58 protein-coding genes and 1 tRNA gene are annotated in these 57,671 nt (G+C 40.2%); 26 read left to right on the forward strand and 33 right to left on the reverse strand.

All coding sequences use genetic code 11. From position 1 onward, the window contains the following. Positions 1-249 precede the first annotated feature (249 nt). Together L1D46_RS04635 and L1D46_RS04640 are read left to right on the forward strand one after the other, a co-directional pair. On the forward strand, positions 250-1,092 hold the full coding sequence (locus L1D46_RS04635; protein WP_130051095.1) for a VOC family protein: 843 nt from the start codon (positions 250-252) through the stop codon (positions 1,090-1,092). Then, the gene (locus L1D46_RS04640; protein WP_167658344.1) at positions 1,092-1,244 is read left to right on the forward strand and encodes a hypothetical protein; all 153 of its coding nucleotides are present in this window, start codon (positions 1,092-1,094) and stop codon (positions 1,242-1,244) included. The genes L1D46_RS04635 and L1D46_RS04640 overlap by 1 nt, the downstream gene beginning before the upstream one ends. A 42-nt stretch (positions 1,245-1,286) precedes the next feature. On the opposite strand, the gene L1D46_RS04645 is transcribed toward L1D46_RS04640, so the two are convergent. From L1D46_RS04645 to rlmE, 8 genes are all read right to left on the reverse strand, one after another. Then, positions 1,287-2,231: a general glycosylation pathway protein gene (locus L1D46_RS04645; protein WP_239976927.1), complete on the reverse strand. Its 945-nt coding sequence runs from the start codon at positions 2,229-2,231 to the stop codon at positions 1,287-1,289. A gap of 194 nt (positions 2,232-2,425) precedes the next feature. Further along, positions 2,426-2,510 (reverse strand) — tRNA-Leu (locus tag L1D46_RS04650). A 77-nt stretch (positions 2,511-2,587) separates the two neighbouring features. Beyond that, positions 2,588-2,935 carry a preprotein translocase subunit SecG gene (gene secG / locus L1D46_RS04655; protein ID WP_130051093.1) on the reverse strand — a complete coding sequence of 116 codons (348 nt, stop codon included), beginning with the start codon at positions 2,933-2,935 and terminating at the stop codon, positions 2,588-2,590. A 1-nt stretch (position 2,936) separates the two neighbouring features. Further along, on the reverse strand, positions 2,937-3,686 hold the full coding sequence (gene tpiA / locus L1D46_RS04660) for a triose-phosphate isomerase (RefSeq protein ID WP_130051092.1): 750 nt from the start codon (positions 3,684-3,686) through the stop codon (positions 2,937-2,939). A gap of 69 nt (positions 3,687-3,755) precedes the next feature. Then, complete coding sequence (gene glmM / locus L1D46_RS04665) at positions 3,756-5,111, reverse strand: phosphoglucosamine mutase (RefSeq protein WP_130051091.1); 1,356 nt, start codon at positions 5,109-5,111, stop codon at positions 3,756-3,758. After that, positions 5,104-5,952, reverse strand: a complete 849-nt coding sequence (gene folP / locus L1D46_RS04670; RefSeq protein ID WP_167658387.1) for a dihydropteroate synthase — start codon at positions 5,950-5,952, stop codon at positions 5,104-5,106. Before folP ends, glmM begins: the two co-directional genes overlap by 8 nt. 105 nt (positions 5,953-6,057) lie before the next feature. Beyond that, a complete protein-coding gene (ftsH, locus tag L1D46_RS04675) occupies positions 6,058-7,995 on the reverse strand; it encodes an ATP-dependent zinc metalloprotease FtsH (protein WP_130051090.1) in 1,938 nt (645 codons plus the stop codon). Between the two features lie 66 nt (positions 7,996-8,061). Beyond that, the gene (rlmE, locus tag L1D46_RS04680) at positions 8,062-8,691 is read right to left on the reverse strand and encodes a 23S rRNA (uridine(2552)-2'-O)-methyltransferase RlmE (protein WP_130051089.1); all 630 of its coding nucleotides are present in this window, start codon (positions 8,689-8,691) and stop codon (positions 8,062-8,064) included. A gap of 88 nt (positions 8,692-8,779) precedes the next feature. On the opposite strand from rlmE, the gene yhbY reads away from it, so the two are divergent. Next, a complete protein-coding gene (yhbY, locus tag L1D46_RS04685; protein ID WP_130052264.1) occupies positions 8,780-9,076 on the forward strand; it encodes a ribosome assembly RNA-binding protein YhbY in 297 nt (98 codons plus the stop codon). A gap of 107 nt (positions 9,077-9,183) precedes the next feature. Here the strand turns inward: yhbY and L1D46_RS04690 are convergent, their stop codons facing one another. Continuing rightward, complete coding sequence (locus L1D46_RS04690; RefSeq protein ID WP_130051088.1) at positions 9,184-10,332, reverse strand: serine hydrolase domain-containing protein; 1,149 nt, start codon at positions 10,330-10,332, stop codon at positions 9,184-9,186. 115 nt (positions 10,333-10,447) lie between these two features. Here L1D46_RS04690 and L1D46_RS04695 point away from each other — a divergent pair, with 115 nt between their 5' ends. The 6 genes from L1D46_RS04695 to L1D46_RS04720 all read left to right on the forward strand — a co-directional run bounded on the left by L1D46_RS04695 (position 10,448) and on the right by L1D46_RS04720 (position 16,196). Further along, entirely contained in the window at positions 10,448-11,254 is an 807-nt protein-coding gene (locus L1D46_RS04695) for a hypothetical protein (RefSeq protein ID WP_239976928.1), read from the forward strand. Positions 11,255-11,419: 165 nt separating this feature from the next. After that, positions 11,420-12,259, forward strand: a complete 840-nt coding sequence (locus L1D46_RS04700) for a MipA/OmpV family protein (protein WP_239976930.1) — start codon at positions 11,420-11,422, stop codon at positions 12,257-12,259. After that, entirely contained in the window at positions 12,249-12,650 is a 402-nt protein-coding gene (locus tag L1D46_RS04705) for a DUF3019 domain-containing protein (protein ID WP_167658349.1), read from the forward strand. The genes L1D46_RS04700 and L1D46_RS04705 overlap by 11 nt, the downstream gene beginning before the upstream one ends. A gap of 13 nt (positions 12,651-12,663) precedes the next feature. After that, positions 12,664-13,368: a response regulator transcription factor gene (locus L1D46_RS04710; RefSeq protein ID WP_130051084.1), complete on the forward strand. Its 705-nt coding sequence runs from the start codon at positions 12,664-12,666 to the stop codon at positions 13,366-13,368. Positions 13,369-13,380: 12 nt separating this feature from the next. Beyond that, the gene (locus L1D46_RS04715) at positions 13,381-14,670 is read left to right on the forward strand and encodes an ATP-binding protein (protein ID WP_130051083.1); all 1,290 of its coding nucleotides are present in this window, start codon (positions 13,381-13,383) and stop codon (positions 14,668-14,670) included. Positions 14,671-14,843: 173 nt separating this feature from the next. Continuing rightward, the gene (locus tag L1D46_RS04720; protein WP_239976932.1) at positions 14,844-16,196 is read left to right on the forward strand and encodes a sodium-dependent transporter; all 1,353 of its coding nucleotides are present in this window, start codon (positions 14,844-14,846) and stop codon (positions 16,194-16,196) included. 24 nt (positions 16,197-16,220) lie between these two features. On the opposite strand, the gene L1D46_RS04725 is transcribed toward L1D46_RS04720, so the two are convergent. Both L1D46_RS04725 and L1D46_RS04730 read right to left on the reverse strand, forming a co-directional pair. Beyond that, positions 16,221-16,658, reverse strand: coding sequence for a GNAT family N-acetyltransferase (locus L1D46_RS04725; protein ID WP_130051081.1), 438 nt, complete (start codon positions 16,656-16,658; stop codon positions 16,221-16,223). A 69-nt stretch (positions 16,659-16,727) separates the two neighbouring features. After that, complete coding sequence (locus L1D46_RS04730) at positions 16,728-17,471, reverse strand: sporulation protein (RefSeq protein WP_130051080.1); 744 nt, start codon at positions 17,469-17,471, stop codon at positions 16,728-16,730. Between the two features lie 221 nt (positions 17,472-17,692). Here L1D46_RS04730 and L1D46_RS04735 point away from each other — a divergent pair, with 221 nt between their 5' ends. From L1D46_RS04735 to L1D46_RS04745, 3 genes are all read left to right on the forward strand, one after another. Then, the gene (locus L1D46_RS04735) at positions 17,693-19,264 is read left to right on the forward strand and encodes a cation:proton antiporter family protein (RefSeq protein WP_167658352.1); all 1,572 of its coding nucleotides are present in this window, start codon (positions 17,693-17,695) and stop codon (positions 19,262-19,264) included. 283 nt (positions 19,265-19,547) lie between these two features. Continuing rightward, positions 19,548-19,829 (forward strand): hypothetical protein, encoded by a 282-nt coding sequence (locus L1D46_RS04740; protein ID WP_130051078.1) that lies wholly within the window; start codon positions 19,548-19,550, stop codon positions 19,827-19,829. A 138-nt stretch (positions 19,830-19,967) separates the two neighbouring features. After that, a complete protein-coding gene (locus L1D46_RS04745; protein WP_062564309.1) occupies positions 19,968-20,183 on the forward strand; it encodes a DUF3820 family protein in 216 nt (71 codons plus the stop codon). A gap of 131 nt (positions 20,184-20,314) precedes the next feature. Here the strand turns inward: L1D46_RS04745 and L1D46_RS04750 are convergent, their stop codons facing one another. From L1D46_RS04750 to ilvY, 6 genes are all read right to left on the reverse strand, one after another. Then, positions 20,315-21,556 (reverse strand): ATP-binding protein, encoded by a 1,242-nt coding sequence (locus L1D46_RS04750; RefSeq protein WP_167658353.1) that lies wholly within the window; start codon positions 21,554-21,556, stop codon positions 20,315-20,317. Between the two features lie 6 nt (positions 21,557-21,562). Next, on the reverse strand, positions 21,563-22,255 hold the full coding sequence (locus tag L1D46_RS04755) for a response regulator (protein ID WP_054562019.1): 693 nt from the start codon (positions 22,253-22,255) through the stop codon (positions 21,563-21,565). Positions 22,256-22,269: 14 nt separating this feature from the next. Further along, the gene (locus L1D46_RS04760) at positions 22,270-22,656 is read right to left on the reverse strand and encodes a DUF3019 domain-containing protein (protein WP_130051075.1); all 387 of its coding nucleotides are present in this window, start codon (positions 22,654-22,656) and stop codon (positions 22,270-22,272) included. A 1-nt stretch (position 22,657) separates the two neighbouring features. Next, positions 22,658-23,491 carry a MipA/OmpV family protein gene (locus L1D46_RS04765; RefSeq protein WP_239976947.1) on the reverse strand — a complete coding sequence of 278 codons (834 nt, stop codon included), beginning with the start codon at positions 23,489-23,491 and terminating at the stop codon, positions 22,658-22,660. 168 nt (positions 23,492-23,659) lie between these two features. Continuing rightward, positions 23,660-24,637 (reverse strand): GGDEF domain-containing protein, encoded by a 978-nt coding sequence (locus tag L1D46_RS04770; RefSeq protein WP_239976934.1) that lies wholly within the window; start codon positions 24,635-24,637, stop codon positions 23,660-23,662. A 274-nt stretch (positions 24,638-24,911) separates the two neighbouring features. Beyond that, positions 24,912-25,814 (reverse strand): HTH-type transcriptional activator IlvY, encoded by a 903-nt coding sequence (gene ilvY, locus L1D46_RS04775; protein WP_130051073.1) that lies wholly within the window; start codon positions 25,812-25,814, stop codon positions 24,912-24,914. Positions 25,815-25,960: 146 nt separating this feature from the next. Between ilvY and ilvC the strand changes: the two genes are divergently transcribed. The 4 genes from ilvC to L1D46_RS04795 all read left to right on the forward strand — a co-directional run bounded on the left by ilvC (position 25,961) and on the right by L1D46_RS04795 (position 31,610). Beyond that, positions 25,961-27,433 carry a ketol-acid reductoisomerase gene (ilvC, locus tag L1D46_RS04780; RefSeq protein ID WP_130051072.1) on the forward strand — a complete coding sequence of 491 codons (1,473 nt, stop codon included), beginning with the start codon at positions 25,961-25,963 and terminating at the stop codon, positions 27,431-27,433. A 144-nt stretch (positions 27,434-27,577) separates the two neighbouring features. Next, the gene (locus L1D46_RS04785; RefSeq protein WP_130051071.1) at positions 27,578-29,491 is read left to right on the forward strand and encodes a methyl-accepting chemotaxis protein; all 1,914 of its coding nucleotides are present in this window, start codon (positions 27,578-27,580) and stop codon (positions 29,489-29,491) included. Positions 29,492-29,575: 84 nt separating this feature from the next. Next, a complete protein-coding gene (locus tag L1D46_RS04790) occupies positions 29,576-30,760 on the forward strand; it encodes a tetratricopeptide repeat protein (protein WP_167658354.1) in 1,185 nt (394 codons plus the stop codon). After that, positions 30,747-31,610, forward strand: a complete 864-nt coding sequence (locus L1D46_RS04795) for a M20/M25/M40 family metallo-hydrolase (RefSeq protein WP_239976937.1) — start codon at positions 30,747-30,749, stop codon at positions 31,608-31,610. Before L1D46_RS04790 ends, L1D46_RS04795 begins: the two co-directional genes overlap by 14 nt. Here L1D46_RS04795 and L1D46_RS04800 read toward each other — a convergent pair whose 3' ends face one another. After that, positions 31,611-31,928, reverse strand: a complete 318-nt coding sequence (locus L1D46_RS04800; protein ID WP_233786746.1) for a GIY-YIG nuclease family protein — start codon at positions 31,926-31,928, stop codon at positions 31,611-31,613. Between the two features lie 117 nt (positions 31,929-32,045). Here L1D46_RS04800 and bamE point away from each other — a divergent pair, with 117 nt between their 5' ends. Next, the gene (bamE, locus tag L1D46_RS04805; RefSeq protein WP_063528054.1) at positions 32,046-32,408 is read left to right on the forward strand and encodes an outer membrane protein assembly factor BamE; all 363 of its coding nucleotides are present in this window, start codon (positions 32,046-32,048) and stop codon (positions 32,406-32,408) included. Between the two features lie 42 nt (positions 32,409-32,450). On the opposite strand, the gene L1D46_RS04810 is transcribed toward bamE, so the two are convergent. Further along, positions 32,451-32,777 carry an RnfH family protein gene (locus L1D46_RS04810; RefSeq protein ID WP_130051068.1) on the reverse strand — a complete coding sequence of 109 codons (327 nt, stop codon included), beginning with the start codon at positions 32,775-32,777 and terminating at the stop codon, positions 32,451-32,453. Then, positions 32,774-33,214 (reverse strand): type II toxin-antitoxin system RatA family toxin, encoded by a 441-nt coding sequence (locus L1D46_RS04815; protein ID WP_167658356.1) that lies wholly within the window; start codon positions 33,212-33,214, stop codon positions 32,774-32,776. The genes L1D46_RS04810 and L1D46_RS04815 overlap by 4 nt, the downstream gene beginning before the upstream one ends. A 133-nt stretch (positions 33,215-33,347) precedes the next feature. Here L1D46_RS04815 and smpB point away from each other — a divergent pair, with 133 nt between their 5' ends. Together smpB and L1D46_RS04825 are read left to right on the forward strand one after the other, a co-directional pair. Further along, positions 33,348-33,827 (forward strand): SsrA-binding protein SmpB, encoded by a 480-nt coding sequence (smpB, locus tag L1D46_RS04820; protein WP_063700124.1) that lies wholly within the window; start codon positions 33,348-33,350, stop codon positions 33,825-33,827. Positions 33,828-34,092: 265 nt separating this feature from the next. Continuing rightward, the gene (locus L1D46_RS04825) at positions 34,093-36,618 is read left to right on the forward strand and encodes a TonB-dependent receptor (protein ID WP_239976948.1); all 2,526 of its coding nucleotides are present in this window, start codon (positions 34,093-34,095) and stop codon (positions 36,616-36,618) included. A gap of 68 nt (positions 36,619-36,686) precedes the next feature. On the opposite strand, the gene L1D46_RS04830 is transcribed toward L1D46_RS04825, so the two are convergent. Then, a complete protein-coding gene (locus L1D46_RS04830; protein ID WP_054551729.1) occupies positions 36,687-37,292 on the reverse strand; it encodes a peroxiredoxin C in 606 nt (201 codons plus the stop codon). A 431-nt stretch (positions 37,293-37,723) separates the two neighbouring features. Next, a complete protein-coding gene (gene fadR / locus L1D46_RS04835; protein WP_130051065.1) occupies positions 37,724-38,437 on the reverse strand; it encodes a fatty acid metabolism transcriptional regulator FadR in 714 nt (237 codons plus the stop codon). A gap of 233 nt (positions 38,438-38,670) precedes the next feature. Here fadR and nhaB point away from each other — a divergent pair, with 233 nt between their 5' ends. Next, positions 38,671-40,251 carry a sodium/proton antiporter NhaB gene (nhaB, locus tag L1D46_RS04840; RefSeq protein WP_130051064.1) on the forward strand — a complete coding sequence of 527 codons (1,581 nt, stop codon included), beginning with the start codon at positions 38,671-38,673 and terminating at the stop codon, positions 40,249-40,251. A gap of 55 nt (positions 40,252-40,306) precedes the next feature. Here nhaB and tyrA read toward each other — a convergent pair whose 3' ends face one another. The 6 genes from tyrA to ffh all read right to left on the reverse strand — a co-directional run bounded on the left by tyrA (position 40,307) and on the right by ffh (position 45,295). Next, positions 40,307-41,440, reverse strand: a complete 1,134-nt coding sequence (gene tyrA / locus L1D46_RS04845; protein ID WP_178927193.1) for a bifunctional chorismate mutase/prephenate dehydrogenase — start codon at positions 41,438-41,440, stop codon at positions 40,307-40,309. A gap of 278 nt (positions 41,441-41,718) precedes the next feature. Further along, on the reverse strand, positions 41,719-42,078 hold the full coding sequence (gene rplS, locus L1D46_RS04850) for a 50S ribosomal protein L19 (RefSeq protein ID WP_130051062.1): 360 nt from the start codon (positions 42,076-42,078) through the stop codon (positions 41,719-41,721). Positions 42,079-42,111: 33 nt separating this feature from the next. Then, positions 42,112-42,879, reverse strand: coding sequence for a tRNA (guanosine(37)-N1)-methyltransferase TrmD (trmD, locus tag L1D46_RS04855; protein ID WP_130051061.1), 768 nt, complete (start codon positions 42,877-42,879; stop codon positions 42,112-42,114). Next, positions 42,879-43,412 (reverse strand): ribosome maturation factor RimM, encoded by a 534-nt coding sequence (gene rimM, locus L1D46_RS04860; protein WP_130051060.1) that lies wholly within the window; start codon positions 43,410-43,412, stop codon positions 42,879-42,881. The genes trmD and rimM overlap by 1 nt, the downstream gene beginning before the upstream one ends. A 17-nt stretch (positions 43,413-43,429) precedes the next feature. Then, complete coding sequence (gene rpsP, locus L1D46_RS04865) at positions 43,430-43,678, reverse strand: 30S ribosomal protein S16 (RefSeq protein WP_036967110.1); 249 nt, start codon at positions 43,676-43,678, stop codon at positions 43,430-43,432. A 240-nt stretch (positions 43,679-43,918) separates the two neighbouring features. Continuing rightward, positions 43,919-45,295 (reverse strand): signal recognition particle protein, encoded by a 1,377-nt coding sequence (ffh, locus tag L1D46_RS04870; RefSeq protein WP_130051059.1) that lies wholly within the window; start codon positions 45,293-45,295, stop codon positions 43,919-43,921. Between the two features lie 243 nt (positions 45,296-45,538). Here ffh and ccsA point away from each other — a divergent pair, with 243 nt between their 5' ends. The 3 genes from ccsA (at position 45,539) to L1D46_RS04885 (ending at position 48,675) form a co-directional block, all read left to right on the forward strand. Further along, positions 45,539-46,342, forward strand: coding sequence for a cytochrome c biogenesis protein CcsA (gene ccsA / locus L1D46_RS04875; protein WP_130051058.1), 804 nt, complete (start codon positions 45,539-45,541; stop codon positions 46,340-46,342). Positions 46,343-46,403: 61 nt separating this feature from the next. Beyond that, entirely contained in the window at positions 46,404-47,672 is a 1,269-nt protein-coding gene (locus L1D46_RS04880; protein ID WP_130051057.1) for a CNNM domain-containing protein, read from the forward strand. 163 nt (positions 47,673-47,835) lie between these two features. After that, positions 47,836-48,675 carry a mechanosensitive ion channel domain-containing protein gene (locus tag L1D46_RS04885; RefSeq protein WP_130051056.1) on the forward strand — a complete coding sequence of 280 codons (840 nt, stop codon included), beginning with the start codon at positions 47,836-47,838 and terminating at the stop codon, positions 48,673-48,675. 14 nt (positions 48,676-48,689) lie between these two features. Here the strand turns inward: L1D46_RS04885 and L1D46_RS04890 are convergent, their stop codons facing one another. The 4 genes from L1D46_RS04890 to L1D46_RS04905 form a co-directional block, all read right to left on the reverse strand. Beyond that, positions 48,690-50,864, reverse strand: coding sequence for an exonuclease domain-containing protein (locus L1D46_RS04890; protein WP_239976939.1), 2,175 nt, complete (start codon positions 50,862-50,864; stop codon positions 48,690-48,692). 66 nt (positions 50,865-50,930) lie between these two features. Then, complete coding sequence (locus L1D46_RS04895; RefSeq protein WP_054553751.1) at positions 50,931-51,119, reverse strand: DUF3185 family protein; 189 nt, start codon at positions 51,117-51,119, stop codon at positions 50,931-50,933. Between the two features lie 77 nt (positions 51,120-51,196). Beyond that, entirely contained in the window at positions 51,197-52,606 is a 1,410-nt protein-coding gene (locus L1D46_RS04900; RefSeq protein WP_239976940.1) for an ATP-binding protein, read from the reverse strand. After that, entirely contained in the window at positions 52,606-53,280 is a 675-nt protein-coding gene (locus L1D46_RS04905) for a response regulator transcription factor (RefSeq protein ID WP_239976941.1), read from the reverse strand. The genes L1D46_RS04900 and L1D46_RS04905 overlap by 1 nt, the downstream gene beginning before the upstream one ends. A gap of 175 nt (positions 53,281-53,455) precedes the next feature. On the opposite strand from L1D46_RS04905, the gene L1D46_RS04910 reads away from it, so the two are divergent. The 3 genes from L1D46_RS04910 to L1D46_RS04920 are packed head-to-tail and all read left to right on the forward strand — an operon-like array spanning position 53,456 to position 57,441. Next, positions 53,456-55,399, forward strand: coding sequence for an LTA synthase family protein (locus L1D46_RS04910; protein WP_130051052.1), 1,944 nt, complete (start codon positions 53,456-53,458; stop codon positions 55,397-55,399). Positions 55,400-55,414: 15 nt separating this feature from the next. Further along, entirely contained in the window at positions 55,415-57,040 is a 1,626-nt protein-coding gene (locus L1D46_RS04915; RefSeq protein ID WP_239976942.1) for a phosphoethanolamine--lipid A transferase, read from the forward strand. Between the two features lie 20 nt (positions 57,041-57,060). Continuing rightward, positions 57,061-57,441: a diacylglycerol kinase gene (locus L1D46_RS04920; RefSeq protein WP_130051050.1), complete on the forward strand. Its 381-nt coding sequence runs from the start codon at positions 57,061-57,063 to the stop codon at positions 57,439-57,441. On the opposite strand, the gene L1D46_RS04925 is transcribed toward L1D46_RS04920, so the two are convergent. Continuing rightward, on the reverse strand, positions 57,438-57,671 hold the full coding sequence (locus L1D46_RS04925) for a hypothetical protein (protein WP_239976943.1): 234 nt from the start codon (positions 57,669-57,671) through the stop codon (positions 57,438-57,440). The two genes, L1D46_RS04920 and L1D46_RS04925, sit on opposite strands and share 4 nt — an antisense overlap.

Raw genomic sequence — 57,671 nt, forward strand, 5'->3', positions numbered from 1 at the left:
ATATTAACTCGCTAACACAGGTAATAATTAACTTATTGCTTTTATGATGAATTCTTATTAAGAGGCTAAATACATTCAAACGATGACTTTCAACTGATTTATACAAAACAGTTAATAAGACTAAAAACACAATTATAAAAATAGTGGCAAAGCATCAAAATGAGGTCATTAAATAACTGTTTTTTGATTGAATAACAAACAAATAATGGTCTATGCTTTTATTTGACCCTATTTTGCAAGGAGCAAATTTTGAAATTACCCACTCCCTTACGAACTGCGATTTTATTGGCTGTTTCAGCGGTTTCATTGGTAGGTTGCCAGCTTACCTCAAGCGAACTTCCCGCAATCAGTGATTCAGGAACAAAAAACTCAGGTCACGTTGTCTGGCACGATTTAATCACCCCCAATTTGGCTCAATCTCAAGCATTTTACGCCAGCGTGTTTGGTTGGCAGTTTAAAGAAGTTAACGACAACTATACACTAGCATCACTAGAGGGTAAGTTAATTGCAGGCATTGCTGAGCTCGATAATAAGCAAAATGCCAGCCATTGGCTGAGCCTTATCAGTAGCAAAGATATAGCTGCTGTCAGTGAAAAAACTATCAAAGCCGGAGGTAAAGTCTTAGTAAGCAGTACCGAAATTAAAGGCCGTGGCACTATTGCTGTATTAGAAGACCCACAAGGGGCTGTATTTTCGCTGATCAATACAGTTAATGGTGACCCAGAAACTCAGCAAACTGATAACGGCTGGATTTGGCAAGAAGTATGGAGTGATAACCCAGATCAAAGCAAAGCCTTTTATCAATCACTTGACAGTTATTCAGCACAAAGTAAACCACTTAACAATGGCAATTACAGTTACTTAGCTTTAAATGGCACACCTGCTATTGGCTTTGTAAAAAAACCAGATGCCGAGATTGGTAACACATGGGTAAATTACATCAAAGTAGCTGATGTTGATGCGACCCTATTAAAAGTAACCGCCGCAGGCGGCATAGTTCTGATGGCACCAAATGACAAAGTCCGTAATGGCAGCGTCGCAATTATTCGTGATCCAGCGGGTGCTGGTATTGTAATTCAGGAGCAAATGTAATGAATAAAAAAATGATTCGCTTAGCTGCTCTTGCGGCTGCACTGTTAGCTTTAAACGCCTGCACCCCCTATGCAAGCCTAGATATTAATGCGCCGTTTAAAGTAGGCCCTGTATATGTTAATCCGAGCATTGGTATTGGCGGTACACTTTAATAAATTATAGGGCTCTGCGTTTTAAACAAAGCGCCCTATTCATTAATGTTTTACTTTTAAGCGCTGAACCTGTGTAAGCACATCTTCAGCCTTAGCGCCTAAGTAAACGTAAATAGCAAGAGCAATCAAAAGTCCAACTACAGCAAACATCATCAAAACAGCGGGTATAACATACTCTGTTTGCCCTAGTGCTGCTTTAAACATGGTAAGCAAAGCTTCTATTGATACCGCAATCAGTATTGTTGAGATAAAGCGTGTAATCGTGCGTCTTGTCGAGCTGTGACGAAAAATATCCTTATGCATAAGAATTTCTTCTTCCAGTATAGTTTTCCCTAAATCGAAAATAGCCAAAGCTAAAGTAACAAAGATAATAATAGTAAATGGCTTAAGAGGATCTGACTGCATATCTTCATTCAAGACTAAATCCACCATACCAGCAAACACCTTATATAACAGATAAATTACCAAGCAAAACAAACAGCCAACAATCAGACCATAACCAACCCTGAAGTAAGGTGTCATTCTTGCTCGCTTAATATCTCCCATAATAAATTCGATTAACTCAGTTAAGCACACATCAATTACCAAAAATTGCTGCTTACCTTTTTCGGAAGGAATCATTTTAATAACTGAAATACATAAATGCTTTGTTGCTGTCGAAATATACGGCGAAGTAAAATGGGGATCAGGCGAAGCTGAAGCAAGTAAGAAATAAGGCCGAGCACTTAAGTCCTGACCAGCCCCTACATGCGCGAGTTTTTTCTTATATTGACGTTTAAAACAAACATTATAACCCTGCTGAATACCTTGCTCATTCAAGCAATATTGTAATTCTAGAAATGGATATTGATTGACTAGCTGCTGATATTCTTGCTTGTTAGTTAAAGATGCCTGAACGCTTGCCAGTATTGAGAGCAGTAAATTATGAATAAGCACTTGTTGCTCTTCATAGCGTTCTATAGCACTTAAATAACTCATTCTTGCCATTTTGCTTCCTTAGAGTAATAGACACACTAAGCTAAGCAAGGAAGGCTCCAAATTTGTAACGCCTTGATAATCAGTTGATTGGAGGATTTGAAGATTTAAAAACAATGATCAAGGCACTATAAAAGTGCAGAGTATAATTAAAAAGCACTAAAACGAAAAAAGCCGTAACTTATTAAGTTACGGCTTTTTAATTTTGGTGCGGATGGGGGGACTTGAACCCCCACGGCCGAAGCCACCACCCCCTCAAGATGGCGTGTCTACCAATTCCACCACATCCGCATACAATTCTGTATGTTGTTAAGCTTGTTGTTTACTTGAGGAATGAAAACTACTTAACAATAATTAGTAAAAACTAATTAGTTAGGTACGTCAGACGCTTTTTCTTCTGTCACAGGCACATCAGTTTGTGCTGGTGTTACAGTTTCAACAGCTGGCGCAGCCTCTAGGTTTTCCCACTCATCAGTCTTTTTAATTTGACCTGCAGTAAGGTTGCCCAGAACAATACTTAGTACGAAGAAGATCGTCGCTAAGATTGTTGTTGTTTTAGTCATGAAGTTACCAGCACCTGATGAGCCAAACACAGTTGCAGAAGCACCTGCACCAAATGATGAACCCATATCAGCGCCTTTACCTTGTTGGATTAAAACCATACCAACTAATGCTAAAGCAACGATTAAATAAACTACTAATAAAATTTCGTACATCTTATACGGTCCCTTTTGCACTTTCACAGATAGCAGTAAACGAATCTGCTTTAAGACTCGCGCCGCCAATAAGGCCACCGTCTATATCTGGTTGTGCAAATAATAATTCGCTATTTTTTTCATTCACGCTACCACCATATAAGATGGTTAGTTGCTGTGCTATTTCGCTATCCGAAGAAGCAATTTTCTCACGAATAAACTTATGTACAGCTTGCGCTTGCTCAGGAGAGGCAGTCTTACCTGTGCCAATGGCCCAAACGGGCTCGTATGCTACCACAGAATTCTTCAGTGCTGCTACACCTAATTTGCTAATTACAGCATCAATTTGTGCTGCAACCACTAATTCAGTTTCATTTGCTTCACGTTGCTGTTCACTTTCACCAACACACAGAATAGGTGTTAAGCCAACTTGCTGCGCTCGTGCAAACTTATCTGCAACAACGTCATCTGACTCACCGTATATGCTACGACGTTCAGAGTGACCAACAAGTGTAAAAGTTGCGCCTAAGTCTTTTACTAACTGGGCATCTACTTCACCAGTAAACGCACCAGCATGATTTTCAGAGACTGTTTGCGAACCAAAAGTTACGTTTTGTTGCTGCAAAGAACTCAACAATGGGAATGGTGGAAACACCACTATATCCAGTTCATCCGATTGAACATTTTTGATAGCAGTTGATAACTGTTCAACAAGCTCTAAAGAGCCGTTCATTTTCCAATTACCTGCGACCATCGGCTTACGTGTTGCCATTATTCCACTCCACATTAGAAAGCGGGCAAGATACTAACTCGACTTGCCCAAAGTTACAAGAGGTTATTGTTATGCCTCGGTTTGTTTGCTCACAGTTTCGACAACTTCGGCAATTTTGCGTGCGCTATCAAGAACAACCTTTTCCTGTTCAGCTTCAACCATTACTCGTACAACTGGCTCAGTCCCTGATTTACGCAGTAATACACGACCTGTATCACCTAACTGTTCTTCAACCAGTGCCACCATATCAACGACAGCTTGATCTTGCGTTGGATCAGTGCCTTGTGGGTAACGCACATTGATCATTTTCATTGGGTACTTTGTAAAACCAGCCCCTAAGTCTTGCAATGTTTTATTCTGAGCAACCATCGCAGCCAACACTTGTAAGCTTGAAATAATGCCATCACCCGTGCTAATTAAATCAAGGTTTAATACGTGACCTGAGCTTTCACCACCGATTTTCCAACCATTTTCTTGCAATAACTCCATTACATAACGGTCACCTACTTTACTGCGAGCAAAACCAATGCCACGTGCTTTTAAGGCATTTTCAAGACCCATGTTTGACATAACAGTACCAACAACACCACCACCTAACATATCGTCGTTGGCTGCTTGACAAGCAATGATATAAACAATGTCATCACCATCAAAAATTCGCCCATTATGGTCAACCATCATTACACGGTCACCGTCACCATCGTAAGCAATACCTACATCAGCATTGTGCTCAAGAACTTTACGTTTTAGGGTTTCAACGTGAGTTGCACCACATTCAAGGTTAATATTGACACCATTTGGCTCACAAGCATGACAGATAACCTCAGCACCTAACTCACGCATTACTGAAGGAGCAATGTGATAGGTAGCACCATTTGCGCAATCAAGAACGATTTTTAAACCTTCAAGTGATAAGCCTTGCGGGAATTGGCTTTTACAAAACTCAATGTAACGGCCATCTGCCGTTTCTAAACGACGTGCTTTACCAAGTTTATCAGAGGCAACACAGGTCATTGGTTCGTCCATCATAGCTTCAATTTCAAGCTCAACTTCATCTGGTAGTTTTAAACCTCTGCTTGAAAAGAACTTAATACCATTATCGTGGTAAGGGTTATGAGATGCACTAATTACAATCCCCGCTTCAGCGCGGAAAGTTTGTGTAAGATACGCCACCGCGGGAGTCGGCATAGGGCCCAATAATACAACATCGATGCCAGCAGCTATTAAACCAGCTTCAAGTGATGTTTCGAGCATATAGCCAGAAATACGGGTATCTTTACCAATAATAACCTTTTTCGTCCCTATTTTTGATAATACGCGACCTGCTGCCCAGCCTAACTTCAATGCAAATTCAGGAGTGATTGGAAACTCACCAACCATACCGCGAACACCATCCGTGCCAAAATACTTTCTTGTTTTACTCATTTGTAATTCCTTTCGTGCATGCTTGCCAAACGCTAAGCACATCAACTGTTTCTTGTACGTCATGAACGCGGATAATTTTCGCACCATTTTGTGCTGCAATCAGCGCACCAGCTAAGCTTCCCGCTAAGCGTTCATGTGTTTCTCTATTTAATAAATTACCGATCATCGATTTACGAGATAACCCCGCGAGAACCGGTAACTTGAATTGATTAAATACATCAAACTTATTTAAGATTTCGTAATTATGAGCCAGTGTTTTACCAAAACCAAAACCTGGGTCTAAAATAATACGCTGTTGCTGAATACCCGCTTGCTCACATTTGGCTAAACGCTCTGCAAAGAACTCATTAATATCAGTAAACAAATCATCATAGTGTGGGTTACTTTGCATAGTGCGAGGCTGACCTTGCATGTGCATTAAGCAAATTGCCACCTCAGGGTATTGAGCTAAGACCTCAATAGCCCCAGGTTCTTGCAATGCTCTAACATCATTAATGATGTCAGCACCAGCAATAATCGCTTGGCGCATGACTTCACTTTTACTGGTATCAATGGAAATGATGCAGTCGCTAGTTTTTCTAAGTGCTTTGACTAAAGGTATAACTCGCTCAAGCTCATCTTCAAGAGATACATCTGGAGCCCCTGGACGTGTTGACTCGCCGCCTATATCTATTATTTTTGCACCTTGGTTTAATAATATTTGAGCTTGCTTGACAGCGCTGTCTAGTTGGCAGTAGCTGCCACCATCAGAAAATGAATCAGGAGTGACATTTAAAATCCCCATCACGACAGGGGAATCGAGGTGTAAAATACGACCTCGGGGTAATTTAAGAGCGGTCATTTTTACCTTCAAATCTTCCATGCATTTGCTCTACTAACAAAGAGCCAATTTAATGCTAAAAAAAAACCCCGGCATCCGGGGTTTTTGCTGTGTATATTTTAACGATTATTCAGCTTTGTCATCAAGGCTTGTTTCATCCTTTTTTACTGAATCATCCTCTTTTGTCTCATTGGCTACAGGCTCTGCTTTTGCTGTAGGCTTTTTATCATCTGAACGACGGTCATGAACATCACGCGGCTCTCGTACAGGCTGACGTGCCATTAAGTCATCAATTTGACCGGCATCAATCGTTTCGTACTTCATTAATGCATCTTTCATTGCATGTAAGATATCAATGTTATCTTTAAGGATTTGCTCTGCACGTTGATAGTTACGATCTGAGAATAAACGAACTTCTGTGTCGATCACTTTTGCTGTTTCATCAGACATGCTCATAGAACGGCTACCGCCGCCACCCATGTACATTTCGTTTTGATCTTCAGCATAAAGTAACGGACCAAGTTTCTCACTTAGACCCCATTGGGTAACCATTTTACGAGCAATATCTGTTGCACGTTCAATATCGTTACTTGCACCGGTTGTAACTTTGTCTTCACCATAAATTAGCGCTTCGGCGATACGACCACCATAAAGGCTAGAAATCATTGACTCTAATAGCTCTTTTGAGTGGCTCACACGATCTTGCTCTGGCAAGTACATAGTGACACCTAGCGCACGTCCACGAGGAATGATAGACACTTTATAAACCGGATCGTGTTCAGGTACCATGCGACCAACAATCGCGTGACCCGCTTCATGGTAAGCAGTCATTTCTTTTTCTTGCTCACTCATCACCATGGTCTTGCGCTCTGCACCCATCATGATTTTATCTTTTGCGGCATCAAATTCAGCCATGCTTACTACGCGCTTGTTCCCACGAGCTGCATATAATGCTGCTTCGTTAACTAAGTTTGCAAGGTCTGCACCAGAAAAACCTGGCGTACCACGTGCAATAACAGCGGCTTCTACGTTGTCACCTAAAGGCACTTTACGCATATGAACTTTAAGGATTTGTTCACGGCCACGAATGTCAGGAAGACCAACAACAACTTGGCGGTCAAAACGGCCAGGACGTAATAACGCAGGGTCTAATACATCTGGGCGGTTAGTTGCAGCAATAACGATAATACCTTCGTTACCTTCAAAGCCGTCCATTTCAACCAGCATTTGGTTAAGTGTTTGCTCACGCTCATCGTGACCACCACCCATGCCAGCACCACGTTTACGGCCTACTGCATCGATTTCATCAATGAAGATGATACAAGGTGCTGCTTTTTTCGCTTGTTCGAACATATCACGTACACGTGATGCACCAACACCAACAAACATTTCTACGAAATCAGAACCTGAAATTGTGAAAAACGGCACTTTAGCTTCACCAGCTACTGCTTTAGCAAGTAACGTTTTACCAGTACCTGGAGGACCAACCATCAACACGCCTTTCGGGATGCTGCCACCAAGCTTTTGGAATTTTGATGGGTCACGCAAGAAGTCAACTAACTCAGTTACATCTTCTTTCGCTTCGTCACAACCCGCTACGTCAGCAAAAGTCGTTTTAACTTGGTCTTCGCTCATCAGGCGCGCTTTGCTCTTACCAAAAGACATCGCACCTTTACCGCCACCGCCTTGCATTTGACGCATGAAGAAAATCCATACACCAATAAGCAGTAACATTGGGAACCAAGAGATTAAAATGCTGGCGAGGAATGACTGCTCTTCAGGCTTAACGCCTTTAACATTAACATTGCTTTTTAAAAGATCATTCAAGATGTCTTTATCATACATAGGCATGATGGTTTGAAAGCGTTCACCGTTTGTTTTGGTACCTGTAATAGTACCCGTTGTGCTTTCAATTGAGACTTCTTGGATAGCGCCACTACGAGCGTCGCTAACAAATTGAGTGTAACTTGTTTGGCGATCAGCCTGATCACCACCATTAAAGCTCTGAAACACTGACATTAGCACTACTGCAATGACCAGCCAGAGTATTAGATTTTTCGCCATATCGCTCAAGGAGTTAACCTCTTGTATCCAATTAATTTAAATTCAACTTAACGCAGCACAACTGTACTACAGTTTGTAGCCTGTCGCCACTATATAAACTTCCCGAGAACGGGCGCGTGATGCATCAGGCTTTCTAATTTTCACCGCTTTAAAGCTATTACGTACTTCCTGCAAGTATTGATCAAATCCTTCACCTTGGAAGACTTTGACACAAAATGCGCCATTTTTCTTTAAAACTTGGTGGCACATATCTAATGCCAACTCAACTAAGTACATACTACCAGCTTGGTCAACAGATGTATTGCCGCTCATATTTGGCGCCATATCAGAAAAAACAACATCCACGTTTTTTCCATCAATGCGTGTCAATAGAGCATCAAGCACCGCTTCTTCACGAAAGTCACCTTGTAAAAAGTCAACACCTGCCAGCGAGTCCATAGGTAAAATATCACAAGCAATAACTTGGCCTTTGTCACCTACCTTTTCCGCTAAATATTGCGACCAACTACCTGGTGCAGCACCTAAATCAACCACAGCCATCGATGGTTTAATTAATTTATCTTTGTTCTGAATTTCGTCTAATTTGAAAACCGCACGAGAACGCCAGCCTTTCTTTTGCGCTTCGTGAACATAAGGATCGTCGAAATGTTCCTTCAGCCAACGCTTAGAACTGGCTGAATGTTTTTTATTTGCCATAAATTAATACGTAACTAATTAGTAATATTCTCTAGATGGCGTTAGAATACCCTTAATTCAAGCCATATTCAGCAAAATTTGTAACATGATGAAATTATCGAACAAACAAAAGCAGTTTTTAAAAGGCCAAGCGCACAGTTTAAAACCTGTTGTATTACTTGGTGCAAACGGGTTAACCGAAGGCGTTTTAGTTGAAATTGAAAGCGCTCTAGATATTCATGAGCTAATCAAAGTTAAAGTTCCTACTGACGAACGTGAAACTAAGACATTGATTTTTGATGCTATTGTTCGCGAGACAGGCGCAACAAAACTACAAACAATTGGCCACACAATTGTGTTGTATCGCCAAAGCGAAGAGAAAAAGATTCAATTACCACGCGGTTAATCTAACCCGAGGAAATCTTGAATCAAGGAAAAGCCAGCAAAAATGCTGGCTTTTTTGTAGGCAAAAAAATTTTTGCATTAATTTGTAACTAAACTTTTTTACCTAGGTTATTTTTGCTCACGAGTGTATTTCAGTACCCGATTGATAAACTCAGTGGTTAACTCATTAATTAACCCAGTTTCAGCATTGAGAACTAAGCTAAACCCTATGTTCAGATGTGGAAACACAACAATATCGCTGCGATAACCTTGCACCCAGCCACTATGGTAATACAGCAGTTCATCATCATAGTTATATACACGCCAACCCAACCCATAATAAGCATCTTTGACATGACTACGCCAAACTCTACGACGAGTTTCCTTTTTAGTATGTGTATAAGGGCGTGTTTGCTTAATAAGTGCTTCTAGAGGTAACACGTCAGGATACTGCCCTAACTGCGCATTCAACCAAATAGCCATATCATTTGCGCTGGCATTGACACCTGCAGCGGCAGGTACCTTATAATAGTTTTTCTTTAATCGTGAAGTATACCAACGCTTTCTTCCACGAACATGAGGGTGAGCATAATTATCATCTCTTACCATCCCCTCAAAACCAACACTGGCATCCACCATTTTCAAGGGAGCAAATATATACTCTGAAATCCAGTGCGAGTAATCCATCTGTGTTGATTGATAAATTACAGAATCAATCAAGCTAAACATCACATTTTGATAACCGTAGCACTCGCTTGGTTTACAGATAGGTTCAACAGTCAATAACCGCTCAACAATGTCTGGGTAGCTCATACGCGACTCAATAAGGTTATCGTATGCATTAGGTACTAAGCCACTTGAGTGACTAAGGATGTGATAGATTTTTAAGTCATCTTTATAAGCTGTATTAGAAAAAGCAGGAATAAACTTACTTATTGGGTCGTCAATATTAAACTCACCTTGTGCTGCAAGTTTTGCGGTCAACGAGCCGGCAAAAGTTTTTGATACTGACGCTAATCGAAAACGTGTGTGTTTATCAACTTTGCGACCTTTTTCTATTTTTGTTCGCCCAATACCACGAATAAAATCTTCATTACCAATATTTACAATCGCCAATGAACCCCCTGGGATCCCTTTGCTTTTTAGTTTTCGGGTTAGGTGTTTATTATAGTCAGCAACGAAACTTTGCCACTGTTTGTCACTCGAAGTAGCTTCACCACTCACCACAAGCAGTAATAAAGAAAAAAGAAAAAGAATTAAAGATGAGCTGTACTTCATTATTTATTTTTTTAAGTCTGTTTGGGAAGTTTCTCATAACATAATATCATGAACTTTTGCCTCGACTAACGTACAATACGCTTAATCTTAACTTTTTATGGGTAGACTATTTTTCATGCGCTTACTTGTGGTTTTGTTTTTTACTTTAATTTCAGTTGGTTGTGCTCTAAAACCTGAACCAGCTCCGTTACTTTCAATGCCTAAGAAACCAAGCTTACAAAGCCAACGCTTTCAAGTTGAGTACCAAACAGAGCATGCTGCGCCTAAAGTAAAGTCAGTACAATTACCTGCACATGTGGTTAGTACACATCAAACTGTTGTCATTGTTGCTGATAAAACCAGTGTAACAGATACGCTTTACGCGCAGCTGGCCGAAGCACTCACAGCAAAGCAATTAAAGGTTGTAGAAGAAGGTACACAAGCAGACTATACCCTTTCAATTCACCAGCTTGATCTTGAATTGATTGAAGACACAGAATACCAATTGGTAAAACCTGAAAAGCCATTGCCTTTATTTGATGAAGTAGCAAAACAGTTCCCGGTTCAAAAGTGTGCAACTATTTTAGGCCAAGTGAGTATGCGTCTGACTCATAAAAAAACCGGTGATGTTGTTTGGTTCGCAAAATCATCGATTGATAGTGCAAGTTTTCATCGTGAGCCACTTATCTATAGTTTTGAACAGCAACAGTTAATAAAGAATGAACTTGAAGTAGCGAGTTTTGTGCACGAGCAAAACTCAGAACAAGCTCGGATGGAGCGTATTAATAAAGAAGTCACTATTCCTGCTTATCAGACCTTCACACAAGTGAACGCGTTTAAAAAAGAGCAAGGCCCGTGTAACCGTACAGAAATTAGTGCTCTAACACCTATGATGCAGTACTACTTGAGCAGTATTTTAATCGATAAAATTAAAGTTCAGTAAAACTCATTAGCTGTTTGCCTACCCATAGGCAAACAGCGCCCTCCTTGAATTTGCAACACTTTCTTACACTTCCAATTCCTACTAATACATTTTTTTACAGATTACAGGAACTCCTTAACAATATACTATAAGCTATTACCCTTTCTAACAGACAAGGAAGCAACGTTGCGAGCTCATAGTGCCCTATTATTGATATGTTTAACCCTGCTTAGTACCACAAGCCGAGCTAGTAATCGCTATTATGCAGATAATACTTTAGAACCAAGCCAAGGTTTTGCATGGGACTGGGGCATAGGTCTAGGTTACTACATTGAAGATTCTTACCTTGTTGGCATGGATTCATACAATGATGGTATAGAGCCAGATGTTCACCTCGCCGTTTCTTACGACCGTTTTTATCTTGATTACGATCAGAGCCAACTCAGTGGTGGTTTAACACTCGGTTACAGTGTTATCGATAAATTTGAATGGGGCTTAGATATTGTTGGCACGAACATTCAATCTGGATTTGATGAAACAGGCTTAAATATTTATGGTAACGAAGTAATTAAAGAGCTTGAAGGGATCAGAACACGCGACTACGACTTTGATGTAGGTCTTCGCCTATCACGTCGCTTTGAAAACTCGCAAATTTCATTTGAATACCTGCATGATATTTCAGGTGCGCATAATGGTTGGGTAATGAATTCATTTTTTAGTCAAATTATCCCTTGGCGAAATTGGGAATTTCGCTCAGGCGTTGGCTTGAGTGCCTATTCAAATGACTTTACAGATTATTACTTTGGCATTTCAGACGCAGAAGCATTGGATACACGCCCAGCATATAACCCAGATACCTCTTACAGCCTTATTTTTGAATTTCACGCAGAATACCCCATCAATAGGCACTGGGTATTTTTAACTGGCTGGCTATCAACTTGGTTTTCAAATGATATCCACCAAAGCCCTATTATCTCTCAAGAATATCAGCATAAAGCCAAGGTAGGCGTGCGTTATGTTTTCTAAGTATTACTTGTGCTTTATCTTCTTGGTGTCAGGGCCCTTATTCGCCAAGCAGCAGTTAGAAGCTGATCAGACAACCGAAAGTGCACTAGTTGCACTACCAGATACCTGTGTAGCGCTGCGTGAAGGCAGAAATTGTTATGCCGAAGTTGATATTACATGGCACCAGCAGCAAGTTGGTAATTACTGCTTACGTAACGCACAAAGCAAGCACATAATGCAATGCTGGTTAATGCAACAAAAGGGCTTATTTAGATACCAATTTGATTCAGCAGAAACCATAGGTTTTGAACTTATAAGTAGTGATAACGGTAAGGTTGTTGCAAGCACTGAAATACAATTACAGTGGGTCTATCAAAATCGTCAGAAGAAACGTCGTTGGCGACTGTTCTAAGCAGGAGTAAAAAATGGAACATTACGGAACTATCTTATTAGTAGAAGATGATATCTCGCTCGCCAACTGGGTTGCGGAATACTTAATTGAGCAAGGCTATCAAACGACTATATGCCAACGCGGTGACCTAGTAGTTGAGCAAGTACGTAAAACAAATCCAGACTTAGTGTTGTTAGATATTATGCTACCAGGTCAAGATGGTATTAGTGTGTGTCGCGATTTAAGGCATTTTTATCAAGCTCCGATTATTATGCTAACTGCACGTGATGATGAAATGGATGAAGTTATAGGCCTCGAAGTGGGTGCCAGCGACTATATGATGAAACCAGTTCGCCCTCGCGCTTTATTAGCACGTATTAAAGCTGCACTTCGTTCTAAAACCGACACGCATGAAGCTGCAAACTCTGAACTTATAAGTGTTGGTAAATTATCAATTAACACTGAATCACGCACGGTTTACTTGGCTAACGACGAGGTACATATTTCAAGCGCTGAATATTTACTGCTAAACTATTTAGCAAGCAATGCAGGTCAGGTGGTATCTCGTGATGCGGTGTTTAAGGCAACGAAAGGCCGAGAGTATGATGGCTTGGACAGAAGTGTAGATGTACTCATTTCCTCATTAAGAAAAAAATTTAATGATGACCCACAGCACCCTGAAAAAATTAAAACCATTTGGGGCAAAGGCTATTTACTTGTTGCCACTGCTTGGCAATAACGACTAGCGCCTGTGAAAAAGTTTTATATTTCGCTACTTGGTAGCGCTTTGCTTTCAATCATTGTTTTGGGCTGGCTAATTGATGCTTTTAGCCAACAAACCCAGGCACCTCAGGATGTGTTTTCTAGCGAAACGAAAATGATCAAAGGTTTTGCAAAGCAACTGGCTAAACTTGACGCGAAGCAACGAGAGCACGCTATTGCAGAGTTTAATCAAGACTTTTCTGTACAACTTGAGTATCGACCAACCCAATCCCTTGCGCTGCCTTACTCATTATTAGCTCAAATAACTCAGCCAAGTGGTCTCATTCTAGAAGATCAGCAAGGCTATTATTTGCTTTACAGTGAAGCAGCCCTTGATACTCATCATATAAAAATGCGACTAGACAAAGACTTAACTCATGAACAAGGTAACGATGTATTACTTACCTTGTTATTCTACACTGGGTTATGTGTATTTATGGGCTTCATTATTGCACCACTTGCAAAGCGTTTAAGCGTATTAAACGAGGCGGCACAACGCTTTGCAAAAGGTGATTTAAAAAGTCGCATTCAATTATCACACTTTACTTATATCAAAGATGTTGAACTGACATTTAACCGCATGGCAAACCAAATAGAAAAACTCCTTGATGAGAATAAGTTAATGGCATCGAGCTTATCTCATGATATTCGCACACCTATAGCTTGTTTACGATTTGGTTTAGAAGCGGCACAAGACTGTCCAAGTGAAGAAAAGCGCCTTGAATATCTTGCACGCATGGAAAACGACTTAGATCAAATGGAGTCTATGTTAAAAAGTTATCTGGCATTTGCAACACTTGAGCAAAAATCTAATCAGCTAACGTTTAACCACTCTGATCTGCAAACTTATATTCTAACTTTAATTCATCAAATAGAACCTAAGCTTGAGCAACGCGGTTTACGAATCAGTCACCGAGTTAAAGTTGGTGATATTTGTGCTGATTTACACTGGTTAGCACGCGCCATTGTTAATCTATTAAGTAATGCCTGTGACTTTGCAGAGTCTGAAATTTCAATCAGTGCAACCAGTACTAATGAGTGCATCACTATAAGTATTGAAGATGACGGCCCTGGTGTGAGCGAACAAAATTGGCAAAAAGTATTTAGCCCATTCTTTCAAGAACAAACGCACCGTAATCGCGATGGAGAAAGCTACGGGCTAGGTCTTGCTATCGTGGCTAAAGTCGCTGATTGGCACCACGGCACGGTCGAAGTATCAAAAAGTAAGCAGCTAGGTGGCGCCTGTTTTAGCATAACAATCCAAAATAAAAGCCAATAAACATGTTTCATTTGTGTTAATTGTTTCGTATTGTAATGCGCAATTGCACGAATTCTACGCTGACAACTCGCACACAACGAAGAACAACGAAAATGCGGATGATTAACCCTTTTTATTTAGTGTTAATTCGAGTAGATTGTCAGCGCCGTCACAAATAGAGAAGTAACAATAATATGAGCGCATCACGTGGGGAGTTCAGCTCCCGCTTTGGATTTATTATGGCTGCAGCAGGCTCTGCTGTTGGCTTAGGAAATATTTGGGGTTTCCCAACACAAACTGCAAGTAATGGCGGTGCCGCGTTTTTAGTGGCTTATTTAGTGTTAGCATTTTGTCTTGCTTATCCTGCTTTAATGGCTGAGTTAGTAATTGGTCGTCATGGTCAAGCTAATGCCGTCACTTCACTTCGAAAAGTAACGAATCAAGCATGGCAAAAGAAGTTCGCCTTCGTGGTGGGTTTTGGCGGTATTATTTGTGCGGGTCTCATCTTAAGCTTCTATGCGATTGTGGCTGGCTGGATGCTGAGTGCAACCCTCGAACCCGTTGCGCAGTTAGCAAGTCAAGAGCAAGCTAGCACTTGGCTAAGTGAGCAATCACTATCAAGAAATCTTATATTTACTGCTGCATTCATAATTCTAACCGTTGCTATTATTTCAAAAGGTGTAGAAAACGGCATTGAAAAATGGTCAAAACGTTTAATGCCAGCCCTGCTAGGCATCTTATTCATGCTGATCATTTATGTAATGACTCAAGATGGCGCAATGGCAGGCCTAAAAGCCTACTTAGTGCCTGATTTTTCATCAATTTTAAACCCTGAACTATTAGTTAATGCATTAGGGCAAGCATTTTTCTCACTGTCGCTTGGTACCAGCGTAATGATTATCTACGGCTCATACATAAGCAAAAAAGAGAATTTAGTATCGCTAGGTGCGTATGTTACTTTAATCGATGTGTTCATTGCCTTTGTAGCTGGTTTATTGATTATTCCAGCTATGTATGTTGCACAAGCGCAAGGCGTACAAATTTTTTCTGCTGAAGGTGCCCTACTTTCTGAAGATACCTTGGTATTCCAAGTGCTACCAGCATTATTCACTAGCATGGGTGATGTAGGTATTTTTGTTGGCTTTGCTTTTTTTGCTTTAATGAGTATTGCCGCATTAACGTCATCAATCTCGATGCTAGAAGCACCTGTTTCTTATGCAGTTGAGCGCTTTGCTTTGAAACGTGTTCAAGCTACTTGGATCATCGGTGGTATCATTGCACTCGTTAGTTTCACAATCGTATTTAACCTAAGCACGTTATTTGGTTTTGTAATTACTTTAACCACTAAGATTGGGCAGCCTATTCTAGGCTTAATGTGTTGTATTTTTGTCGGTTGGATTTGGCATCGTGCGTCTTTACTAAAAGAAATTCAACAAGGATGCCCAGAAGCTGCAAACAGCTTCTTCTGGAAAGTATGGCCATGGTACATTAAGTTCATTTGTCCACTTGCCATTGCATTGGTATTTGCTAACTCATTATTAAATTAACAAATTACGGAGGTAGCCATTTGGCTACCTCAAACACATATCCTGGTGTGGAATGCCATCTTCTAAATAATCATCCCCCACATTTACAAAGTCAAATTGCTGATAAAACCCGGTTAAATAGCACTGAGCACCAATCATGATCGCTTTATCTGGCCAATGTTTTTTACAAGTATCTATCGCGGTTTGCACAAGTTTAGTTGCCAACCCATCACCACGAAATTGCTCTGCAACCAGCACTCGACCAAATGCGCTAAATTGCTCATTCTTTTTATAGCAACGTGCATAGGCAGCTACCTGCTGAGCTTTAAACAAAAATATATGCTGAGTAAGCTCATTGTTATCAACTTCGTCAATTTCTGGGTAAGGACAGGTTTGCTCTACAACAAATACATCAACCCGCGCCCGTAAAATGGCGAATAACTCATCTTTACTGAGTTCGCTATAACTTTTAATAGAAAACATAACGCTCCTTTATGAAGACAAAAAACCCAGCCGTAGCTGGGTTTTAACTAACTAGCCAATAGTTAGTCTTTAAGCAAATAATCGTTCTAGCTGATCACATAGCTGTGACAGATTTACATGATCATGTTCAATGGTTAAATCTACATAACCATCCCCTCTGAAGGCGCGATCAAGTTCGATTAATACATGTGTTTTATGCGCTTCAGGCACAAACGACAACTCAACCTCTTGTAAACCAAAGAGGCTACGGCTATTTGGGCGATATTCTAATTCTTGATAACAACCAGAGTGTGATTGAAAAGTGGGAGCCCTTAAGAAGCCTTTTTCTACATCCGCTTTTACTAGACTGAAGCCCAGTCGATCCATCGCTTCCATAAACGTGCTTACAGCGTCATTAGGATAAATATGCAATGCATCACGGTCTGTTGGATCAAGCGCTAAATCAATGTCTAAGCCAGTTTCAAGCCAAACATGCGATTGGTTATAACCAGCATTAATTTCGGTGATCGGTGTCTCAGAATGAAGGCGAGCTTCAAATGGAATATGTTTTTCAACACCCGCTGCAATTGTGCCTATATCTGTAATACGCCATTTTTCAATAACATGGTTTGTGAAATACTCACCATCTTCGCCATCGACTTTTACACGTGTCATAAGTGCTAGGTCTAAACCCGATATTTCTTGGTCCACATCGCCACCTTTGATGACAATAACGGCATTAAACTTTTGACCCGGTTGTAAATGCTCTGTCTCGAGTACAGTGTCAACTTTTGCTGCACCAATACCTACTGATGCAAGGATTTTCTTAAACATCTATTCTCCTTAAGCCAGCTTCTAACCTATGGCTTAAATTCCTTTGTTAATGCATCTTAACCACAATTAAAAGCTAATGTCAGCGAAAAAATGATGCTTTTGCCGGATTAATCAATAAATCATGTATAAGTGCTTATTTTTTGAACTCCTATTACTCGTTGTTGTTTTCCAACTACGAATATTTCGCTACACTTCAAACAAATGAAGTTAAAAGAACAATTATGGAACTAATCTACTTTGCTACCGCGTTCGTTTGTGGCTTTGCTGTTTACCAGTTAAAGCTGCCTCCTCTTATCGGCTTTTTATTAGCGGGTTTTGCACTCAACCTATATGGATATAAGACAACCGAGCTGCTAAATACCTTGGCAAGTCTTGGTGTTACTTTGTTATTGTTTAGCATTGGTCTTAAACTCAAAGTATCTAACCTAATGAAGCCACAAGTATGGGCGCCAGCCTCAATGCATATTGTTTTGAGTAGCACGCTGTTTAGTGGTTTTATGTTGTTATTAGGTGCCTTAGCACTACCTTTATTTAATGAGCTGACTTGGCAAAGTGCATTATTAGTCGGCTTTGCCTTTAGCTTCTCAAGCACCGTATTTGCAGTAAAAGTACTTGAAGAGCGCGGTGAAATGGCAAGCCTTCATGGTAAAATTGCTATTGGTATCTTAGTTATGCAAGATATCTTTGCGGTTATCTTCTTAGCCATCAGTACAGGTAAAGCCCCAAATATTTGGGCACTGGCATTATTAGTCGGCTTACCAGTTTTAAGACCTGTGATGTTTTGGGTATTAAACCGCTCAAAGCACGGTGAATTATTGCCGCTGTTTGGTTTTTTCTTTGCACTTATTATTGGCTATCAGGCTTTTGAATTCGCGGGCCTTAAGGGTGATTTAGGCGCTTTGATCATTGGTATGATGTTCGCTTCACATAAAAAAGCTGGTGAGTTATCAAAGTCGTTACTTAATTTAAAAGACGTATTATTAGTCGGCTTTTTCTTAAATATTGGCTTGAATGCAGAACTGACAACTCATGCAGTGATCGTTGCAATCATCATTATATTAGTCTTACCATTAAAAGTTGCTCTTTATTATGTGCTAACAAACACATTCAAATTACGTGCTCGTACTTCTTTGTTAAGTGCCTTCAGCTTAGCTAATTATAGTGAGTTTGGCTTAATTGTGTGTGCTGTTGCCGCCACCAGTAATATGATCACCTCTGAGTGGTTGGCAGTGATGGCTATTGCTGTGTCGATCACCTTTATTTTAGCTTCGCCATTAAATAAGCGCTCAAATGAAGTTTATGTGAAAATTGAACATTGGCTGCTTAAATTTGAAAGTGATAGTCGTCTTGCTGAAGAGCTGCCCGTAAACCTTAATGATACAAAAATTGTTATATTTGGCATGGGTCGCATTGGTACAGGTGCTTATGAAACAATCAGCCAAACCCATCCAAATCTTGTCGCAGGTATTGATATAAAGCCTGATGTTGTTGATAAACACATCAAACGCGGTCGCCGTGTATTGCTTGCAGACGCCACTGACCCTGATTTCTGGCAGCGTGTAAATCACTCACATGTAGGGATGGTGATGCTTGCGATGCCGAAGCATATGCAAAATATTTTTGCTTTAGAGCAACTTCGTGCTTCTGGCTATGAAGGTCAGGTTACTGCTATCGCAAACTACCCAGATCAGCAAAAAGAACTAGAAGATATGGGGGTTGACTCGACATATAACTTCTATTTAGAAGCTGGTAGTGGCTTCGCTGAGCATGTAAAACAAAAACTTTTCTCTTAATGTAAAAAAAAATTATCAGTACCTCCAGATGGTACTGATAATTATTTTCACTGTATTCAGTTAGTTGGCTAACTAGTTTTCTTTCCTCAACAACCCCGTCCCCACATTGGGTTAAGCCTATTTACAAAGCTTTACATCCAGATTAGCAATCAGGCTAAAAAAAAGAGTAGAATTAATTCTAAGGTGCTTAGCTAAGTATCTATTTTTAACACAAAAAAGTTTAGCCATGTTGTGATTTCGTTATCTCAAATACAGCGCGGTTAGATTGATTGAGGTTGTTTAAATGAAAAATAAGTTTACCAACGAGTTTTTAGCAAATACGGATGATGCACGTGGTGGGAAACTTTCAGATATTCAGCAGCAACTTGATGAGTTACAAAATAACGGCATGACTGCTTTGGATATTAGAACCGTGCTATTCAACAAGATGCTCGATGTATATCAAGTACCTAGTGATCATTTTCTTCGTGACTGTGAAACACCTGAACGAATCGACGACCCAGCTATTGCCCTCAAGCTAAATAAGCTTGGCTTTACGAAAAAGCGTCGTAACCAACTACACTAATACGCCGTAATTAATTTAGTGGCTGTTATTCTGAGGGCCTACATCCCTCACTAAATAGGCTGTTTCTTGCCCGTCACAGCCTATTTTCTCTCCCCTTTTTACCGTATCATCTAGCTTTAATATTTCTTTGAGATAAAGATGGATACAGCTCAACTCAAACGCGCCATAAATACTAAGATGCCATTTGGAAAGTATGCTGGTCGCCCTTTATTATTGCTGCCAGAGCCTTATTTGGTGTGGTTTAAACAACAAGGATTTCCTGATTCCCAGTTAGGTGCACAACTAGCGATGATGTATGAAGTGAAGCTCAATGGCCTAGAAAAAATGCTAATGCCATTATTAGATGAAAAATAATTAACCTTTTTTCGAACTTTTATAATTAAGTGCGGTCTATTACTTTGCTACTTGTTTATTTTTGGTTTTAATCTTTAAAAAGCGCCTTAGGCGCTTTTTTTATGCCTGCAAAAATACCTTTAATCTAAGGCTTAATTAGTCTTGAACAAGCGAATGACAAATTTTGCTCCACCTAATGGTGAATCACACACTTCAGACTGCCCTTGATGCCAACTGACAATTTTAGCGACAATTGCAAGACCTAACCCAAAGCCACCTGTTTTCTTATCACGGCTTTTATCTAAACGAGTAAATGGCTTAAAAATACTTTGCCACTCAGATTTAGCGATCCCTGGACCATCGTCTTCAACACTAATTTGTATCGAATCACCTAACTCTTCAAGGCTCACATGAATTTTGTGGTTTGCGTATTTTTGTGCATTGCCTAATAGGTTTTGAATACAACGCGCCATAAAATGCTCGTCACACTCGTAGTAAAGCTGCTTAGGTGCACTCACTGCTACCTCAATGTCAGTAGCAAATTCGAGCTTATTCACCACACTGTTGATAAGCGCAGTAAGGTCACAAGAACGTGGTTTTAAACTCGGTTGATGTGAATCAAGCCGCGCATATTCCAGCATTTCGGAAACTAATGCCTCAAGCTCTGCAATATCAGCCTGCATGTTATCAATGTAAGTATAAGATTTTTCATTCTCAACTTGCTCTTCAAGCATAGCAATTGCAAACTTTAAACGAGCAAGTGGCGTTCTAAACTCATGAGAAACAGAAGAAGTAAGCTCTTGCTGTGCTGCTAGAAGGTATTGGATACGCTCTTGCATCGCATTGAGTGTATCTGTGATTGGCAGGAAAAAGGATTTGGAAGCGTCTTGTAGTTCGAAGTCTTGCGCTCCTCCTACAGCTTCACAGGCAAGTGTGAGTTTATTAAAATCTCGCCATAGTAATAAGCTCCATAGCCCAATAGGCAAACCAATTACTGTTAATAATAAAAAGTAAGGCCAAACTGAGCTAAAATTTGGGTTTTCAACAGAAAGTGGACCTACTTGCAAAAGCTGTGTGTCGTTGATAGCAATATACCAAACCACCTTTTGCTCTTTATTAAACAAATACAGATGATGATCATTTTTGAGCTGTGATTTTAAATCATCTGGTAAAGCAAGGTCTGAGAGATTAATCAATTCGCTTTCATACTCTCGTTCTAGCGAAGCTAAACCATTATCCGTTTGGCTTAATAGCCATAGAGATTTACCAAATTCTTGGTCGAGGGCTATTTGTTGTTGAGTTTCTTCGTAGGGCCATAACTGTTCTATGACCCCACTAACAAGAAACAGAGAAACTATTATATAAAGATATAAGCTTGCAAATAGTTTCCCCATTAATGTTTACATATCCCATGCATCAGATACAAAGAGGTAACCTTGTCCCCAAACTGTTTTAATTCGGTATGGTTTATCACTGTTATCACCTAGCTTCTTGCGGATACGTGATACGCGTACATCAACTGTACGGTCTAAGCCATCATACTGACGGCCAATCATATGCTGGTGCACATGTTCACGGCTTAACACTTCACCTGCATTTGATGCGAGTAACCAAAGTAGCTCAAATTCATGGGAAGTCAGTGTAATTTCACTGCCTTTTAGTGTAACGATGCGGCTAGTTTTATCAATAGTTAAATCACCAAAACTAAGCTCTTCAGGTGCTTTGTTAGTAGCTTGTCCACGACGTAATAACGCATTAATACGCGCTAATAATACACGAGGCTCAGCAGGCTTGATTACATAATCATCTGCGCCGAGCTCCAAACCAATCACTTGGTCAAAGTCTTCACCTTTTGCTGTTAACATTAAAATAGGTAAGCTGAATTTATCACGAACCTGACGACACACACTAAAGCCGTCTTTACCTGGTAACATGACATCTAAAATCATTAGATCAACAGGGTTGTTTTCAAGGTATTCAAATACTTCATCGCCGCGTTCAAGGACCGCAACATCCAACCCATTATGCTGAAGGTAATCACGTGTTAACTGCTGTAAGCCGAGATCATCTTCAACAAGTAAAATCTTTGCCATTGGTTGCTCCTAAATTAAAAAAAGCTCCACGGTGAGCGTAACCTACGCCTCGTTGTTTTTGCTTCGGTGCTTTGCACTTCGACTTTTGCTGTCGCAATTTTACTCCCCGTGTGCGGATTGACTAAGGAGTATATTGTTTCAATCTGAACCCGCGCTTTATGGCTGAAAACCCCTGAACTAGTGTCGTTCCAGCATTGAATTTTCTGATTATTTTGGTACAAACACAAATCTTGAGGCTGTTGACTTTGCCAACTCATTTTTAACTCAAGATCACAAAATTCGTGCTGTTGTAATACAACGCACACTTTTGGTGTGATATCAAACTGAGTCGCTTGTGCATAGCTTGGGGAAGCCCAAATAACAGCAACAAACACACACAGACTAAAAGCAAAATACTTCATATTAAAAAATATGATTGAATCCTATAAATGCAGTCATCGAGTACGTGTGTTCAAAAAGCGGACTGTCATCCACGGCTGAGTAGTCATAATATGCTAAATGAAAACGAAGAGAGTTAGCCTCACTCAGGGGCCAACGGGCGTCGATTTTAGCATAAGGTTGCCAGCTACTGCCAACATCAATTTCCCCATATGAGGACTCTTCTGCCGATAAACCATAAAAATAATCATTTAGTCTGGCTGATTTGTACCAGATCCCTAGGCTAGGTGCGACCGATAAGTTTCCTATACGGTGATGTGATTGCCATTGTAAAGTACTACGCAAACCGTTATAAACTCCGGAAACATCGGTCAACGCTTGTACAGAGATAACATGATTATTTCGAATATAGTGATAACTTAAGCCAGCATCTAAAGCCCAGCGTCTTTTTTTAATATCGCTTGTAGATACAGACTTTTCTGCCAGTTCATTACTGGTGGTCGATTCAACAATAAAACTATTTGATGTTTGCAGTGCAAATATATTACTTGGATGGAAATCTATAAAGAAACGCGTCTCAGGGTTGAACTCAGTAACAAAGTTAACGACGTGACTATCACTCTCTTGTAATGAATAACCTAAACGGCCATTATCAAAGAACCATTTTTCACCATAAAAAGCGATTTCAGGCAGCACGAGCAAAGGTAAGTTATCACCTCCATGAAGTGGATTCGTGATCACCCCCGCACCTGTATTAATACTTAGATGCCATTGCTGGGTATCAATCTGTTGATTTGCCACACGGCTTTCACGTTCAGTGCGCGTTGAGTCATCAGCGCTTGCTTGACTCACTAGCATGCCAAATATGGCATAAACCAGTGCGCACATCCTGATCGTTTGAGATTTCATTGTTATTTTACGACCAAAGAAATTTATGCAATAAAAGCATAATATCAAGATGTGAACAAACTGTCGTTGCAAGGTTACAACTATTCACAAATTTGATACATATATCGATTAAGTTTGTTACTCTTCGACGATTTCTATGCGATTGCGACCATGCTCTTTTGCTAAATAAAGCGCTTTATCAGCTTTAGCAATCAGTTGTTCCGGTTTACTATTTTTAGCTTTAATAGCAATACCAAAGCTTGCTGTCACTTGGCTTAACACCTTGTCAGATTTAGGATTTTTAATTTGTAGTTTAGTAACAGCCTGACGTAGTTGCTGGGTAAAGTTAGTCATATCACTAATGCTGGCAAACTGAGCCGTGAAACAAAACTCTTCGCCACCATAACGATAAGCTTGGCCAACACTTGAAACATGCTTAAGTAGTTTTGCTGAAACAGCTCGTAAAACTTGATCTCCTTTTTGGTGACCAAAGGTGTCGTTAAACTGTTTAAAGTGATCGATATCGACCATTGTAAGCACGGCGACTTCAGCTAAATTATTAGTTTGGCAAAATCGCGTTATATCTTCATCAAACTTACCACGATTATAAAGCCCAGTCAGAGGGTCTTTTTCAGCTTTATTTCTTGACCTAACAAGCTCTTGCTTTAGCTCTGTAATTTCGGAGTACGCCATAGCGAGTTGGTTTTGAAAATCTTGCGCACGGCTTTGCAAAGCTGCCGACTCATCACTTAAACGCTCTACACAATCAAGTACATCATCAAAGCCACTTTCTTGGCTTATATCAGCACTCGTTAGTGTTTCACGACACTCTTGCAGCGCCTGATTAAATTCAGTTGAGTAACTTAGTGCTTCGTTAATATCTTGATGTACCTTGCCAACAACATCGTTAAAGCCGCTAGAGAGCTGATAAAATAGTGCCAAGTCATCCCGAGATAAGTACTTATCGAAAAGCCGCTTTGCCTGCTCATGACTACAAGTATTGTGTTGTTTAATAATACTATCGAGCTCTTTACTTAACTTTTGGTTTTTATCACTCACATAGCAATACCAAAGCGCATAATTAAGCGGCGTAATTGGCATCTTGTATTTTACCATTAGAGGAATTGCGAGCTTCAGACAATGGCTCGAGTAGCTTAAAGAGTGGTCGGCTTGCGCTGAGAGTATCATGAGTCTAGGCCATGAAAATTTTTATTATTTCAATTAAGTTAACAACACCCAAAGAAAAATCAATGAAAAAGGATTTTGACAGACTAAAACCAGTAAAAACCACGAAAAAACTTTACAAAAACCAATACTAAATAACTAATTAAAGTGTGCGGTTGTATCTATGTAAAAGTTTAAATTAAAGTCAAAGCCACTAGTTATTAAGTTAAATTGCTTGCTGGGTAAGCGATTGAGCAATACTCCAAATCGCGTTGAGTGCAGGATCATGACGCTCTTTATTTAGTACGGCTAGACCAATTTCGAAACCTGCAATAGTTTGTTCTGCATCACTAACAATTTGCACTTTATCTTTGAGCGGGCTGTTATCCAGTACTATTTTTGGCACCATAGCAATACCTAAACCTAGACTCACCATAGAGACCATAGCTTCATGACCTGCAACCTGCGCATATATACGGCCATGAATATTCTTTTTACGCCACCACTGCTCAAGACGCTGCCTTGATAAACCTTGCTCAGCAACAATAAATTCTAAATCTGACCAATCAATTTGCTCATTTGCTGACAGTTTTTCGCTGATCGGGCACACGATTTTTGGCGCAATCAATACTAGTGGCGAATAACCAACACTAGTAAAGGCAATTTGACCCGGTAGTTTTGTTGGTTTAGCAGCAATTGCCATATCTTCATGACCATCTAAAACACGATTTATTGCTAATGCAGGGTCACCAGTATTCAAAGTAATTTCAATATATGGGTGCTGCATACGCAGTTGTTCAAGTATTTGATGTAAAAAACTATATGAGGCAGTTACAGAGCAATAAATACTGACATTGCCATAAACATGCTGTTGCGGCTCTTGTACATTAGCTTTAAAACGATGCCAGTTAGCAAGCGTCGCATTAGCGTACTCAATAAATGACTCACCCTCGCGGGTTAATTTTACGGTGCGATTATCCCGATTAAATAACACCACCCCAACCTCTTCTTCGAGTTGCTTGATGTTCCGACTCAAGGTTGGCGCACTGATATGGCAAAGCTCACTGGCTCTTGCAAAGTGTAGCGTCTTTGCTAACGCCAAAAAGTAATTAAGATGTTTATGATCCATACCACCACCATTTCATTTTATGAAATACTTTAATTCAAATATATCATTTTACGCAAGGTAAAAAATTGCATAGTGTTAAGACATACAAAGAACACTACGTCGGTTCTTTGATTTTCTAACAAAATTGTATTTATAGGACACTAACAATGGCGAATTATTTTAATACTCTTCCTTTAAGAGAGCAGTTAGCGCAATTAGCGCAGTGTGAATTTATGGACCCAGCAGAGTTTGCTGATGGTGTAGACGCTTTAAAAGGGAAAAAACTCGTTATTGTCGGTTGTGGCGCACAAGGCCTTAACCAAGGTTTAAATTTACGTGACTCAGGTTTAGATGTTTCTTATACATTGCGTGAATCAGCTATTGCTGAGCGCCGTCAATCTTTCTTAAACGCATCTGAAAATGGTTTTACTGTAGGCACATATGAAGAGCTTATCCCAACAGCAGATGTAGTATTAAACCTAACACCTGATAAACAACATACCGCTGTTGTAAATGCTATTATGCCTTTAATGAAGCAAGGCGCAACGCTTGCTTACTCACATGGTTTCAATATTGTTGAAGAAGGCATGCAAATCCGTGAAGACTTAACGGTTATCATGGTTGCACCTAAGTGCCCTGGATCGGAAGTACGTGAAGAATATAAGCGTGGCTTTGGTGTACCAACATTGATTGCGGTTCACCCAGAAAATGATCCTCAAGGCCATGGCCTAGCTCAAGCTAAAGCTTATGCAGCTGGTACCGGTGGTCATCGTGCTGGCGTATTAAAATCATCATTCATTGCGGAAGTTAAATCTGACTTGATGGGTGAGCAAACGATTCTATGCGGTATGCTACAAACCGGTTCATTACTATGCTTCGACAAAATGGTTGAAAAAGGTATTGATGCAAGCTACGCGTCTAAACTAATCCAATACGGTTGGGAAGTGATCACTGAAGCACTTAAGTATGGCGGTGTTACTAACATGCTTGACCGTTTATCAAATCCAGCAAAAGTAAAAGCATTTGAGTTAAGTGAAGAGCTTAAAACAATTATGCGTCCACTTTATAATAAGCATATGGATGACATCATTAGCGGTGAATTTTCTCGTGGCATGATGGCTGACTGGGCTGAAGATGACGCAAAATTACTAGCATGGCGCGCCGAAACAGCAGAAACCGCATTCGAGAAACAACAAAATACAGATCAAGAAATCAGCGAGCAAGCATTCTTCGATCAAGGTATTTTAATGGTTGCCATGGTTAAAGCAGGTGTTGAGTTGGCCTTCGAAACCATGACTGCGGCAGGTATCATCGCTGAATCTGCTTACTATGAATCACTACACGAAACGCCACTTATCGCGAATACCATTGCTCGTAAGAAGCTTTTCGAAATGAACCGAACTATTTCAGATACTGCAGAGTATGGCTGTTACTTATATAACCACGCGTGTTTACCGTTGCTGCAAGATTTTATGAAAAATATCGATACAGATGTAATTGGTAAAGGTCTTGATAGTGCTAGCAACCAAGTTGATAACCAAACCTTGATTGCCGTGAATAAAGCACTGCGCGAGCACCCGGTTGAAATTATTGGTAGCAAGCTACGTGGTTACATGTCAGCAATGAAGAAAATTGTTTAACCCTGGAAAGTAAGTTTCGCTTGTTAGAAACCAAGCCCAATTGCTTATATGCTTTGGGCTTTTTTTTTGTCCCTACATTGATTCGTCATCTATAAAGTGTATGCTAAAATTACTGACTTAAATGTTGTAAACTAAGACACTTTCATGGCGTTAAATCAACTCACCATTACTAAAAAAATTACACTGCTTGGCAGTTCTATCGCCCTAATTGTTGCTGCGTTAATCGGCGCAACGGCTATATATAGTGCAAAACAAATCATTGAACAACGAATGATTGAATCTGAACTACCTAGCAAATTGCAAGCAATTGATAATTATATTACTCATGATATAAATCAAATGATCAGTGCGGCAGAGCAGCTATCTAGTAACGAATTTGTATTAGAATGGGCTCGCTCAGGTAATACTGATGACAAGACTTTGCTTAAAGAGCTCAACCGCCTTGTTAAGCAATACGACTTAGCAACTGCTTCGTGGGCTAATCGAGAAACTGCACAATATTGGAACCAAGATGGCTTTTTGCGAGTTTTAACCAAAGAGCAGGATGGCTGGTTTTATGCGTTTACCAACACTACACAGCCTTTTTCAATCAGTATCTATCAAGAATCACCCACTGATGTAAAAATGTTTGTAAATCACCAGCAAACCAATGGGATTGGTTTAGCAGGCCTTGCAAAAAGTATTGACGATATGCAAGCAATGTTACAGCGTTTTAAAATTGAAGAGACTGGTTTTGTTTACATTGCCGATAAAAACGGCCTAATTCAGCTTCATAAAGACGAGAGCAAAGTCGCCAAAGCTAAATTAGATGACGTTTATAAAACTGCTATCACTCGTTCTCTGTTAACTCAAAGTGAATTCAATTTACAGGAAATCGATCTTGATGGTGAAGCGACATTAGTAGCCGCAAGCCCAATCCAAAACACAGATTTATTTGTCATTGCCCAAGTACCTAAGCACGAAGTATTTTCTAGCATCCAAGTTTTACAATGGCAAATTATCAGCTTTGCAATTGTTATTGCCCTCATTGCAAGTTTTGCAGGGCTGGTGCTGGCACGTACACTATCATCGCCGCTGTCTAAAATGGCAGAGTTGTTTACTCGTTTAGGCTCAGGTGATGCAAATTTAGCTTATCGTTTGCCAGCTTCCGAACAACCTGAACTCGCTAACTTGTCAGCAGGCTTTAACCAATTCATCTCTAAGATTGAGACTGCTATCAGCCAAGTTGCCCAAGAAAGTAGTGAAATAAGACAAAGCGCTGATCATGTGTTTAAGCAAGCACAGAAGAACTCTGAAGCGCTAGATAATCAAAAAGAACAAACAATTTCGGTCGCAGCAGCGATTAATGAAATGGGTGCGACAGTGCAAGAAATTGCCTCAAGCGCAGCTAATACGGCTAAACTCACTGAAAACAGTAAACAAAATACCGAACAAAGTCATACTCAGGTAACACAAAGCAAAGAAGCAATTATAGAACTTGCATGCGATATCGATAACATCACTGAGCAAGTAAACGAGCTTGCAAATAAAACGCAAGCTATCGCCAGTATTGTTGACTCTATCAGAGGTATTTCTGAGCAAACTAACCTATTAGCACTTAATGCGGCGATTGAGTCAGCTCGTGCTGGTGAGCATGGTCGCGGTTTTGCAGTTGTAGCCGATGAAGTAAGAGCATTAGCAAACCGTACTTCACAATCAACAACTGAAATTCAAACGATGATCAGTGAACTAACGAATACGTCTGATCTAGTGGTTAATCATATCAATCACTCGAAATCACAAGCACAGTTAAGCGTTGATGCAATGCAAAGTTCAGTTGAATTGCTCAATGCCATTAACGATGCTGCCAATGAAATAAACGATATGGCGACCTTAATAGCGACTGCTACCGAAGAGCAAAGTAACGTAGTGGCAGATGTGGGCCGTAACATTGAGCAAATAAGCGATATTAGTGACAACGTAATGCGTGAACAAATCGACAGTGAACAAGCAATCAAAGATTTAGCAAACAGTGCTCAAACTCTTGATGACCTTGTTGCGACCTTCGATAAACGCTGACACGTTTTGTAACAGTTAACCCTGACCCTTTTTCATTCACGGCCTATACTTAAATGGTATTAGGCCAAGAATTAAGAGGGTCAGATGAAATTACCTAGCATTGTTTTAGCCTCAAGCTTTTGCTTATTAACAGCGTGTAGTAGTACAGAAAATAACACCGCTCCCCCACCACTTGCTTTGACGCAAAGTAATACGTTTACTCAAACCTCAGTTGAAACTCAACAAGAGATTTTTGCATTAAATGAACATGTAAAAGAGCAACTTGATAGTACCTTTCCAAAAGACAGCCGTTCATTGCAAAGCACTAAACGTTTGCTCAAGTTCCTTTTGCAAAATGGTGATGCGTCTTTATCTTATCAATCTGGTGCTACCTTAACGGCTAATCAAGCCTACTCAAATTTAAACGCAAATTGTTTATCGTTATCGATTTTAGCCTACAGTCTTGCTGAGTATCTCGGCCTTGAAGGACAATTTCAAAAAGTACATATTCCAGAATATTGGGCACTTGATAATGGCTTTAATTTACTCACAGGCCATATCAACTTAAAAGTAAGTGAGGCCCAAAAGCTCGTGGTAAATAGAAAAGTCATTTACCCAGAAGAGCGCTCTTTAGTGATAGATTTTGACCCAAACAGCCGCCAAGAAGCGTTTAAAACCAGCAACATCAATAAAGCACGTATTACAGCAATGTTTTATAACAATAAAGGCGCAGCTGCGATGCTAAAACATGATTATGATACTGCTTTTAGCTATTACAAAGCAGCTGTTAATATTGATAGCAACTACTCAGGTGCTTGGGGTAACCTTGGGGTATTGTTCAGATTAACAGATGACTATCCAAGAGCTGAAACAGCCTACCAATACGCGATTAGTTTAGATCCAGATAACAACACCGCATTAGGCAATTTAGCCAGACTCTATAATCTGACCAATCGCGAAGAGCAAGGCCAGGCGATATTAGCCAAGCTTGATAATAAGCGCCAAGCAAACCCCTATTATCACATTTCTTTAGGTAATGATGCTTACACGACCGCCCGTTATCAAGATGCAATAAAGCACTACAAAAAAGCCCGTGACTTAAACCCAACCCTGCATGATACTGATTTTGGTTTAGCGAGAACCTATTATCAATTAGGTGACCTAAAGCTCGCTAAAAAGTACTTAACTATGGCAAACAATAAAGCAGACTTTGATCATGATAAACAGCGTTACGAAAGTAAGTTACAAGCGCTTCGCTCGCATACTGCAAAGCTTATTGATTACCGCTAGTGCTACACTAAGCACTGCGCAAGCTTTTGCCAGTACAGATTTAGAACGAGACGTCATAACGCTAACATCGGCTCAATTTGCTGGGCGAAAAACGGCGACTCAAGGCGCTCAGTTAGCCGCCCACTTTATAAAAGAGCGCTTTATTGCTCATGGCTATTCTGTTGATGATCAAGTATTTACTTATCAGTCAGGGCTCTTTGGCAAGGCTACTGGGCGGAACATTATTGCGACTAAAAATAGCCACTGTGAGAAGTGTAAAAAAGTAATTTTTACCGCTCATTACGATCATTTAGGGCAAAAAGGTAATCGGCTCTACCCAGGTGCGAACGACAATGCCAGCGGCGTTGCCGCTTTACTTTATTTAGCTGAGCACTTTGCGCAAAGCCCTCTGCCCTATCAATTAGTTTTTGTTGCAACCGATGCAGAAGAAAATGGCCTACATGGTAGCGAGTACTTGGTATCGACACTTAATAAAGACGAAATCAAACTTAATATTAATTTAGATATGCTCGTTGTGAACCCCAGAAAACCGCGTATCTATGCATTTTTAGATAATCAATCATTAGCACATTATCAAGCTGACATTAAAATTCTATCTGATGAACAGTTAACCTTTATGGTAACTAGCTCGTCAGCGAGGCTAAATCGGTTATTTGATCTCAAAGTTGATTGGCGCAGAGCAAGCGACCATTATTCATTCGCTAAAGCGGGGATCCCTTATATTTACTTTGGTATAGGACATGACAAACACCACCACCAAAGCACAGACACGGCGGCGCACATCGACTTTACACTATTCGAATATGCCATAGCGAAAATAGCCCTATTTATTGAAAAGCTTCCAAGTTAGTTATTTAGGTAGCTCAGACGTTAAAACAAACTGTCTTTTTTGTGCTTTGCTGAGCTTTTTTACGCTTATTTCTAGTTTAGTTGCTTCACTACGGTTACCCACCTGCTGCTGATAGATAAGCGTTAGAGGCCCTTTTCCCTTAAGATTTTTAGCACCTTTTCCAGCTTGATGCTGAGCGAATCTTTTTTCAACATTGGTACTGATCCCTGTATACCAATGACCTAAACGTGTTTGCACTATATACAAATACCACATGACATCTGAGTTATCGCTGTTTTTTAAAGGCTGATGTAAACTTTTTGGGTTTGCAGTGGTCAAATTTGTGCCTCGTGGTTTTTAATCGCATTTCAGTAAAAACAATTACTGAAAAGGGTTTTACCTTCTGTGACTAATCGGTATCATGCAGTGTATAAAAAATAAGGATTCAAACAAATAATGCAGTCGTTTAAAACTTTTTCTTTTTGGTTAGTACTTACCCTTACTTTAAGTGCTACAGCAGGGTGTTCAAGCTGGGTTTACCGTATCAATATTCCTCAAGGTAACTTTTTAGAACAATCAGATGTAGATAAGCTACGTGTTAATATGACTCGCGAGCAAGTACTGTATGTTCTAGGCAAGCCAGTAGCAGAAGACTCTTTTGATAAAAATACGTGGCATTACCTGTATGTATTTAACATTGGCCGTAGCAACGAGCAACGTAAGTCACTCACTATTAACTTCGAAAATGATAAGCTTGTTTCGTTATCAGGTGACTACGAGCAACCTAGCGAATTTAATACGCCGCTTGAACAAGAGTAATCTTAATTCTAATTAATTAAGGGTAGCCTGAGCTACCCTTTTTTATGCCTTGTTTAGTGGCCTTCCGCCAGTCACTTTATTGGCACGTCCTTCTTCTTTGGCCTTTTCAGCTCGACGTCTGCGCGCATCCTTTGGATCAGCAATAAGAGGTCGATAAATCTCAATACGATCCCCTTCCTTTACTTCTTGATTAAGCTTACAGGTACGGTTCCAAATACCCAGTGTTAAGTTATTTGCGTCTATTTCAGGACACTTATTGATAATACCCGACTTAATCACCGCTTGCTCAGCTGTCGTGCCTATCGGCACTTCTACTAATAAACTGGTTGCCGTTGTAGGTAAAGCAAAAACTACTTCAACAGTTATCATGGACGAACTCCGTACACAGTTTTAGCACGCTGCGTAAATGCATTAACCATATTTTTAGCTACTTCGTTAAATACTTTTCCAAAAGCCAGTTCGATAAGTTTACTCGCAAATTCAAACTCAAGATGAAGCTGTACTTTGCACGCTTTATCGTCCAGCGGTAAAAATTGCCATTTACCTTGTAACTTTTTAAATGGGCCATCAACTAAGCGAAGTGCAACAGTTTGCTCATCAATAAACGTATTTTCGGTAGTAAACCACTTTTTTAAACCCGCTTTTGAGATCTCCAAACTGGCCGTCATGCCACTAGCTTGTTGCGTGATGATTTTAGCATCTGAGCAATTTGGCAAAAACTCTGGATAAGCATCAACATCATTCACTAAATCAAACATTTCTTTGCTGCTGTACATTACAAGCGCACTTTTTTCTATTTGCGGCATATTCACTCCCAACTTTGTCGGCGAATTTTAGCAAGCTTTGGCTATTTCCCCAAATTTTAGTAACACGAAAATATCCGCAAAGCCTTAAAAAAGCGATGTAAAAACGCTGTTTTTACGTATAATATGGGCCACTATGGCTAAGAAAAAATCATCTAAATCGACAAGTAATACCATCGCGCTTAACAAAAAAGCGCGCCATGAGTATTTTTTACACGATAAGTTCGAAGCAGGGGTTGAACTACAGGGCTGGGAAGTAAAAAGTATCCGAGCTGGTAAAGTAAACATCTCTGAGACTTATATTCATATTAAAAACGGCGAAGCATTTTTACTTGGCAGTCAAATTCAGCCTCTCAACAGTGCTTCTACTCACGTAATTTGCGATCCACTTCGTTATCGTAAGTTACTTTTAAATAAACGTGAAATCGATCGTCTTATCGGTGCAACAGAACGCGACGGGTTTTCACTAATCGCAACTGCAATGTACTGGAAAAAATGCTGGGTGAAGTTGGAGTTCCACCTTGCTAAAGGTAAAAAGATGCACGATAAACGTGAAGACGGAAAGAATAAAGATTGGGCACGAGAAAAAGAGCGCCTAATGAAACATAAAGCTTAATTTATGAAATGAGCCTAACTTTCGTGTTAGGCTCGTACCCCTTACAAACACTCACTTTTTACAAAAATATCAATACCCTCTCTAAAAAACCCATCCTTTTTTGCTATTCCAAATCAGTACGTTTACATGATATCAATCTTTACCGTGACAACTTCACAACTTTTTCACAATTACACAAGGATTGAAATTTATGAAGAACACCCACCGCTTTCTACAGCGACCTCTCTACGCATTTACTATTGCAGCACTAAGTGGCACAAGCTTTATGTCTATTGCTGCTGAGTCAGATGGAGCTGAAAAGGTCGAGCGTATTGAAGTTACAGGTTCTCGTATTAAACGTTCAGACATTGAAGGGCCATCACCGGTACAGTCAATAAGTCGTGCAGACATAGACAATATGGGCTACGACAACCTACAACAATTATTAGAACGTATGCCAGTTGCAGGTAATGGTACTTTCTCTACTCGCGGCAATAACCAAGACTCTACAGCTAATGGGGCTGCAGCGGTAAGTCTCAGAGGCTTAGGCTCTGATGCAACATTAGTACTTATTAATGGCCGTCGTGTTTCAATAAGTGCTTTTGCGGAAAGCATCACCAATTCATTTGTAGATATCAACTCGATTCCTGTTTCAGCGATTGAGCGTATCGATATTTTAAAAGATGGTGCATCAGCAATATATGGTTCTGATGCGGTTGCAGGTGTAGTTAATATCATCTTAAAAAAGGATATTAATGGTCTAGAAGTAAACCTTGGATATGGTGGTACTGATGGTCCTAACTACGAAGAAAAAACAGCAAGCCTCGTTTGGGGTACCAGTACAGAAAAAAGCAGCGCATCAATTATTATTGATTACTTTAACAACTCAGCACTCTCCTCTGATGAAATGGGCCGCCTAGGTACAGCAAACCAAGAACCATATGGTGGTATGGATTTCCGTTCATCGCGTGGTTTCCCAGGCTACTTTTATGTAGATGGTGAAAAAACCATTGATCCAGCATGCCCTGCAGAAAATGCGACAGCAAGTGGTAGTTGTTTATTTGACTATGGCCCGTATGGTTACGTAACCCCTGCATCTGAACGTGTTGGTGCTATTTCGCAGTTTGAATATAACTTTGATAATGGTATATCGGCATTTTTAGAAGTTGCAGTACAACACAATAGTTCGCAAGCAGCTGGTGCACCGACTCCGCTTGATGAAGATGCCGGCCTTACAGTGCCAGCAAACCACCCTAACAACCCGTTTGGCCAAGATATCGAAATTGGTCGCTACAGAACAGTAGATGCGGGCCCCCGTCAATGGGATATTGAATCAGATACACTTCGCTTTGTTGCGGGCCTAAAAGGCGAGATCAGTGACTGGAGCTGGGAAGCAGCCGTTCAAAAAGGTCGAAGTAAATCAATGCAAACAGGCGATAGAAGCCAAGGCTGGGTGCGTACTGATTTCTTACAACAAGAAATCGATGCGGGTAACTATAACCCTTTCGGTGGCACCTATAATGACCAAGCAGTTATTGACCGTATTACGACAAGCTTAGTTCGTCGTGGTGAGTCTCATATGACATCATTTGATGCAAATATCAGTGGTGAAGCATTTAGCTTTGGCGATGATGTGGTGATGATGGCTGCCGGTATTGAATACCGTGAAGAAGATGTGAGCGATATTCCAGACGATCAATTCCAGCGTGGTTTAATCTTTGGTACTGAGTCAGTATCAGCCGCTGCAGAACGCGACCAATATGCAGCTTATATTGAGTTTTCAATTCCTCTTGCTGAAAATTTAGAGCTACAATTAGCTGGTCGATACGATGACTACAGTGATTTTGGTTCAACAACAAACCCTAAAGTAGCTGTACGCTGGGCGCCAACAGACTCAATTACTGTTCGTGGTTCATGGGCACAAGGTTTCCGAGCACCTTCACTAGCACAGATTGGTTTAGGCCCTTCTGAAGAAAGCCAATTCTTCGTTGATACATACCGCTGTCAAGCGACAGGACTTGACTGTAATGCCCTTGATTACAATATCCAATTTGCGGGTAACCCTAACCTTGAAGCTGAAGAATCAGAGTCATGGAATGTTGGTTTCATATGGGCACCAACCGCTGAATTTGGTTTTGGTGTCGATGTATGGAGCATTACGCAAGATAACAAGATAGATGAACAAGAATTCGGCCCTATCTATGATAATAACTGTAACGATCAAAACAGCACGGTGTGTATGCGTTTAGCACCACAAAATGGTCAAAGTTTAGGTGTAATCCAAAAAGTTTACAGCACCTTTGAAAACGTTTCATCGCAAGAAGTATCGGGTGTTGATGTGTCGGCAAACTACACTCATGCTATGAACGATTACGGCTTCTTAAAATTCAATTTAGAATGGGCATACCAAAACGAATTTAAAAAAGATGGTCGCGATTACACAGGCGAGTACCGTTATCCTGAAAACCGTTGGATTTTCTCTACAAACTGGGAGATGGGTGATTTCAATACCAATGTAAATGTGAGCTACACTGGTGAGTTTGAAGATACACCAGACATCGACTTTGATGGAAACTTAGACTTTGATAGCAACACATCACGTATGGTTGATTCGCAAACACTGGTTGATTTACAGACTGCGTATAACTTCTCAGATAAAATCAAACTATCTGTGGGTGTGAATAACGTGTTTGATGAAGATCCTCCGTTTGCAATCGGTGATGGTGATGGCGACTTATATGGCTATGTGTCGAGCGTACATAACCCACGTGGTCGTTATTTCTATACTAAACTAACAATGCGCTTTAATTAATCGCGTTGAGCTTAAAAACAAAAACCCGCCAATTGGCGGGTTTTTTAATTCGCTAACAAAGGCCTAAATTATAGGTCGCCTTCGTTTTCAGAAAGGAATTTAGCAACACCTTCAGGGCTTGCATCCATACCTTTTTTACCTTCAGTCCAACCTGCTGGACATACTTCACCGTGCTCGCTGTGGAACGCTAGCGCGTCAACCATGCGGATCATTTCGTCGATGTTACGGCCTAGTGGAAGGTCGTTAACTACTTGGTGACGTACGTTACCTTCTTCATCGATTAGGAAAGAACCACGGAAAGCAACACCTGCTTCTGGATGCTCAACGTCGTATGCTTGACAGATTTCGTGTTTAACGTCTGCAACTAGTGCATATTTAACTTGACCAATACCACCGTCAGCAACGGCAGTGTTACGCCATGCATTGTGTGAGAATTGTGAATCGATAGAAACACCGATTACTTCAACGCCACGCTTTTGGAACTCTTCAAAACGCTTGTCGAAAGCGATTAACTCTGAAGGACAAACGAAAGTGAAGTCTAACGGGTAAAAGAAGATAACTGCTTTTTTACCTTTGATAGTTTCTTTTAGGTTGAAGTTTTCAACGATTTCACCGTTACCTAGAACAGCTGCTGCAGTAAAGTCTGGTGCCTGACGGCCAACTAATACACCCATTTTTATCTCCAAATATTTGAGTTTATTTCCAATTGCCTATGCAATACTCACTTATATATGGTTACTAAAAAGCAAAAACCAAGAGTAAGTATTGATAATTTGCAAGATAGTTTAATGAGGTTACAGACAAATGAACAATCGAAAAAAGCGATATGCCTAATCGGAAAAATTGATTCACATTAAATACTGACGATTCTTATCAATTCGTGAAATAAGTGAGGACCTTTTTATAGTGGTAGCGACAGGTCTAATCCCTCAAAATGATTAAGTATTATTAGTATTAATCTTGGTCAGAACAAAGCAGTGACGATAGAAAAAAATGTCGTGCACACTTGCTCGTAAGTCTAACTTTCTGCTGTAAAAAGTTTACGAACACAAAAAACCCAGCATCAAGCTGGGCTCTTAAAAAATAGAAAATCAATTAGTGCTACCTAGTCCATGATATCTTCTGGCATATCACCACGGATTTGCTGCCAGATTTCACCTGTTTGATGACCGTATTTACGCATCATAGAAATCGCTCCATCGTGTTCACGACGCTCTGCCAGCACAGTTAAATCTTTATAAAACTGACGCGCTAATTCACGGGTACGTGAATCAGAGAAGTAATGGCAACCAATTTTTGAGTAGAAGCCTTTAAAGCCATTTAAGATAAGCACGTAAATGCGGTTATTACCAGCAACGGCTAGTTCATGGTGAACTTTATAATCGTAATCAGCAAATGCTTGAGCACTGTCTTCAAGTTCTTCACTTTGCGCTAAGATTTCAATTACACGCTCAGGGGCAAGCTTAATTGCCGCACGAGTGTAAATTGCGCTGATATTAGTACGAGCAGAAAGTAATTGATCTGTAAGCTCTGGCATTTTATCTTCATCTAGACGCGCAAGTGTTTCTAAGATATTTAGACCCGAGGTTTCCCAGAAGTTATTTACACGAGTAGGTTTACCGTGTTGAATTGTTAACCAACCATCACGAGCTAAACGCTGCAGTACTTCACGTAACGTTGTGCGTGTTACACCAATAAGCTCTGACAATTCACGTTCGGCAGGAAGAATTGAGCCAGGCGGAAAGTCACCATTCCAAATAGATTCTACAATGTATTCTTCAGCAAAACCTGCTGGGCTTTTCGCTTTAAAAATTCTCATTCAATTTCCACTTGAGTTAGCAACTACTTTTACCGCATTTGGCATTCAACTCACTGATTGTACCAGATGATCAGCAACTAACAAGTAAACTAACTCTGCTGTGCATAAAAATCTTTAAGATCTCGTTAAATAAGTGACCTTTTGGATTAAAAGCACACCAAACAACAATACTTTCGATATACTCAACTTCTAATTATTTACAATAACAACCAGCACTAATAAAAGGTACAGCCATGCAACAGCGCGTTTTACCAGCAATATTTAAAAACTTTTTGGGGACTTCGCCACAGTGGTATAAATACACCATTATTGCGTTTTTACTAATCAACCCAGTTTTATTTCAACTTAACCCTTATCTGGCAGGATGGGTATTAGTGCTCGAGTTTATCTTCACACTCGCAATGGCGCTAAAGTGTTACCCGCTTCAACCAGGTGGCTTATTAGCCATAGAGGCGTTGTTTATTGGAATGACAACAGCCGGCCAAGTTGAGCATGAAATAGTACAGAATATTGATGTAATTCTGTTACTTATCTTTATGGTTGCAGGCATATACTTTATGAAAGACTTGCTTTTGTATATTTTCACAAAGCTTGTTGTTTCGGTGCGTAGCAAGACCGTGTTATCGCTTTCGTTTACAATTGCAGCTGCCTTCTTATCCGCTTTCTTAGATGCGTTAACGGTTATGGCTGTGGTTATTGCCGTCGCTATGGGTTTCTATAGCATTTATCATAAAGTGGCATCTGGCAAAGATTCTAACAGTGAGCACGATATTAACGATGATAACCAGGTACGTCCTGTCAATCGCCAAGAGCTTGAAGAGTTTCGCGCTTTCTTACGTAACTTGTTGATGCATGCATCAATTGGTACTGCCTTAGGTGGTGTGTGTACTATGGTAGGAGAGCCACAAAATTTAATTATTGCGGAACGAGCTGGCTGGTTCTTTGGCGAGTTTTTCTTTCGTATGCTGCCTATTACTTTGCCTGTAATGATTGCAGGTATTGCCACGACTTTCTTCCTCGAGAAAACCAAAGCATTTGGCTATGGTGCCAAACTCCCAGCACCCATTCACACTATATTATCGGACCACGCTAAAAAGCTTGAGAAAAAACGTACTACACGCGATAAAGTGAACTTAGCTATTCAAGCATTTATCGCTGTTTGGTTGATTATAGGTCTAGCACTTCATTTAGCCACTGTTGGTTTAATTGGCTTATCGGTAATTATTTTTGCGACAGCCAGTGCCGGCATCATTGAAGAACACCAACTAGGTAAAGCATTTGAAGAAGCCCTGCCATTCACTGCATTACTTTGCGTATTTTTCTCAATTGTTGCCGTAATTATCGACCAGCATTTATTTACACCCGTGATCGCATGGGTACTTACTTTTGAAGGCCAGCTGCAATTAGTCATGTTCTTCATAGCTAACGGTATTCTGTCGATGGTCAGTGACAATGTTTTCGTAGGTACTGTGTATATAAACGAAGTTGCTGCTGCACTACAAGCAGGTCAAATTACTCGTGATCAGTTCGATTTACTGGCTGTGGCTATTAACACAGGTACTAACTTGCCAAGTGTTGCTACCCCTAATGGCCAAGCTGCGTTCTTGTTCTTGTTAACATCAACATTAGCACCTGTACTAAGGCTGTCTTACGGGCGCATGGTTTATATGGCCCTACCATATACCATAGTGTTAACGATTGTTGGTTTGAGTATGACCTTATTTAGCCTATCTGATATGACAGATTTACTCTATCAATGGGGCTTAATCAACCACCATACGGGTGTGTTACCAGGCTCACTTGGTGGTCATTAATCTAAACAAAAAAGCCCGCGAAATGCGGGCTTTTGGTTTTATTGAGTATGAGTATTTAATCTAACACTTTTGCATCGTTCGCTTTGTTTAGTAAGCTTCGGCTTTGCGTTAAGAAATGCGCTGTCGCATCAGAGAAATACTCTTTCGCATCTGCAAACGCGGCAATCAATGCAGCTTTATCACCTGCTTTGAGTTTTTCGAGGGTTTCCGCAAAAGTATCTTGGTAATTTGCAAGTAATGATTCTACATCGTCGAATTGCGCTAACATGATATCAGAGTATAGTTCAGGTGACTGAGCAAACAATCTCCCAACCATCATTAACTCTAACTGATAAATTGGTGATGAACAGCTGCGAAGCTCTGCCAACGTATGACTTTGCTTGGCAAGAAACTGACCGTATACAAAGGTTGTTAAGTGACGCATTACCTGAATGATTTGCATCGCTTCATCATGTTTTTTAGCATCCATTTCAACCACTTGACATCCCCAAACTTGGAGTTGCGCCATTAGCCCTTTAGCTACTTCATGATCTCGCCCTTCACACACAACAACGGTTTGTTTTACCCAGTGTGAAATATCTGGACCAAACATGGGATGCAACCCGACTACTGGGCCGCTATGAGCCGCCATTAGGGCTTTTAAAGGCTTTTGCTTAACTGATGTAATATCAACTAATAAACAGTCATCATCGAGTGTTGGTAATGCCGAAACTACGTGTTCAAGTGCATTAATTGGTACACTCACAAGGACTAATTTTGCCCCTTTTAATATCGCTTCACTCTGTGCTTGCTGTGCTTTATCTAAAATACGGACTTCATAACCTGAACGAGCAAATTGTTGAGCAAATAGCTGACCCATGGCACCTTCACCACCAACAATTACAATGGGTGATAACTGAGGTGCAACACAAGCGAGGCTACCTTGCTGGTTTTGATACGCTTCACGCATCATACGGCGCAGGATATCTTCAACTAACTCAGGGTTAACCCCTTGTGCGACTGCTTCTTTGCGGCGAGCTGCAAGTAAATCAGCCTCGCGATCTGGGGCATGTAATGGCGCACCGATTTGTTGCTTAATTGCGCCTATTTTTTCTGTAATCCCATTACGCTTTGCCAGTAATGCCACCAATTGCGCATCACATTCATCTATTCCTGCTCTTAAATCAGCTAGATCATTCACTGTTACCACGTTACTACACCTCAAACCCTAAAAACGTAAATAATTATATACAAAAAAGTAAAGCTTTTAATACAAATTATAGTAACAGGATAACAGCCAAAGCACAAAGCCCTAACATGCATGTCGCATAGCTTATAAAGGGATAAATAGAGGTCAGTCGATCAGTTTGAAGGGAGTACTTAGGTGTCTCACAAAGGGGGGAAAATTATTTTTGTGGTATAAAAACCAAAACGGGCTGCAACCTAAGGCTGCAACCCGTTTTATTTTGCGTTGTAAAACAGCGCGTATTAGTTAAGTTTTTCTCTAATACGTGCAGATTTACCAGAACGCTCACGTAGATAGTAAAGTTTCGCACGGCGAACAGCACCGCGACGTTTAACTGAGATACTATCGATAAGAGGGCTGTGCGTTTGGAATACACGCTCAACACCTTCACCGCTCGAAATTTTACGAACTGTGAATGCTGAGTGAAGACCACGATTACGCTTAGCGATTACAACACCTTCAAAGGCCTGTAGACGCTCTTTGTTACCTTCTTTTACACGTACCTGTACAACAACTGTATCACCAGCGCCGAATGCTGGTACGTCTGATTTAAGCTGCTCTTCTTCAAGCGCTTTAATAATATTTTGGTTTACTTTTGCCATTATATTTCTCACTTTCCTAGGTGTAACTGTCTTCTAGCCACAAGCTTGTTGGTACTCTTGCTGAAACTCAGCAAGGAGTGCCGCTTGCTCCTCAGTCAGAGCTAGGTTATGCAACAAGTCAGGACGACGAAGCCAAGTTCTACCAAGTGATTGCTTTGTGCGCCACTTAGCGATTTCTTGGTGGTTTCCGCTGAGCAATACAGCAGGCACCTGTTTATCATCCAATGTCTCTGGCCGTGTATAGTGAGGACAATCAAGCAAGCCATTCGAAAATGAATCTTGCTCAGCTGACTGGTTATGACCTAACACCCCTGGTACTAATCGTGCTACTGCATCAATTAGCGTCATTGCGGGTAGTTCACCACCACTTAAAATAAAATCACCAATTGACCATTCTTCGTCAACGTATGATTCTATAATTCGCTCATCTATACCTTCATAGCGACCGGCAATTAAAATCAGCTTTTCTGAATGCGCAAGTTCACTTGCACCTTGCTGATCTAATTTGCGCCCTTGCGGTGACATATAAATTACTTTTGCACCATCACCTGCCGCTTTTTTAGCGTCAAGGATAGCTTGTTTCAATGGTTCAACCATCATTAACATGCCAGGACCACCCCCGTAAGGACGGTCATCAACAGTTCTATGCTTATCAGTAGCATAGTCACGCGGATTCCAGCAGTTAAAGTCAATTAGACCATTTTTAACTGCGCGACCTGTAACCCCTTGAGTGGTAATCGCATCAAACATGTCCGGGAAAAGGCTAATCACCCCTACCCATAGCGAACTCGTTTGTGACATTAAAACCCTGGGTCCCAGTCAACGGTAATTTCTCTTGCATCATATTTAACTTCTTTAATAACAGAGTCTGTTAAGAAAGGAATTAAACGTTCTGCTTGGCCAAATGCATCTTTTTTGTTTGCTTTCACAACCAAAACATCATTTGAGCCTGTCTCCATAAGGTCATCGACTGTGCCTAAGTTATAACCTTTATCAGTTATAACAGACATGCCGATCAGATCTCGCCAATAGAATTCACCTTGCGGTAATTCTGGTAGCTGCGCTGCGTCTACTGAGATTTCTACATTGGTTAAAGCCATTGCTTCGTCTCGGTCGTTTACTTGCGCAACTTTAGCGATAAAGCCTTTGTTGTGGCGACGCCAGTCGACCACTTCTAAGGTCTGCCATTTACCTTGCTGCCCTATCAACCATGGGCTGAAATCGAAGATCCCTTCGGGATCATCAGTAAATGAATGCACCTTAAGCCAGCCCTTTATACCATACGGGGCACCGAGCTTTCCTACTGTAATATACGAGGTGTTCTCTTGACTCATGGTTACTCTTACGCCTATTAAGCCGCTTTACGAGCGTCTTTAACTAACTTAGCTACGCGATCTGAAAGAGATGCGCCTTGACCTACCCAGTGTTCAACACGAGATAAATCTAAACGTACTTTTTCTTCCTGACCAGAAGCAATTGGGTTAAAGAAACCTACTTTCTCGATGAAGCGACCGTCACGCGAGAAACGGCTATCCGCAACCACAATTTGATAGAAAGGGCGTTTTTTAGCGCCACCACGTTGCAAACGAATAGTTACCATACCGTCCTCTACATTAGATTGACTGTTTTCATTAATAAGATTTACTCCCCAGTACGGGAAGCTGGGGAATTGTACGAGTTTTTTGCAACATTGCAAGTAAGAACTGCTGCAAAATGTAAGTTTAGTTGATTAAACACTGATCTGGCCTTTAAATCTTACATGCAGCTAACAACTATGCATAAATTATCTACAAAAAAAGGAGCTATACGCTCCTTTTTATACACTTAATAAAAAGCGCTATTAAAATTTAGGACCACCACCCATCATGCCAGGTGGTAACATGCCTTTCATACCGCGCATCATTTTCTTCATACCCCCCTTGCCTTTCATCTTTTTCATCATCTTCTGCATTTGCGTAAATTGCTTAAGCAGTTTGTTGATTTCTTGCACTTGGGTACCAGAGCCTGCGGCAATACGTTTTTTACGAGAGCCCTTGATGATTTCAGGACGCGCGCGCTCTTTTGGTGTCATTGAGTTAATGATGGCTTCCATTTGTACGAAAGTCTTATCGCCCATCTGCCCTTTTACGGCGTCTGGTAAGTTTTGCATGCCCGGTAGCTTATCAAGCATCGACATCATACCGCCCATGTTCTTCATTTGACGAAGTTGCTCAGCAAAGTCATCTAATGTAAAGCCGTCACCTTTAAATACTTTCTCAGCAACTTTAGCCGCTTTCTCTTTATCTACTTTCATTTCGACTTCTTCGATTAATGAAAGTACATCACCCATACCTAGGATACGAGAAGCAATACGGTCAGGGTGGAAAGGTTCAAGTGCATCAGTGCGCTCACCTACACCCATAAACTTGATCGGCTTACCGGTAATATGACGGATTGATAATGCAGCACCACCACGAGCATCACCATCAGTCTTTGTTAAGATCACACCACTCAAAGGTAGCGCTTCATCAAATGCTTTTGCAGTGTTTGCTGCATCTTGACCTGTCATCGCGTCAACGACGAATAAGGTTTCGATTGGATTAATCGCACTGTGCAGTGCTTTGATCTCGTCCATCATGTCGTTATCGACATGTAAACGACCTGCAGTATCGACTAATACTACATCGATGAACTTTTTCTTCGCGTGTGAAATCGCATTATTCGCAATATCTACTGGCTTTTGTGAGATATCGCTTGGGAAGAACTCAACACCCACTTCATCAGCAAGTGTTTCTAGCTGTTTGATTGCTGCCGGACGATAAACGTCAGCACTAACAACTAACACAGACTTTTTCTTACGCTCTTTTAAGAATTTAGCTAGTTTACCAACACTGGTTGTTTTACCAGCACCTTGTAAGCCCGCCATCATCACTACCGCAGGCGGCTGCGCATTAAGGCTTAACTCTTCATTTGCTTCACCCATTGCCTTTTCAAGTTCTTCACGAACAATCTTAATAAAGACTTGGCCTGGACTTAAGCTTTTCGTTACTTCAACACCAACGGCGCGTTCTTTAACTTGCTTAACGAACTCACGAACAACAGGTAATGCAACGTCCGCTTCCAAAAATGCCATGCGGACTTCACGTAATGTATCTTTTATATTTTCTTCAGTTAGGCGTCCGCGGCCACTGATATTTTTTAAGGTTTTACCTAAGCGTTCTTGGAGATTCTCAAACATGTAAAGGTTCCGATAAAACGTGTTTCACCTGTAGTGTACATAAAACAGACAAGTTTGAAGACAATACAGGCAATATTAAAATTTAATTACTAGCAGTATACCGTAAATGGTGGTCGACAATACAGTGTTCAAGTGTGTAGTTTGAGTTTCTTTTTACAAACTCTATGCTTTTTCCTTGCTATAAAATACAATGGCATCAAAGAGACAAGGATTTATCTATATAAATTAAGTGGCCAAAACACGATGATTATTAGTTTAACTATTATTGCTAGTTTGTTTTATGTGTTAGCAACGTCACATGTGCTATCACGCCTTTTCCACAAACAAGGTCCGAGCCAAAAACTCACAGTGATACTAAGCACTGTGGCTATCCTTGCCCATATGCTATTACTGGTTAATTCAGTTTTTCGTGCTGACGGTCAAGATTTGAGTATCGTCAACGTTGCTTTATTGACCTGTTGGGTCATCGTAGTATCCGTTACAGCTGTGTCGCTCAAGTTCCCTGCTACCTTATTACTACCAGTTGTGTATGGGTTTGCAGCCTTACTTACACTTGCCAGCTTATTTATTCCGCATCATGTGATTTTACAATCAATAGATGTTGAACTTGGCTTAGTCACTCATATATCGTTATCACTTTTGGCATATTGTGTGCTAATAATCTCGACACTCTATGCGGTACAGTTTTACTTTATTGATAAGCGTTTAAAGCGCAAAGACTTAGCAATCGTACACAGCCATCTTCCACCTTTAATGGTCGTTGAGCGTCAGCTTTATCAATTACTCACGCTTGGTACAATTCTACTTACCTTTGCACTACTTTCTGGGTTTATCTTCTTAGAAGGTATGTTTGCCAGTGAATTTATCCATAAAACGGTTTTATCGTTAATTGCTTGGCTTATTTTCACTGTTGTAACAGTGGGTCACTTACGTCAAGGCTGGCGTGGTAAACCCGTGGTGTTTTCGATCATGATAGCCGCTTTTATCTTGTCACTTGCTTATTTTGGCAGCCGTTTCATCCAAGAAGTGATTCTAAATAAGTTTTAACTTGACTCAGCAAGCTGTCTCTAGCTTAATATGCACTGATTTATAAAAAAAGGATCCATCGTTGGACGACATATCGACTAGTACCCTGTTTATTATATTGGGATTATTGATACTTATTTCTGCTTATTTTTCTGGTTCTGAAACTGGAATTATGTCAATTAACCGTATCCGCTTGCGCCATCTTGCTAAAGAAGATCATCGTGCAGCGAAACGCGTCAGCAAACTGTTAAGTCGCCCTGACAGACTCATTGGTCTGATCTTGATTGGTAACAACCTAGTTAATATCGCTGCAGCACAGGTTGCAACGATTATTGGTATTCGCCTATATGGTGACCTCGGTATCGCAATTGCAACTGGTGCACTGACCTTAGTGGTTTTAATCTTTGCCGAAGTAACGCCAAAGACACTTGCAGCGCTTTACCCAGAAAAGGTCGCTTTCCCAAGTTCGATTGTCCTTAAGGGGCTTTTGAAAATACTTTTCCCATTTGTGGTTATCGTAAACTGGATGACCAATGGCATGCTGCGCTTGTTTGGTATCACAACAGCACAAATTGAAGAGCACAGTTTAAGTAAAGAAGAATTAAAAACCGTGGTGAACGAATCTGGTGCTCTATTACCAGCTCGCCACCAAAGCATGCTGACTTCAATTTTAGATTTAGAGCAAGTAACTGTTGAAGATATTATGATCCCACGCAACGAAATTGTTGCTATCGATATCAATGATGACTGGAAGCTTATTAGCCGTCAGCTAACTCATGCTCAGCATACTCGCGTTTTATTATATCGTGACCAAATTGATGATGCTGTTGGCTTTATTCACTCACGTGATGCACTGCGCCTGTTAACTAAAGAACAGTTTGATAAGCCATCACTATTACGTGCGGTTCGTGAAATCTACTTTATTCCTGAAGGCACATCACTAAACACACAATTGCTTAAGTTCCAGCAATCAAAAGAGCGTATCGGTTTAGTTGTTGATGAATATGGCGATATCCAAGGCCTAGTAACACTTGAAGATATTCTCGAAGAAGTTGTTGGTGACTTCACAACAACGCAAACTCGCACGCCAAGTGAGGAAGTTACAGAGCAAGACGATGGCTCAGTACTTGTAGATGGCGGTGCTAATATTCGCGATTTAAATAAAGAAATGGGTTGGGAGCTCCCGATTGATGGCCCGAAAACGCTAAGTGGTTTAATCGTTGAGTACTTAGAGGATATCCCAGACTCAAACCTAAGTTTACGTATTGCCGGATACCCTATTGAAGTGATCGAGATAAAAGAAAACATGGTGAAGTTAGTTAAAGTTATTCCAAGCAAACGCACGGAGTAACGTTCGACTCACCCCAAAAAAGGAGTAGCTTGCTACTCCTTTTTTGTTAGTTATAACTGAAAAGCCTCAGAAAATTCACATTTTCCCAGCAGACCCCACACCGAAAAGCAATTTCTCTACTATTATTTTCTTTAAATACTCTGTTGTATAACAAGGAAAAATAATGGACGAAATATCAATCGAGAAAATCTACAACCAAGCTATAGAGTTGCTAATGCTCTACGGGCCAAAGTTTATTCTAGCAATACTGGTTTTAATCATTGGTTGGTGGTTAATTGGTAGAGTTGCCAACATGGCTGAAAAATCAATGAATAGGGTCAAATTCGAAGTTGGTTTGACGCACTTTTTAGTCTCCTTCATTTCTGTCATTTTAAAGGTACTACTGCTGATATCTGTTGCCTCGATGATTGGTATCGAAACAACCTCATTTATTGCAATGCTCGGAGCAGCCGGTTTAGCCGTAGGTATGGCACTGCAAGGCAGTCTAGCGAATTTTGCAGGTGGAGTGCTTATCCTATTCTTCAAGCCTTTTAAAGTAGGTGATGTTATTGAAGCCCAAGGCTACATGGGGAAAGTAGTAGAAATTCAAATTTTTGTCACTGTTTTACTTACCTACGATAATGAAAAAATCATTATTCCAAATGGCACGCTATCAAATGGCTGTGTTAAGAATAAGTTTGCAGAGCCAACACACCGCGTTGCAATCGAGTTTGGTATTAGCTATGGCGATGACGTTCATAAAGCCCGTGACGTGCTTATGAGCGTACTGGATGACTATGATCTGGTATTAAAAGATATAGAAGATAAAAAACCAACAGTTCATGTTAGCCAGCACGGTGAAAGTCATATCGGCATGTTAGTGTGGGCTTGGGTTGAATCGGATAACTACTGGCCTGTGTACTTTGGTTTGTATGAACGAGTCAAAATTGCCTTTGATGCTGCTGATATCACTATTCCATTCCCACAGCGAGATGTTCATATTCACCAATTCCCTGGTAAATAATTTACAAGGCGAGGTCAACTCGCCTTATTTGATTGTGCTTGTTGAATTCGTATCAATAACTCTGCCGTAGCAGTTGCATCGGCTAATGCTCTATGATGATTCGTTAAGTTCAATTCAAAGTGTGTCGCTAAGTTACCAAGTGAATAAGACTTTAGCTTTGGAAATGTCTTTCGTGATTCAACTACTGTACATAGCTTAGGCATTTTAAAACCTTGCCCGAGTGCAGCGTATTCCTTACGAATAAATCCGTAATCAAAATTCACATTGTGAGCAACAAATACACTGCCTTTTAACAGGGCACGCAACGTGTCGGCTATCTCCTCAAAGCGAGGAGCATCACGTACCATTGCCGCGTTAATTCCTGTTAATTTGGTAATAAAGGCAGGAATACTTCGTTCGGGATTGATTAAACTCGCCCACTGCTTAATAACTTCGCCAGCTTGTAACTGCACAACCGCAATTTCAGTGATTTTATTATTCCCTTGTACGCCGCCAGTAGTTTCTATATCGACCACACTATAAATGCGATTTGGATCATTAAACCAGCCCACCTTAACGATATTTACTTCAAAGCCGTGTTGTTTTAAGACATCAATACTGACAAGTTGGTTGCGTCTTAGTTTGTCGCCCGGAGCTTTAACTTCTTCAAATGTGAGCTTATGCTCTTTTAAAACCATTAAATCTGGGTAACCATCTTTAAGCTGCTTAAAGGTTTTTGTCATTTGCAATAAATGCGCTTTTAAACTAGCTAGACTGCTGTGTTTTATCAACATTTTTAGTGGCTCTAAAATATCGCTATGCCACATAAAAACACCATTGGCTATTTCGTAGTACTGTCCTGCGTTTTTACAAACATATTTATACAACGCTTCATTACTAGTGAAATTTGCAAGCTTTTGCTCAATTTGTGTATGCTGCGATGTGTAAAAGCAATCAGCAAGTAGTACTTGTGGATAAAGATCAAATTCATTACACGGCGGGTACGGTGTCTCGATATAGAGCTCTTGCCAAAATGTTAGGGTAAAAAGACTTAACCAAAGATTATTCTCGGTAAAAAACACAGTGTTACCGAGCTGTTGATAATACTCGCATACTCCTTGCTCTACATCACCACGGTAAATGTCATCAACCTCTATTTGATGCTCTGTATCAATTAACATTTGTGTTAAGCGTGAACGTTGCTGCTTATTATATTTACGCTGTAGAAAGTCTTCGGCGAAATACAAAATGCTATCATCAAGCGGATTTTGGATAATATTTTCAAGCTTATGCTCAACCCAGCTTTTGTCTCCTAGCTTGTAACGCTGGCGAATTGCCAGCTCTTGCGCTTCACTACTGCCCTCACAATGCTCTAGTAACTCAAATGCAAAACCTAAGTCATGATCTTTAAGCTGCTTATATAAGCGGATCAGTAACTTGTTTTTGATGCTCTGGGCTAATTCATCTTCACAGTTAATAGCTAAAAGTGTTTGAGCTAAGGTTTGGTACTGTGTTTCTGATTGGCTTTGCTTAAGCTGCATACGCAACTGGTTTAATTGATAATGCGATTGTGCCTCGGCTAAGGTTTTAAAACGCGATAAGCTGTCGCTGACATCACCACGTACTTTTGCAATTCCTAAGTCACGCATTACAAAGCGATTTTGATGGTTTATATCGCCTTGACTTAGTCGGCCGCTATGTAAAAACTCAAAGTATTCATAATACTGGCTTCGGCTATTGACCACGAACTGACTAAATAAAGCGTCTAAATCACTGTGGTTGCGGTCAATATACTGTTTACAAAGTTGAATTAAGCTATGTTTGCTGGCTGATTTTTTATAATCAGGTTGTGTCGTCATTAACTCATCGTTTGCTAATAAGGTTAATAAAGTTGGCTTTGTTAAATGCTCAAGCAGCAAATCTAATTCATCATGACTTGGATGTGCCACCAGCCCCTGTTGCTTTAGCTTAAAAATAGCCCCATGTAGATTAGGGATTTCTTCATAATTTAACGATGACAGTGCCACGATTTTTGGTTTACGGGAATAAATACGCAGCAAAGTACACAAACTTTGCTCATCAAGTAGGGTGAGTTTTTCAAGAAATTGCATTTGCTCAGCTAAGAGTAAATGCGTGCACTGAGATTGAATAAACTCAGCGAGCTCAAAGAAATGACTTAAATAATATTTTGCTGGTAATTGTGTTTTCATAGCCAAACCTGATACTGTATATAAATACAGTATCAGGTATTAGTAAACTGATTTCAATGTTTGAGGCTATTTAACTTTTAAAATACCTACAATCGCGCAAATTGCACCGCCTACCATACCGAGCCAAGCCTCAATCGGTGTATCACCACTAAAAGTTCGGCTAATTTGTGCACTTGCAGAGTCATAAACGTTATATCCCCATACTGCGAGTGCTACACCAATAACGATTAAAGCAATACCTATAATTTTTCCCATCGTGTTGTTCCTTTTTGTTGTTTTGATTTCGTGCTGCTATGTTTAGTTTTGCACATATAATAATTAGCTGCAAAACCTTAAGAAATAATCAAACTAAAGGTTATGTTTTGCTCACTTAACGAAACCTGAAGTTCAGCATCAATTGCTTTACTTAACGCTTTGGCAATGGATAAGCCTAAGCCAAAGTTATCTTCAGACGTTCTGGCACTATCTTTTTGCCAAAGCGGATCAAATAACTGGCTAATGTCTTCATCTGTTAATGGTACTTTTAATTCGTTAGTAACAGAAAATTGCAACTTCCCCTTTTTATTAAGCAGCGAACTTACAGTCACTATGCTCTTTTCTGGACTGTATTGTTTAGCGTTATTTACAAGGTTGGTGATGATTGATTCAAGGGCAAATAAGTTACTTACAATGGCTGGGATATCATCTTGAAACTCAAACTTAACCCATTCTAAATCGCACTTTTCTAAGGTGCGTAAAATAACCTGATTTAAATCACATGCATCTTGCTTTGGTAGGGCTTCATTACTGTACTTATGCAGTAGCAATAAGTTCGACACAATGCTCTTTAAACGCTGGCTAATTTTTAGCACTTCAGGTTTAAAGTCTGCCTCAAACTCTTTTTCATTTGGAAAACGAATCGCCACTTCAGCCATATTTATAAGCTCAGCAATCGGCGTTTTTAACTCATGGGCAATATCTGAGGTCAAGCGCTTTTCACGAAAATAGAGCTGGCGGTTTTCTTGAATAAAGGCATTTAAGCTATCAACAATGGGTTGCAGCTCTTTCACAGGTTCTTTTATTGTTATCACGGCACTTTTATCTGCGATACTAAGCCGACTTATATCACGGTTTAGTTTATTAAGTGGCGCTAGAGAACTGTCGACCGATTTACGCACAAATAATCGAATGAATACGATTACTGACACGGTAGAAACAACAAAAATAACGTCAATTAACCATAAAATAAAATCAACTTTTTCTGATGAAGCTGCATAAGCCAAAGTAAGCGTGGTGTGATGCGTTTTGCTCACGCCATCAAAAAAATTTCTATGTGAGTGAGAGTCGATTTGCGGCTGGAAACGAGTATAAATAATTCGCCCGTCACGACCATCCGGCAGCTCAGTGGTCATTATTTTCGCTTCACCCAGTTTTAATTTTTCAAACTTGAGGTTCTTCAAAGCGAATAAATTAAGGCTCTGTGAGCGGGTAAACACCCCATCATCAGTCCACATTTGAAAATATTCAGGCTCAACTTGACCATCAAATTCTGGCATAAAGTCACTAGAAAAATTAAAAGTTAACCCCTCTTCATCTTCATGAACCAAAGTCATCAGCATACCGGCTTTTGATTTCATGCCACGGTTAAATTCATTATCAATCCAACTATCAATAGCTATATCAGTGGCGACTAAAATACTTAAAACTAGCCCAGTTATAGTAATCGATAATGTAGTTACCAACTTACTGCGAATTGACTTCATTATTTTCCTTGAATGATATAACCAAAGCCACGCTTAGTTTGAATAGGTAATTCACCGCCTGCCACCCTAACCTTTTTGCGGGCAGATGATAAATGCGCTTCAATGGAATTTTTTGAGACCAAGTCATACTGCCCAGCTATGTAGCTACTCAACTTTTCTGCAGTGATCACTTTATTTTGATTGCTAAATAAACACTCAACTATTTTATATTCGTTAGGCGTTAAGTCGACTGCAGTACCGCCGACTTGTAAGAGTTTTAATTGTAAATTTAAAGCCAAGTTATCAATGCGGATCACATCACTGATTGTTTTCAGACCACCGCGACGCATTAAATTTAATAACCTTGCATGCAGCTCATCAAACGAAAATGGTTTGGTCAAATAATCATCGGCCCCAGTCAGCAGCCCCATTACTCTGTCTGCAGGTTCTTGCTTGGCAGATAAAATAAGCACACGCACATCGAGCTGCTTTGCTCTTATGGTTTGTAATAACGTAATGCCATCAAGACTGGGTAACATAATGTCGAGTATTACTAATTCGTACTCACCAGACATGGCCATACTCAAACCTTCAGCACCATCGCCGGTTTCATCAATGGTAAAACCTAAGTTTTCAAGGCCAATTCGTAGACTACGTCTTAATGACACCGAATCTTCTATTATCAACAATTTCATATGTTACTCATTTAGATAAAAACCACTTTTGTGTCATTAGGTTACGCTCAAAATCTTAAGATTCCCTTAAGATTTACTTAAGTTTTTCTAGTTTAGAAAATATTAAGATTACCATAAGGGTTTCTTAAGTTTCACTGCCTAGTATTGCCATAGTTTCGATTAAGTAAGTACGACTATGACAGCAAAACTCTCTGTTTTAAAACCTTTGTTCCGTTTTTCATTAATATTAATGGCAGTTTTTATACTGTCGAGAATAAGCTTGCTAATATGGCAACAGCAAAGGTTAGCTGATGGCGATAGCCTAGCGGTTTTATTTGGCGGCTTAAGGGTAGACTTAAGTAGTTTAGGGTACTTGTTAGCCCTTGCCGTTTTAATGTTGATAGCTCATGTTCTTTTGCGTAGCAAAACCTCTTTATTGCAACTTATTTTTACTCTTTATAGCAGCATAGTCGTTACTTTAATCGTGGTTATTGAAGCTTCTACTCCCGCGTTTATTACCCAGTACGATGTACGACCAAATCGCTTATTCGTCGAATATCTTGATTACCCCCAAGAAGTATTTTCCATGCTATTACATGGCCACCTGTTCGCTATGATAAGCACCTTAATTATTGCAACGCTAAGCTGTGTGTTTGCGTATCGTTATATAAATGCAGCATTTAGCAAACAACAAAACGCTAAAACTGTTAGCCAAGTTGTAATACTCGTTACCACTTTATTAGTCTGCTTAATTAGCGCACGAGGCACTGTAAGCCACCGCCCTTTAAATCCTGCTTTAGTGTACTTTTCAAGTGACTCGCTGGTTAACTCGCTGGCTTTGAATTCAACGTACAGTGTGGCATTTGCTATTAAAAATATGGGCAATGAGAAAAATGCCAGTAGTTTATACGGCAACATGCCACGTAATGAGATTTTACAAACAGTAAAGCAAGCAGCCTATAAACAAAAGTTTATAACTGAGAATATTCCTACACTTTCAAGCAACACGCCTTTTAACACGGGTAAGAAAAAGAATTTAGTTATCATTTTAGAAGAAAGCTTAGGTGCACGTTTTGTTGGTGAACTAGGTGGCATTGGTGTGACTCCTGAGCTTGATAAGTTATACAAGCAAGGCTGGGGCTTTAATAACTTATACGCAACTGGCACTCGTTCTGTTCGAGGTATTGAAGCGGTAACAACTGGGTTTACTCCGTCTCCTTCACGCTCAGTGGTAAAACTATCAAAATCACAGCGTAATTTTTTCTCACTAGCTGATGTATTAGCCCGCACAGGCTACACCACTCAGTTTATTTACGGCGGTGAAAGTCATTTCGATAATATGAAAAGTTTTTTCTTAGGCAATGGCTTTAGCGATATTGTAGATATCAATGACATGCAAAACCCTGAGTTTATTTCGTCATGGGGTGCAAGCGACGAAGACTTGTTCAATCAAGCTGATAAAGAGCTAAGCGCATTAAATAAAGCAGGCAATCCTTTTTTTAGCCTTGTGTTTACTTCAAGTAACCACGATCCATTCGATATTCCAGAAGGTAAAGTAACACTACCTGAAGGCCATGACCCAGAAAACCTCAAACGTGATCTAGCAATCAAATATGCAGACTATGCACTAGGTAAATTCATAGCAAAAGCAAAAACGCAAGATTACTGGCAAGACACAGTATTTTTAGTGGTTGCAGATCATGATGTGCGAGTGTTTGGCTCAGAGCCTGTGCCGCTTAAATCGTTCCATATTCCTGCCGTGATCCTAAATAGTGGTATGGACGCAAAGCAGGATACTCGCTTAGTCAGTCAAATAGACTTACCTGTCACTTTGTTATCGCTATTAGGCGTAGACCAAGCGACACCTATGCTTGGTTATGATTTAACTAAACAATACCCAGTTGAGCGCGCCATGATGCAGTACTACGACAACTTTGCTTACGTTGAAAATGGTGAGGCAGTGATACTCATGCCAAACCAAAAGGTTAGCTATTGGCACTACGACCCAGCCACTAAAACCCAAGTAGCTATTGATAAGGCTGGCAGCAGCGTTGAACTTGCCAAAAAAGCTCTGGCTCACGTCTTATTTAGCAATTTAGCTTATACCGAACAGTTGTATCGCTTACCAAATAAATCGTAGCGATGAGGAATAATCATGAGCATGAAAATTAAACAACTCCTTATTAAAAAATGGCAAGTTAGCTACAGTCAGTTTGTGTGGCTGGTGTCGTTGTACTTGGTTATCGCATTTAATGGTCTATTTTTATTTAACATGGCTGAAGCAGCAAGCAAGCCAGAACATGTCAATTGGTTATTTATAGCAAGCGTACCGTTTTTATTATTAGCACTGACGGCAATGGTGTTAAGTTGGTTATCGTTAATCACCTTTGTAAAACCAGTGCTTTTAACAAGCATCGTAGTTTCGTCACTGTTGTTTTATGCAACCTTAAACTACGGTGTTATCTTCGATAAAAGCATGCTACAAAATATCTTAGAGACAAACTCAGGTGAAGCATTTTCATACTTAAATATACAAGTTGTCGTCTTTATTTTTGTACTTGGCGTGCTCCCCGCTTACTTGTTTTCACGTTTTAAAATTGTTGGTAACTTTCGTGTTCGTCTAAAAAACTTTGCGCTTCTGAACGTCACAGCATTTATTGCTATAGCAGCTATTGCAGTACCATTTTATAAAGATTATGCCTCTGTTGGGCGTAATAACCGTCAATTAACTAGCTATATTACCCCTTTTGCATTTTACACTGCGGGCTATAAGTATCTGCGCGATAATTATTTTTATCCGCCTTTACCATTTAAAGTACTGGATAAAACGCCGCATTTACTAGAACAGCAACAAAGTTCGCTGACAATTATGGTAGTAGGTGAAACAGCTCGTGCAGCAAACTTTTCACTGCAAGGATATAACAAGCCAACTAATCGATATACACCTAAGCTTGGCGTTAAATATTTCAGTGACGTTAGTTCATGTGGCACGGCTACGGCTATATCTGTACCTTGCATGTTCTCGCGTTTAGACCGTAATCACTATGATTCGCGCATAGCGCAAAGCCAAGAAAATGCGCTTGATATCATTCAACGAAGTGGTGTCGAAGTAACGTGGATTGATAACAATAGCAGCTGTAAAGGGGTTTGTGTGCGGGTAAACTCACAAACGGTAGAACCAACAAAGAGCAACCCACTTTGTGATGGACGCTATTGTTTTGATGAAGTACTCGTGGAAGAGTTAGCTACAAAACTTGCCAAGAGTAATGCTAAACATCAACTTGTTGTGTTACATATGATTGGTTCACATGGACCAACTTACTATCGTCGATACCCAAAAAAAGACAGTGTATTTATGCCTGATTGTCCGCGTAGTGATATTCAAAATTGTAGCAGCGAGCAACTAACAAACACCTATGACAATACTATTGCTTATACAGACTTAGTACTCAGTAAACTTATTAATTTAATGCAAAACAGTCAGGCGGATGACAAAGCCCTGCTGTATGTTTCTGACCATGGTGAATCACTTGGAGAAAAAGGCTTGTACTTGCATGGCTTCCCATACGCATTAGCACCTAAAGAGCAAACCCAAGTGCCTATGTTGTTTTGGAGTAATAAACTAGCCGATACCCGTTTTAATCAATGTATCGAACAACAGCGTAACAACGCTTTTTCTCACGATAATATTTTTGACACCCTACTTGGCTTAACCCATGTAGACAGCACTGAATATCATCCAGAGCAAGATATCTTCAATGCTTGCTCAAAACAAAGCTAACGAAATAGAGATTTCATACTATGCAATTTGATAGCACTAACAAACCCATTGGCATTAAACGTATTCGCCTAGCATTTAAAAACTCCCAACGTGCATTCACTTGGTTAGCAAAGCATGAGTCTGCTTTTAAACAAGAGCTGATACTGTTGGTCCTTGCCATAGCAGTGGTTTTTGTATGGCAAATTAACCTGTATGAGAAAATCATGCTGCTTGTATCTGTACTATTTGTGATGTTTGCTGAAGTCGTAAATACGGCAATTGAAGCCACAATAGACCGTGTAGGCCTTGAAATTCATCCATTATCAGGCCTAGCTAAAGACTTAGGATCAGCAGCCGTACTTATTGCCCTAACAATTTGTGCGCTGGTATGGGGCGGTGTGTTTGTGAACAATCTAAGTTAACTCGCTTTTTTATCATCAGGGGTGTCATTACAAAGTGCACAGTGGCGCCCTTTTGATGAATGATATAAACGGGTTGCGATAAAAATTGCCGTGGCAATAAAAGACCAAAGTAACGCAAAGCCTAATGCGCTGAGTGTCTCGTGACCTTTCAGTATTTCCACCATAAATAATAAAATAGCCACCAGCGTGAAAACTCTAGTGGCTCTTAAAACCCAAAATTTAATACTCAT

The sequence above is a fragment of the Pseudoalteromonas sp. Isolate3 genome (assembly GCF_022398505.1).
Classification (GTDB): domain Bacteria; phylum Pseudomonadota; class Gammaproteobacteria; order Enterobacterales; family Alteromonadaceae; genus Pseudoalteromonas; species Pseudoalteromonas apostichopi.

What these genes read in the sequence shown, in the direction of transcription:
- L1D46_RS04900 (WP_239976940.1), bottom strand. Translation starts at nt 52,606, where the DNA reads ATGAAGTCAATTCGCAGTAAGTTGGTAACTACATTATCGATTACTATA.
- L1D46_RS04790 (WP_167658354.1), top strand. Translation starts at nt 29,576, where the DNA reads ATGAAATTACCTAGCATTGTTTTAGCCTCAAGCTTTTGCTTATTAACA.
- smpB (WP_063700124.1), top strand. Translation starts at nt 33,348, where the DNA reads ATGGCTAAGAAAAAATCATCTAAATCGACAAGTAATACCATCGCGCTT.
- L1D46_RS04720 (WP_239976932.1), top strand. Translation starts at nt 14,844, where the DNA reads ATGAGCGCATCACGTGGGGAGTTCAGCTCCCGCTTTGGATTTATTATG.
- nhaB (WP_130051064.1), top strand. Translation starts at nt 38,671, where the DNA reads ATGCAACAGCGCGTTTTACCAGCAATATTTAAAAACTTTTTGGGGACT.
- L1D46_RS04735 (WP_167658352.1), top strand. Translation starts at nt 17,693, where the DNA reads ATGGAACTAATCTACTTTGCTACCGCGTTCGTTTGTGGCTTTGCTGTT.
- L1D46_RS04745 (WP_062564309.1), top strand. Translation starts at nt 19,968, where the DNA reads ATGGATACAGCTCAACTCAAACGCGCCATAAATACTAAGATGCCATTT.
- L1D46_RS04755 (WP_054562019.1), bottom strand. Translation starts at nt 22,255, where the DNA reads ATGGCAAAGATTTTACTTGTTGAAGATGATCTCGGCTTACAGCAGTTA.
- L1D46_RS04695 (WP_239976928.1), top strand. Translation starts at nt 10,448, where the DNA reads ATGCGCTTACTTGTGGTTTTGTTTTTTACTTTAATTTCAGTTGGTTGT.
- L1D46_RS04760 (WP_130051075.1), bottom strand. Translation starts at nt 22,656, where the DNA reads ATGAAGTATTTTGCTTTTAGTCTGTGTGTGTTTGTTGCTGTTATTTGG.
- L1D46_RS04705 (WP_167658349.1), top strand. Translation starts at nt 12,249, where the DNA reads ATGTTTTCTAAGTATTACTTGTGCTTTATCTTCTTGGTGTCAGGGCCC.
- L1D46_RS04710 (WP_130051084.1), top strand. Translation starts at nt 12,664, where the DNA reads ATGGAACATTACGGAACTATCTTATTAGTAGAAGATGATATCTCGCTC.
- tpiA (WP_130051092.1), bottom strand. Translation starts at nt 3,686, where the DNA reads ATGGCAACACGTAAGCCGATGGTCGCAGGTAATTGGAAAATGAACGGC.
- L1D46_RS04905 (WP_239976941.1), bottom strand. Translation starts at nt 53,280, where the DNA reads ATGAAATTGTTGATAATAGAAGATTCGGTGTCATTAAGACGTAGTCTA.
- glmM (WP_130051091.1), bottom strand. Translation starts at nt 5,111, where the DNA reads ATGAGTAAAACAAGAAAGTATTTTGGCACGGATGGTGTTCGCGGTATG.
- ilvY (WP_130051073.1), bottom strand. Translation starts at nt 25,814, where the DNA reads ATGGATCATAAACATCTTAATTACTTTTTGGCGTTAGCAAAGACGCTA.
- L1D46_RS04690 (WP_130051088.1), bottom strand. Translation starts at nt 10,332, where the DNA reads ATGAAGTACAGCTCATCTTTAATTCTTTTTCTTTTTTCTTTATTACTG.
- bamE (WP_063528054.1), top strand. Translation starts at nt 32,046, where the DNA reads ATGCAGTCGTTTAAAACTTTTTCTTTTTGGTTAGTACTTACCCTTACT.
- L1D46_RS04770 (WP_239976934.1), bottom strand. Translation starts at nt 24,637, where the DNA reads ATGGTAAAATACAAGATGCCAATTACGCCGCTTAATTATGCGCTTTGG.
- L1D46_RS04645 (WP_239976927.1), bottom strand. Translation starts at nt 2,231, where the DNA reads ATGGCAAGAATGAGTTATTTAAGTGCTATAGAACGCTATGAAGAGCAA.
- L1D46_RS04925 (WP_239976943.1), bottom strand. Translation starts at nt 57,671, where the DNA reads ATGAGTATTAAATTTTGGGTTTTAAGAGCCACTAGAGTTTTCACGCTG.
- L1D46_RS04830 (WP_054551729.1), bottom strand. Translation starts at nt 37,292, where the DNA reads ATGGGTGTATTAGTTGGCCGTCAGGCACCAGACTTTACTGCAGCAGCT.
- ffh (WP_130051059.1), bottom strand. Translation starts at nt 45,295, where the DNA reads ATGTTTGAGAATCTCCAAGAACGCTTAGGTAAAACCTTAAAAAATATC.
- rlmE (WP_130051089.1), bottom strand. Translation starts at nt 8,691, where the DNA reads ATGGCAAATAAAAAACATTCAGCCAGTTCTAAGCGTTGGCTGAAGGAA.
- L1D46_RS04885 (WP_130051056.1), top strand. Translation starts at nt 47,836, where the DNA reads ATGGACGAAATATCAATCGAGAAAATCTACAACCAAGCTATAGAGTTG.
- rplS (WP_130051062.1), bottom strand. Translation starts at nt 42,078, where the DNA reads ATGGCAAAAGTAAACCAAAATATTATTAAAGCGCTTGAAGAAGAGCAG.
- L1D46_RS04750 (WP_167658353.1), bottom strand. Translation starts at nt 21,556, where the DNA reads ATGGGGAAACTATTTGCAAGCTTATATCTTTATATAATAGTTTCTCTG.
- L1D46_RS04740 (WP_130051078.1), top strand. Translation starts at nt 19,548, where the DNA reads ATGAAAAATAAGTTTACCAACGAGTTTTTAGCAAATACGGATGATGCA.
- rimM (WP_130051060.1), bottom strand. Translation starts at nt 43,412, where the DNA reads ATGAGTCAAGAGAACACCTCGTATATTACAGTAGGAAAGCTCGGTGCC.
- L1D46_RS04825 (WP_239976948.1), top strand. Translation starts at nt 34,093, where the DNA reads ATGTCTATTGCTGCTGAGTCAGATGGAGCTGAAAAGGTCGAGCGTATT.
- secG (WP_130051093.1), bottom strand. Translation starts at nt 2,935, where the DNA reads ATGTACGAAATTTTATTAGTAGTTTATTTAATCGTTGCTTTAGCATTA.
- L1D46_RS04815 (WP_167658356.1), bottom strand. Translation starts at nt 33,214, where the DNA reads ATGCCGCAAATAGAAAAAAGTGCGCTTGTAATGTACAGCAGCAAAGAA.
- ilvC (WP_130051072.1), top strand. Translation starts at nt 25,961, where the DNA reads ATGGCGAATTATTTTAATACTCTTCCTTTAAGAGAGCAGTTAGCGCAA.
- L1D46_RS04785 (WP_130051071.1), top strand. Translation starts at nt 27,578, where the DNA reads ATGGCGTTAAATCAACTCACCATTACTAAAAAAATTACACTGCTTGGC.
- L1D46_RS04730 (WP_130051080.1), bottom strand. Translation starts at nt 17,471, where the DNA reads ATGTTTAAGAAAATCCTTGCATCAGTAGGTATTGGTGCAGCAAAAGTT.
- ccsA (WP_130051058.1), top strand. Translation starts at nt 45,539, where the DNA reads ATGATTATTAGTTTAACTATTATTGCTAGTTTGTTTTATGTGTTAGCA.
- trmD (WP_130051061.1), bottom strand. Translation starts at nt 42,879, where the DNA reads ATGTCACAAACGAGTTCGCTATGGGTAGGGGTGATTAGCCTTTTCCCG.
- L1D46_RS04915 (WP_239976942.1), top strand. Translation starts at nt 55,415, where the DNA reads ATGAGCATGAAAATTAAACAACTCCTTATTAAAAAATGGCAAGTTAGC.
- L1D46_RS04640 (WP_167658344.1), top strand. Translation starts at nt 1,092, where the DNA reads ATGAATAAAAAAATGATTCGCTTAGCTGCTCTTGCGGCTGCACTGTTA.
- L1D46_RS04725 (WP_130051081.1), bottom strand. Translation starts at nt 16,658, where the DNA reads ATGTTTTCTATTAAAAGTTATAGCGAACTCAGTAAAGATGAGTTATTC.
- yhbY (WP_130052264.1), top strand. Translation starts at nt 8,780, where the DNA reads ATGAAATTATCGAACAAACAAAAGCAGTTTTTAAAAGGCCAAGCGCAC.
- L1D46_RS04895 (WP_054553751.1), bottom strand. Translation starts at nt 51,119, where the DNA reads ATGGGAAAAATTATAGGTATTGCTTTAATCGTTATTGGTGTAGCACTC.
- ftsH (WP_130051090.1), bottom strand. Translation starts at nt 7,995, where the DNA reads ATGGCGAAAAATCTAATACTCTGGCTGGTCATTGCAGTAGTGCTAATG.
- L1D46_RS04910 (WP_130051052.1), top strand. Translation starts at nt 53,456, where the DNA reads ATGACAGCAAAACTCTCTGTTTTAAAACCTTTGTTCCGTTTTTCATTA.
- L1D46_RS04920 (WP_130051050.1), top strand. Translation starts at nt 57,061, where the DNA reads ATGCAATTTGATAGCACTAACAAACCCATTGGCATTAAACGTATTCGC.
- rpsP (WP_036967110.1), bottom strand. Translation starts at nt 43,678, where the DNA reads ATGGTAACTATTCGTTTGCAACGTGGTGGCGCTAAAAAACGCCCTTTC.
- fadR (WP_130051065.1), bottom strand. Translation starts at nt 38,437, where the DNA reads ATGAGAATTTTTAAAGCGAAAAGCCCAGCAGGTTTTGCTGAAGAATAC.
- folP (WP_167658387.1), bottom strand. Translation starts at nt 5,952, where the DNA reads ATGACCGCTCTTAAATTACCCCGAGGTCGTATTTTACACCTCGATTCC.
- L1D46_RS04765 (WP_239976947.1), bottom strand. Translation starts at nt 23,491, where the DNA reads ATGCTAGTGAGTCAAGCAAGCGCTGATGACTCAACGCGCACTGAACGT.
- L1D46_RS04810 (WP_130051068.1), bottom strand. Translation starts at nt 32,777, where the DNA reads ATGATAACTGTTGAAGTAGTTTTTGCTTTACCTACAACGGCAACCAGT.
- L1D46_RS04890 (WP_239976939.1), bottom strand. Translation starts at nt 50,864, where the DNA reads ATGAAAACACAATTACCAGCAAAATATTATTTAAGTCATTTCTTTGAG.